This is a genomic window from Vibrio sp. R15-SG3-ISO1A (assembly GCF_059833955.1).
The window spans coordinates 1-54953 of record NZ_JCBDGH010000068.1; the positions used below are offsets into that span (position 1 = coordinate 1).

At 50.0% G+C, this 54953-nt stretch carries 46 protein-coding genes and 1 tRNA gene; 20 read left to right on the forward strand and 27 right to left on the reverse strand.

The genetic code is table 11. The features are described 5' to 3' along the window. Window positions 1–180 precede the first annotated feature (180 nt). The gene (locus tag AC6R0L_RS10740) at window positions 181–1233 is read right to left on the reverse strand and encodes a porin (RefSeq protein ID WP_500629127.1); all 1053 of its coding nucleotides are present in this window, start codon (window positions 1231–1233) and stop codon (window positions 181–183) included. Between the two features lie 330 nt (window positions 1234–1563). Between AC6R0L_RS10740 and AC6R0L_RS10745 the strand changes: the two genes are divergently transcribed. Both AC6R0L_RS10745 and AC6R0L_RS10750 read left to right on the forward strand, forming a co-directional pair. Then, window positions 1564–2388: a MipA/OmpV family protein gene (locus AC6R0L_RS10745; protein ID WP_500629128.1), complete on the forward strand. Its 825-nt coding sequence runs from the start codon at window positions 1564–1566 to the stop codon at window positions 2386–2388. Between the two features lie 50 nt (window positions 2389–2438). Continuing rightward, on the forward strand, window positions 2439–3230 hold the full coding sequence (locus tag AC6R0L_RS10750) for a hypothetical protein (RefSeq protein WP_500629129.1): 792 nt from the start codon (window positions 2439–2441) through the stop codon (window positions 3228–3230). Window positions 3231–3239: 9 nt separating this feature from the next. On the opposite strand, the gene AC6R0L_RS10755 is transcribed toward AC6R0L_RS10750, so the two are convergent. After that, window positions 3240–4139, reverse strand: a complete 900-nt coding sequence (locus AC6R0L_RS10755) for a LysR family transcriptional regulator (RefSeq protein WP_500629163.1) — start codon at window positions 4137–4139, stop codon at window positions 3240–3242. A gap of 122 nt (window positions 4140–4261) precedes the next feature. Between AC6R0L_RS10755 and lldD the strand changes: the two genes are divergently transcribed. The 3 genes from lldD to AC6R0L_RS10770 all read left to right on the forward strand — a co-directional run bounded on the left by lldD (window position 4262) and on the right by AC6R0L_RS10770 (window position 9193). Continuing rightward, window positions 4262–5398, forward strand: a complete 1137-nt coding sequence (gene lldD, locus AC6R0L_RS10760; RefSeq protein WP_500629130.1) for an FMN-dependent L-lactate dehydrogenase LldD — start codon at window positions 4262–4264, stop codon at window positions 5396–5398. 94 nt (window positions 5399–5492) lie between these two features. Then, the gene (locus AC6R0L_RS10765; RefSeq protein ID WP_500629131.1) at window positions 5493–8327 is read left to right on the forward strand and encodes an FAD-binding and (Fe-S)-binding domain-containing protein; all 2835 of its coding nucleotides are present in this window, start codon (window positions 5493–5495) and stop codon (window positions 8325–8327) included. A gap of 119 nt (window positions 8328–8446) precedes the next feature. Continuing rightward, on the forward strand, window positions 8447–9193 hold the full coding sequence (locus AC6R0L_RS10770) for a dienelactone hydrolase family protein (RefSeq protein ID WP_500629132.1): 747 nt from the start codon (window positions 8447–8449) through the stop codon (window positions 9191–9193). A gap of 84 nt (window positions 9194–9277) precedes the next feature. Here AC6R0L_RS10770 and AC6R0L_RS10775 read toward each other — a convergent pair whose 3' ends face one another. The 5 genes from AC6R0L_RS10775 to AC6R0L_RS10795 form a co-directional block, all read right to left on the reverse strand. Further along, window positions 9278–10918 carry a pectate lyase family protein gene (locus tag AC6R0L_RS10775; protein ID WP_500629133.1) on the reverse strand — a complete coding sequence of 547 codons (1641 nt, stop codon included), beginning with the start codon at window positions 10916–10918 and terminating at the stop codon, window positions 9278–9280. A gap of 61 nt (window positions 10919–10979) precedes the next feature. Further along, window positions 10980–13202, reverse strand: coding sequence for a right-handed parallel beta-helix repeat-containing protein (locus AC6R0L_RS10780; protein ID WP_500629134.1), 2223 nt, complete (start codon window positions 13200–13202; stop codon window positions 10980–10982). Between the two features lie 72 nt (window positions 13203–13274). Beyond that, complete coding sequence (locus tag AC6R0L_RS10785) at window positions 13275–13985, reverse strand: oligogalacturonate-specific porin KdgM family protein (RefSeq protein WP_487902231.1); 711 nt, start codon at window positions 13983–13985, stop codon at window positions 13275–13277. A 751-nt stretch (window positions 13986–14736) separates the two neighbouring features. Continuing rightward, window positions 14737–15255 (reverse strand): NUDIX hydrolase, encoded by a 519-nt coding sequence (locus tag AC6R0L_RS10790; protein ID WP_500629135.1) that lies wholly within the window; start codon window positions 15253–15255, stop codon window positions 14737–14739. A 115-nt stretch (window positions 15256–15370) separates the two neighbouring features. Next, the gene (locus AC6R0L_RS10795) at window positions 15371–17008 is read right to left on the reverse strand and encodes a methyl-accepting chemotaxis protein (protein ID WP_500629136.1); all 1638 of its coding nucleotides are present in this window, start codon (window positions 17006–17008) and stop codon (window positions 15371–15373) included. A gap of 379 nt (window positions 17009–17387) precedes the next feature. Between AC6R0L_RS10795 and AC6R0L_RS10800 the strand changes: the two genes are divergently transcribed. Together AC6R0L_RS10800 and arsB are read left to right on the forward strand one after the other, a co-directional pair. Then, window positions 17388–17747 carry an ArsR/SmtB family transcription factor gene (locus AC6R0L_RS10800; RefSeq protein WP_500629137.1) on the forward strand — a complete coding sequence of 120 codons (360 nt, stop codon included), beginning with the start codon at window positions 17388–17390 and terminating at the stop codon, window positions 17745–17747. 60 nt (window positions 17748–17807) lie between these two features. Further along, on the forward strand, window positions 17808–18854 hold the full coding sequence (gene arsB, locus AC6R0L_RS10805) for an ACR3 family arsenite efflux transporter (RefSeq protein WP_500629138.1): 1047 nt from the start codon (window positions 17808–17810) through the stop codon (window positions 18852–18854). Between the two features lie 39 nt (window positions 18855–18893). Here the strand turns inward: arsB and AC6R0L_RS10810 are convergent, their stop codons facing one another. The 3 genes from AC6R0L_RS10810 to AC6R0L_RS10820 all read right to left on the reverse strand — a co-directional run bounded on the left by AC6R0L_RS10810 (window position 18894) and on the right by AC6R0L_RS10820 (window position 20791). Further along, window positions 18894–19292, reverse strand: a complete 399-nt coding sequence (locus AC6R0L_RS10810) for a GFA family protein (protein WP_500629139.1) — start codon at window positions 19290–19292, stop codon at window positions 18894–18896. Window positions 19293–19322: 30 nt separating this feature from the next. Continuing rightward, window positions 19323–20123 carry a mechanosensitive ion channel family protein gene (locus AC6R0L_RS10815; protein ID WP_500629164.1) on the reverse strand — a complete coding sequence of 267 codons (801 nt, stop codon included), beginning with the start codon at window positions 20121–20123 and terminating at the stop codon, window positions 19323–19325. 200 nt (window positions 20124–20323) lie between these two features. Next, complete coding sequence (locus tag AC6R0L_RS10820; RefSeq protein ID WP_500629140.1) at window positions 20324–20791, reverse strand: DM13 domain-containing protein; 468 nt, start codon at window positions 20789–20791, stop codon at window positions 20324–20326. A 463-nt stretch (window positions 20792–21254) separates the two neighbouring features. Between AC6R0L_RS10820 and AC6R0L_RS10825 the strand changes: the two genes are divergently transcribed. Continuing rightward, complete coding sequence (locus AC6R0L_RS10825; protein ID WP_500629141.1) at window positions 21255–21932, forward strand: SDR family oxidoreductase; 678 nt, start codon at window positions 21255–21257, stop codon at window positions 21930–21932. Window positions 21933–21964: 32 nt separating this feature from the next. On the opposite strand, the gene AC6R0L_RS10830 is transcribed toward AC6R0L_RS10825, so the two are convergent. Further along, complete coding sequence (locus AC6R0L_RS10830; RefSeq protein ID WP_334552110.1) at window positions 21965–22768, reverse strand: AraC family transcriptional regulator; 804 nt, start codon at window positions 22766–22768, stop codon at window positions 21965–21967. A 99-nt stretch (window positions 22769–22867) separates the two neighbouring features. On the opposite strand from AC6R0L_RS10830, the gene AC6R0L_RS10835 reads away from it, so the two are divergent. Both AC6R0L_RS10835 and AC6R0L_RS10840 read left to right on the forward strand, forming a co-directional pair. Beyond that, the gene (locus AC6R0L_RS10835; protein ID WP_500629142.1) at window positions 22868–23773 is read left to right on the forward strand and encodes a DMT family transporter; all 906 of its coding nucleotides are present in this window, start codon (window positions 22868–22870) and stop codon (window positions 23771–23773) included. Between the two features lie 182 nt (window positions 23774–23955). Then, window positions 23956–24723: a DeoR/GlpR family transcriptional regulator gene (locus AC6R0L_RS10840; protein WP_334552112.1), complete on the forward strand. Its 768-nt coding sequence runs from the start codon at window positions 23956–23958 to the stop codon at window positions 24721–24723. 118 nt (window positions 24724–24841) lie between these two features. Here AC6R0L_RS10840 and AC6R0L_RS10845 read toward each other — a convergent pair whose 3' ends face one another. Continuing rightward, entirely contained in the window at window positions 24842–25990 is a 1149-nt protein-coding gene (locus tag AC6R0L_RS10845; RefSeq protein WP_500629143.1) for a YcbX family protein, read from the reverse strand. 208 nt (window positions 25991–26198) lie between these two features. Here AC6R0L_RS10845 and pyrC point away from each other — a divergent pair, with 208 nt between their 5' ends. Further along, the gene (gene pyrC, locus AC6R0L_RS10850; RefSeq protein ID WP_500629144.1) at window positions 26199–27227 is read left to right on the forward strand and encodes a dihydroorotase; all 1029 of its coding nucleotides are present in this window, start codon (window positions 26199–26201) and stop codon (window positions 27225–27227) included. Window positions 27228–27359: 132 nt separating this feature from the next. Further along, window positions 27360–28511: a GGDEF domain-containing protein gene (locus AC6R0L_RS10855; protein ID WP_500629145.1), complete on the forward strand. Its 1152-nt coding sequence runs from the start codon at window positions 27360–27362 to the stop codon at window positions 28509–28511. 114 nt (window positions 28512–28625) lie between these two features. Here the strand turns inward: AC6R0L_RS10855 and AC6R0L_RS10860 are convergent, their stop codons facing one another. Further along, window positions 28626–28826 carry a restriction endonuclease subunit S gene (locus AC6R0L_RS10860; RefSeq protein WP_334552116.1) on the reverse strand — a complete coding sequence of 67 codons (201 nt, stop codon included), beginning with the start codon at window positions 28824–28826 and terminating at the stop codon, window positions 28626–28628. A gap of 92 nt (window positions 28827–28918) precedes the next feature. Continuing rightward, on the reverse strand, window positions 28919–30835 hold the full coding sequence (locus AC6R0L_RS10865) for a methyl-accepting chemotaxis protein (protein WP_500629146.1): 1917 nt from the start codon (window positions 30833–30835) through the stop codon (window positions 28919–28921). Between the two features lie 312 nt (window positions 30836–31147). Here AC6R0L_RS10865 and AC6R0L_RS10870 point away from each other — a divergent pair, with 312 nt between their 5' ends. The 6 genes from AC6R0L_RS10870 to AC6R0L_RS10895 are packed head-to-tail and all read left to right on the forward strand — an operon-like array spanning window position 31148 to window position 37952. After that, the gene (locus AC6R0L_RS10870) at window positions 31148–32104 is read left to right on the forward strand and encodes an AAA family ATPase (protein WP_500629147.1); all 957 of its coding nucleotides are present in this window, start codon (window positions 31148–31150) and stop codon (window positions 32102–32104) included. Between the two features lie 2 nt (window positions 32105–32106). Beyond that, window positions 32107–33051, forward strand: a complete 945-nt coding sequence (locus AC6R0L_RS10875) for a DUF58 domain-containing protein (RefSeq protein ID WP_500629148.1) — start codon at window positions 32107–32109, stop codon at window positions 33049–33051. A gap of 1 nt (window position 33052) precedes the next feature. Further along, window positions 33053–33538: a DUF4381 domain-containing protein gene (locus tag AC6R0L_RS10880; RefSeq protein ID WP_500629149.1), complete on the forward strand. Its 486-nt coding sequence runs from the start codon at window positions 33053–33055 to the stop codon at window positions 33536–33538. Then, entirely contained in the window at window positions 33519–34499 is a 981-nt protein-coding gene (locus tag AC6R0L_RS10885) for a vWA domain-containing protein (RefSeq protein WP_500629150.1), read from the forward strand. The genes AC6R0L_RS10880 and AC6R0L_RS10885 overlap by 20 nt, the downstream gene beginning before the upstream one ends. Continuing rightward, a complete protein-coding gene (locus tag AC6R0L_RS10890) occupies window positions 34492–36327 on the forward strand; it encodes a VWA domain-containing protein (protein ID WP_500629151.1) in 1836 nt (611 codons plus the stop codon). Before AC6R0L_RS10885 ends, AC6R0L_RS10890 begins: the two co-directional genes overlap by 8 nt. Next, on the forward strand, window positions 36327–37952 hold the full coding sequence (locus tag AC6R0L_RS10895; RefSeq protein ID WP_500629152.1) for a protein BatD: 1626 nt from the start codon (window positions 36327–36329) through the stop codon (window positions 37950–37952). Before AC6R0L_RS10890 ends, AC6R0L_RS10895 begins: the two co-directional genes overlap by 1 nt. A 13-nt stretch (window positions 37953–37965) precedes the next feature. Here AC6R0L_RS10895 and nfsA read toward each other — a convergent pair whose 3' ends face one another. The 7 genes from nfsA to glpA all read right to left on the reverse strand — a co-directional run bounded on the left by nfsA (window position 37966) and on the right by glpA (window position 45953). Continuing rightward, window positions 37966–38688 carry an oxygen-insensitive NADPH nitroreductase gene (nfsA, locus tag AC6R0L_RS10900; RefSeq protein ID WP_500629153.1) on the reverse strand — a complete coding sequence of 241 codons (723 nt, stop codon included), beginning with the start codon at window positions 38686–38688 and terminating at the stop codon, window positions 37966–37968. A 55-nt stretch (window positions 38689–38743) separates the two neighbouring features. Further along, the gene (locus tag AC6R0L_RS10905) at window positions 38744–39439 is read right to left on the reverse strand and encodes a flavin reductase family protein (RefSeq protein ID WP_500629154.1); all 696 of its coding nucleotides are present in this window, start codon (window positions 39437–39439) and stop codon (window positions 38744–38746) included. An 80-nt stretch (window positions 39440–39519) separates the two neighbouring features. Then, window positions 39520–41001: an FAD-binding domain-containing protein gene (locus AC6R0L_RS10910; protein ID WP_500629155.1), complete on the reverse strand. Its 1482-nt coding sequence runs from the start codon at window positions 40999–41001 to the stop codon at window positions 39520–39522. Between the two features lie 91 nt (window positions 41002–41092). Next, complete coding sequence (locus AC6R0L_RS10915) at window positions 41093–41674, reverse strand: hypothetical protein (RefSeq protein ID WP_500626755.1); 582 nt, start codon at window positions 41672–41674, stop codon at window positions 41093–41095. A 64-nt stretch (window positions 41675–41738) separates the two neighbouring features. Further along, window positions 41739–42974, reverse strand: a complete 1236-nt coding sequence (gene glpC, locus AC6R0L_RS10920; protein ID WP_500629156.1) for an anaerobic glycerol-3-phosphate dehydrogenase subunit GlpC — start codon at window positions 42972–42974, stop codon at window positions 41739–41741. Beyond that, window positions 42971–44311, reverse strand: a complete 1341-nt coding sequence (glpB, locus tag AC6R0L_RS10925; protein ID WP_500629157.1) for a glycerol-3-phosphate dehydrogenase subunit GlpB — start codon at window positions 44309–44311, stop codon at window positions 42971–42973. The genes glpC and glpB overlap by 4 nt, the downstream gene beginning before the upstream one ends. Then, window positions 44298–45953, reverse strand: coding sequence for an anaerobic glycerol-3-phosphate dehydrogenase subunit A (glpA, locus tag AC6R0L_RS10930; RefSeq protein ID WP_500629158.1), 1656 nt, complete (start codon window positions 45951–45953; stop codon window positions 44298–44300). The genes glpB and glpA overlap by 14 nt, the downstream gene beginning before the upstream one ends. A gap of 423 nt (window positions 45954–46376) precedes the next feature. Between glpA and AC6R0L_RS10935 the strand changes: the two genes are divergently transcribed. Together AC6R0L_RS10935 and glpK are read left to right on the forward strand one after the other, a co-directional pair. After that, on the forward strand, window positions 46377–47234 hold the full coding sequence (locus AC6R0L_RS10935; RefSeq protein ID WP_500629159.1) for an MIP/aquaporin family protein: 858 nt from the start codon (window positions 46377–46379) through the stop codon (window positions 47232–47234). A gap of 72 nt (window positions 47235–47306) precedes the next feature. Continuing rightward, window positions 47307–48815 (forward strand): glycerol kinase GlpK, encoded by a 1509-nt coding sequence (gene glpK / locus AC6R0L_RS10940; RefSeq protein WP_334552131.1) that lies wholly within the window; start codon window positions 47307–47309, stop codon window positions 48813–48815. Between the two features lie 48 nt (window positions 48816–48863). Here the strand turns inward: glpK and AC6R0L_RS10945 are convergent, their stop codons facing one another. From AC6R0L_RS10945 to AC6R0L_RS10970, 6 genes are all read right to left on the reverse strand, one after another. After that, entirely contained in the window at window positions 48864–51260 is a 2397-nt protein-coding gene (locus AC6R0L_RS10945; protein ID WP_500629160.1) for a hypothetical protein, read from the reverse strand. A gap of 24 nt (window positions 51261–51284) precedes the next feature. After that, the gene (locus tag AC6R0L_RS10950; protein ID WP_334552133.1) at window positions 51285–51947 is read right to left on the reverse strand and encodes a fimbrial biogenesis chaperone; all 663 of its coding nucleotides are present in this window, start codon (window positions 51945–51947) and stop codon (window positions 51285–51287) included. A gap of 54 nt (window positions 51948–52001) precedes the next feature. Further along, complete coding sequence (locus AC6R0L_RS10955; protein WP_500629161.1) at window positions 52002–52547, reverse strand: hypothetical protein; 546 nt, start codon at window positions 52545–52547, stop codon at window positions 52002–52004. Window positions 52548–52831: 284 nt separating this feature from the next. Next, window positions 52832–53473: a LuxR C-terminal-related transcriptional regulator gene (locus AC6R0L_RS10960; protein ID WP_487902202.1), complete on the reverse strand. Its 642-nt coding sequence runs from the start codon at window positions 53471–53473 to the stop codon at window positions 52832–52834. A 503-nt stretch (window positions 53474–53976) separates the two neighbouring features. Then, complete coding sequence (locus AC6R0L_RS10965; protein WP_500629162.1) at window positions 53977–54453, reverse strand: GNAT family N-acetyltransferase; 477 nt, start codon at window positions 54451–54453, stop codon at window positions 53977–53979. Between the two features lie 113 nt (window positions 54454–54566). Beyond that, window positions 54567–54657 (reverse strand) — tRNA-Ser (locus AC6R0L_RS10970). Window positions 54658–54953: the final 296 nt, after the last annotated feature.

Consider the following 54953-nt stretch of genomic DNA (forward strand, 5'->3'; position numbering starts at 1 on the left):
CAGGGTCACCTCGCCTTCACTGCACGCGGTTAAGCCGAGCGCCATCGCCACCAGTAAACTGTTGTGCGTAAACGTATTCATGGGTTGGGGTCCTATTGGTATGTGAGCCACTGGCTCGTTACAATCGGTTGAGATTGAACGCACCGAAGCGGCCAAACCACTTCGGTGCGGGGGATAACGTTAGAAGTCGTAGCGGATACCAAGCGCTAGCTCGTCTTCTTTTTGCCACTTGTATTGCACATCGCTGTCAGACAAGTTGTTGAAGTTGTATGAGATGTAGCCACGGAAGTTCGGCTGGAAGTAGTAGGTCGCATCAATCGCGATGTTATCGGCTGCGTCGCTCTTCTCACCGGTGTATTTGTTTTTCTCTTCTAGGTAGTTGTAGGTCGCAGTAAAGACCGCTTTATTCAGTGTGTACGACGCCGCGACTTCATAACCTGACAGATCCGACGCTTGTCTTAGGGTGCGGTTTTTATCTTCACCATCGACATACGCGGCGGCAAAGTAGAAGTCTCGGAATGCAACCGAGCCTGCGAGCATAAATTGGTCACGTTCAATCACGTAGCCTTGCTCATCAAACTCGTTGCCATCGGCATAACCTAGGCCAAGGTTGATACCAAACTCATCGATATCAAACGCGTAGGTGGTGGAGAGTGAGTAACCATCCGCGTCATTGTTGTCGAATTTATCGAGTTTGCCAGTCGCATCTTCAGTAATACGGTCTGCAAAGCGGTATGAGCCCTTCACGCCCAAGCCACCAAATTTGCCGGTATAGGTGAGCATGTTGTCGGTACGATCAGCAATGGCGATTTTGTACGCCGCCGAGTTGCCGTGGTAAGCCATGATGTCGGTAAAGTCGGTGATGACGCCCAGCGCACCTTCGTTCTTACCGTAAGTCACTTCACCAAACAGGGAGCCAAAGCCTGCGTATGCGTAACGGTTGGTGAGGTTATCTGCGTCAGTATCGGTCGCTTGACCTTGCTCATTGGTGGTGAATTCACCTTCGTAGAAACCGATGCCGTAGAAGCCGTTGGCCAATTCCGCTTTACCTAAGAAGTTAAGACGGATACGTGAGCGATCTTCGAATTCGCCGTCCATGACTGACGCGCGCGCTTCTGCGCGTCCACCCATTTGGATCGAGTTTTTACCATCATTGTAAATTTCTGAAGCCGACACAGAGGTTGCCGTTAGCGATGCGATGGCCAAAGCCAAAAGTGTTTTGTTGCTGTTCATTTGTAAGCCCTCGAATAATTATTGGTAATTGAACGGTGTGCATAATAATTTTCGATAAGCGTGAAATACATAAAGCCAAATTTATTCAAAACATCTTCAATCGTTATGAATCTGATGAATTCTCGATCAACCCGATCGCTTATCTTGGTATGAAAGCGCCATCATCGCCAATAAGATCACATTTCCTCAGCAGTTCCGCACTGTTACATCTCCACTTGTTATGCAATGTATAACTGAGCATGCCTGTACGGTGATGAATCAAGATCACTAAAATGGCGCCAACCGCGCGCTCCAAGGCGCTTTTCTTCCTCTTGCAACCAAGACATCTTGATGACTATGACTCTCAGCTCTCCCCCAACGCCCATTGTTCGCTTATGTCTCTATTTGCTGCTTATTACCAGCCTATATTCAAGCCACGTCACGGCGACGCCATATCGATTTCCCGATTTTTTCGGCATTGGTATTGGCAAAACACCGGAATATCACGGCGCCAAAGAGAGCATGACAGGCGCAGTACCCGGCGGACGCTACGCGTTTGAATCGGGAAGGTATATGGAGTGGTATGGGCCTTATGCGGGCATTAAAGTCAACACTGACTCACACTTTGAATATGGTCCCGCCGTGCTGTACAAACTGGGTCGAGATGAGGTCAAAAATTCGGCGGTGGATCAGCTCAACGCCATAGAGTCCGGCACCGAGTTGGGGCTGTTTGTCGGCTACAGCGTCGTGAACACCGACTACGCGTTACCGTTTCGCTATCGCGCTGGCGCACTCGCAAGCCATGCCTTTAGCGGTGACACCGAAGGCGCCAACATTAACCTCTACAACAGTGTCTGGGTGCCGGTTAACCAAGAAACGTTTGTCGGCGTTGGTGCGGGTCTGACTTGGGCCAACGGCGAGTTTATGCGCCACAACTTTTCCGTCAGTGACCAAGAGAGCCAATTGACCGGCATTGCGCCTTTTGCAGCCAGTGGTGGGCTACGTCAATACTACGCTTGGACGGGAGTGGTCCACCGCCTCAATCGCCACTGGGCATTGGGTGCAGGCGCCTATCTGCAGCAACTCACTAACGATGCCAAACACAGCACTATCACCGCTCAACAAGGGGACGATGTACAAGTGACGTACGGGATCGGGTTAGGTTACTTCTTTTAATTGAGGAAGATATTTAATTAAGGAACACGTTTGATTAAGGAACAAATAGCATGAAATATACGACATCGACATTGCCTGTCACCCTAGACTCCATCATAGGTATTCGCTCCGTTCGCACCGCCCTACTGCTACTTGGCAGCGTCCTATTAACAGGATGTAGCTCCAACAGCTCCACCAGCTCTATTTTAACTTCGCTGTGGAAAAACGAAGACGCGATCATGGCTGAGCAAGAACGTTATCGCACCTGCATTATCCACGCTGGTGATACCAGCGCTGTCAATCAGCAAGCGCTCGCACTGATGGTCAACACCGCGTTTGAATCCGACTCCAATGAACTGAAGATCGAGGCGCTGCGTGCCTACTCCGCTGGGGTTTCTCATCAATACAAACGCTCGCAAAGCATTCAGCTCTATCGAGATGCCTCCTTTGCACTGTGCCAAGCGTATCAATCCGGCATGCTTAGCGAGCCCAAACAGTTCTCTCAATCGGTCGCGAAACTACTCACCCTGCTCACCCATAACGCGACATTGACGCAACTAGACGATGATCAACATACCTTAACCCCGGAAAGCGAACGCACCTTCATGCAGTTGCAAAACGAACTCGCCCTGACACGCGATGAACTCGATAGCTTGATTGCTGAATCGACCACGCATGATGCATACTTGATGGCGCAGCTCGCGATCACCACTATGGCTTTCCAAAGCCTAGAAAAAGAGTATCCCCATTTTTATGATGCTGAGGTGAAGCAAACGGATAGCCAAATGAGCAGTTACCAAGGGATCATCAGCGATTTGAAGTCGGATATTCATCAGCTGAAACAGGCATCGGTGCTCGAATAGAGAGCCGATTCAAAAATAGTGCGAAATCGCCAGATATCGGGTGCGGATGTGCTCAATCAACAGCTTAACCTTGTTAGGTGGCTGGCGAGTAAAAGGATAGACGGCGTAAATGCCGAGCCGCTTAGCGACTTGTTCTGGGAAGAGATCAACCAGCTGACCGCTGCGCAAATCATGGTAAACCAAGCAGCGCGGTACATAGGCAATGCCGTGACCACCGAGCGCCGCTTTGCGCAGAGCAGTGGCGTTATCGGTGGAAAAACTGCCGGAGACTTTAACGAAGTAGTGGCTCTGCTTGCCCTTGAACTCCCACTCACTGGCGCCCGTGGTTTGATAGGCGTATTGCAGGCAGTTGTGCTGCAACAGATCGCGAGGCTCAATCGGCTTACCTTGTTTGGCAATATAGGAAGGGGACGCGCACACCACCCACTGCGAGTCTAAAATATGACGCGCGATCAGGCTCGAGTCTTCCAGGTAACCGGTGCGGATCACTAAGTCAAAACCCCCTTCCAGCAAATCGACAAACTTGTTATCCAGTGACATATCGACCGTTAAACCGGGGTGAAGATTGCAAAACTCCGCCACCGCATCAGCCAAGATCAAATCGCCCGAGATGGTCGGCACCGACATGCGAATGTGACCCGATATACTCTCGCCATACCCTGACACCGTATCGAGCGCTTCTTGCGCGGCTTGCTTCACACTTTTCGCACCTTGCGTCAGTGCTTTGCCCGCTTCTGTCAGGGTCAATTTTCGCGTTGTACGATATAAAAGCTGCACGCCGAGATCGTGCTCCAATCTCGCAATTCTTTTGCTAACTACCGAATTTGTCAGGTTATTGTGCTCTGCTACCTTGCTGAAACTGCCCAGTTCCACCACTTGGGAGAAGAGAATAAGATCGTCTGCGCGCATCATATTATGTCATTTTTGGAATTAATCATTTTCATTATTTCCCTATACCCAGAAAAAGGAAAGCGATAAGTTCACAATTAAGAAACAATTCAATCACAATGTAACGCCGTAAGGACATCGCCATGATCATTTCCGCCCCTACCGACTATCGCGCGGCCGCTCAACGTGCCTTGCCTCCCTTTCTGTTTCACTATATTGATGGCGGCGCAAATCAGGAGCATACACTGCGCCGCAACTGCGAGGATTTACAGGCCATTGCGCTTAAGCAGCGGGTACTGCGCAACATGGAAGATCTGTCACTCTCTTGCGATCTGTTTGGCGACACCCTCTCTATGCCTATTGCTCTAGCCCCCGTCGGGCTCACCGGTATGTACGCTCGGCGCGGCGAGGTGCAAGCGGCGCGCGCCGCTGACAACAAAGGCATCCCGTTTACGCTCTCGACGGTGTCTGTCTGCCCAATTGAGGAAGTGGCCCCTGTGATGGCGCGCCCGATGTGGTTTCAACTCTATGTGCTCAAAGATCGCGGCTTTATGAAACACGCTCTTGAGCGGGCCAAAGCGGCCGGCGTCACCACCTTGGTCTTTACTGTCGATATGCCCGTACCCGGTGCGCGATACCGTGACCGCCATTCAGGTATGAGTGGTGATTACGCCGCGCTCAAGCGAGTCTGGCAAGCGGCGTGTCACCCAAAGTGGGCGTGGGATGTGGGTCTCAACGGTAAGCCGCATGATCTGGGCAATATTTCAGCTTATCGCGGTGAACCGACTCAGTTAGAGGATTACATTGGCTGGTTGGGGGCCAATTTCGATCCCTCCATCAGTTGGAAAGATCTCGAGTGGATTCGTGAATTTTGGCAAGGCCCAATGGTTATTAAAGGTATTTTAGATCCTGAGGATGCCAAAGACGCGGTGAAATTTGGCGCCGATGGCATTGTGGTGTCAAACCACGGAGGACGCCAACTCGACGGCGTCCTCTCCAGCGCCAAAGCCTTGCCCGCTATCGCCGATGCCGTCAAAGGTGAGGTGAAGATCATGGTCGATTCGGGCATTCGCAGCGGCCTTGATGTCGTCAGAATGATTGCCCTTGGCGCCGATTGTACCCTGCTCGGTCGTTCATTTATTTATGCTCTGGCTGCGCAAGGTCAAGCTGGGGTTGAACACTTACTGAACCTGTATGAAAGTGAGATGCGCGTCGCGATGACGCTGACTGGCGCAAAATCACTTGCGGATCTCAATCTCGATGCGCTGAGCCAAATATAATCAGCAAACCGTGCAGCAAGACAGGCACCAAACGACATAATAAAAACAAGTGGTTAGGCCATGATAGCCCCACTCTACACAGCAGGAAGCGGATATGCCCAATACGTTGAACTCTCATCCTTACTCGGCCTTGATTGAGACGCTGAGCCAGCGCCTTGATAAAGATAGACTGATCACCGATGACGCCAAGCGTCTTGCGTATGGCACCGATGCCAGTTTCTATCGCTTGATTCCAAAACTAGTGGTCAAGTTGTCCAACCTCGATGAAGTGATTTGGGTGATCCGCACCTGCCGCGAGTTTGCGGTGCCCTTTACCTTTCGCGCCGCAGGCACCAGCCTTTCAGGCCAAGCGGTGTCGGATTCGGTGTTGATCACCTTGACCGATCACTGGCGCGGCCATGAGATCATCGATAATGGCAAAAAAATCCGCCTGCAACCCGGCGTGATTGGCGCTGACGCCAACCGTTACCTTGCGCCCTTTCAACGTAAAATTGGCCCTGATCCCGCCTCAATCAATACCTGTAAAATTGGCGGCATAGCAGCGAATAACGCCAGTGGAATGTGTTGCGGTACAGCGCAAAACTCCTATCGCACCATCGATAGCCTGACACTGGTTTTAAGCGATGGCACCGTGCTCAATAGCGCCGACCCAGCCAGTGTCGAGGCATTTAAACGCCAGCGCCCTGACATCATTGACGGCTTAACCCAACTGGTGGCAAAAACGCGCGCTAACCCCACACTCACCGAACGTATTCGCCACAAATATCGCCTAAAAAACACCACAGGCTACGCCCTTAACGCACTGGTCGATTTTGATGATCCGATTGAAGTGCTCGAACATCTGATGATTGGCTCAGAAGGCACCTTAGGCTTTATCGCAGACATCACTTACCACACCGTGGCCGATCACCCGTTCAAAGCCTCGTCGTTACTGGTGTTTGCTGATATCGAGACCGCCAGTCGCGCCGTCACGACTCTCTCCCAATCCCCCGTTGCCGCCGTCGAACTGATGGATGGTCGCGCGCTGAAATCCGTCGCCGATAAATCGGGTATGCCCGACTTTATGTCGACACTGACCACGGACGCAGCCGCGCTGTTGGTTGAAACCCACGCGGAAAGTGCTGATCAGCTCGAGGCGCAATGTGCGCGTGTGATGGCGGCTCTGACCGATTACGCGATTATCGAATCGGTCGATTTTACCTGCGATGCGAACACCGTCGCCACGCTGTGGGGCATTCGAAAAGGCATGTTTCCTGCGGTCGGCGCCGTTCGTGAAGTCGGCACCACCGTTATCATCGAGGATGTCGCTTTTCCCGTTGAGCATTTGGCTCACGGTGTGCGCGATTTGCAGCAACTGTTCGATCGCTACCACTACGATGAGGCGATCATTTTCGGCCATGCGCTGGAGGGCAACCTCCATTTTGTTTTTACCCAAGGGTTTGATAGCCAAGAAGAGATCGCCCGCTATGGCGCGTTTATGGATGACGTTGCCGAGTTGGTCGCGTTGAAATACCAAGGCTCACTTAAAGCGGAGCACGGCACAGGACGCAATATGGCCCCTTATGTCGAGCTCGAATGGGGTCAGGAAGGCTACCAATTAATGCAGCAAATTAAGCGCTTGTTTGATCCCGACGGACTGCTCAACCCGGGTGTCATCATCAACGACAACCCCAACGCGCACCTTGAAGATTTGAAGCCGATGCCCGCGGCGGATCCGATTGTCGATCGTTGCATTGAATGCGGCTTCTGTGAACCGGTCTGCCCATCGCGCACCTTAACGCTTTCCCCTCGCCAGCGGATTGTGTTGTACCGTGAGATCCAGCACCGCAAACGCCATCAACTGCCTAGCGCGCATGAACTAGAGCTGGTGTTTGAACATCAAGGTTTAGATACGTGCGCCGCCACCGGATTGTGCGCCGATCGCTGCCCGGTGGGCGTCAACACGGGTGATCTGGTCAAGCAACTGCGCAGTGCCAAGTATCACTCCTTCACGCCGATTGCACGTTGGACAGCGGATCACTTCGCCACCACGACCACGTTAACCCGCGCCGCGCTGGGCGCAAACCGTATCGCCTCTGCCCTGCTACGCCCTAACAATATGGCGGCGGTCATGAGCCAAATTCGCCGAATCACCAAAGGCAAAACGCCACAATGGTTAGCAGAAATTCCCACCCCAAACCGCCACCGCGTCGATAAGGCGATGGAACTCTTGGTCAAATCCGATAAAAAAGTGGTCTATCTGCCCTCATGCGCTTCAAGAACTATGGGCCAGCAAGCGGACAACCCAGACTCACGCAGCTTGACTCAAGTCACGCTCTCGCTGATCAAAAAAGCAGGCTTTGAAGTGATCATTCCAGACGGTCTCGACAGCCTCTGCTGTGGCATGCCCTATGACAGCAAAGGAATGACGGATCTCGCCAAGCAAAAAACCATACAACTGGAAAAAGCGCTCTACGCCGCTAGTTACCAAGGGGAGTACCCTATTTTGATGGACACCAGCCCGTGCGCGAAGCGCAGCATTGAGCACTTTACCCAGCCGCTGACCATCGTCGAGCCGACGGGTTTCGTTCATCGTTACTTGCTGCCACACTTAACGTTGACGCCCAAACAAGAAACCGTGATGTTGCATGTCACCTGTAGCGCAAGACGCATGGGATTGGAAGCCGACATGCTCGCGCTCGCCAAGGCGTGCGCCACCGACGTCGTGCTACCTGAGCACATCGCCTGTTGTGGCTGGGCGGGCGACAAAGGCTTCACCACACCGGAGCTCAACCAAGCGGCACTCGAATCGCTCAAAGCGCAAGTTCCCGATGGGTGTCACCGCGGATTTAGTAACAGTCGCACCTGCGAAATAGGATTGTCCCATCACAGTGGCATCCCGTATCAATCGATTCTGTACTTGGTGGATGAGGTGTCGACGCCGTCCTAATCCTCCCCTATAAAAACATGGCTTCGATTTGCGCTCTTTGTGCGCCGCTTACGTAAGACAAGCGATAACGTATTTTGACTCGATACGTACTAAGCTTGTTGAAACAACGGAGGTGAACAATGAAAAAGAGAATCGGGTTAGGGTTAACGCTGCTGAGTAGCGCGCTGATGAGCGTCAACGCGTTGGCAGGCGAAAGTAAAATTTACAATGTAAATGGTATTGAATACGAGGGCTACTGGTCCAAAGCGGGTGACGATGCCCCGTTAGTCTTACTGGTGCACGACTGGGATGGGTTGACCGATTATGAAATGAAACGGGCACAGATGTTGACAGAGCAAGGCTACAACGTCTTCGCTGCGGATTTGTTCGGCAAAGGGATTCGGCCTGAGAAAATTGAAGATCGCCGCCAACACACTGGCGAGCTCTATAAAGACAGAGACAAATTGCGTGCTTTGATGCAAGGCAGTTTAGACTTTGCCGCCAGCTTAGGGGGCGATGTCAGCAACGCGGTGGTCATGGGTTACTGTTTTGGCGGAGCCGCAGTTCTTGAATCGGCGCGTGCAGGCATGCAAGCAAAGGGGTTTGCGACGTTTCACGGCGGGCTATCGACGCCTGAAGGACAATCCTATCAACAAACTAAAGCGCCTATCCTAGTGCTGCATGGTACCGCGGACACGGCCATTACCATGGATCAATTTGCCGCGCTCGCTACCGAGCTAGAAGCAACCCAAGTGCCCCATGAAATGATCACCTACAGCGGCGCGCCCCACGCATTCACCGTGTTTGACAGCGACCGCTATCGAAAAGACGCCGACGAAAAATCGTGGCAACGCTTTGGTGAGTTTTTGGCCTCAGTGACACAGTAATAGACGCGCTGTCAAAAACGCAATGAAGAAAAGCAGCCTCCTTCTAGATGGCTGCTTTTTTGTTTGGCGACAACACCGTTTGAGTTATTGACTCAGCTTGCCCGCGCCGACTTTATCTTTCAATGTGTTAAGCAACTCTGCGGGCGCTTTGACATCATAGGCATAGTGTTGGCTCGGGTGCCAAAAACGCGCCTCTTGAGCTGGGTCTAGCGAGATCAGCGGCGCACTGCTTTTACTCTTCTTCGCCTTAGCGTGGGCAACCTCGTTCAACTCAACAGGCTGACCATTCAACCAATTGTTGTGCGCGAAGTAATAAGAGCCGCACTTTGCTTCACTCCAACCTGCATTAAGACACTTCTTCTTGTTGCTTTGGCTAGAGCTGTAACCAATCAACTTGTTGACGATGTCTTTTTCTTTGCCGGGAATCACAAACGCATTCTCTTCCACATAGAGTTTACCCGCCGTGCCCACCATCATGGCATCGCCCATCCGATATTTAGGATAAGGAGAGGTGCGGTAATCAAGTTCATACAGGTTGTTGTACACATGAACGCGACCAAAGCGCACGCGCGGCATACGTTGCCCTGTGGTCTCGAAATGGTTGTCATGAAAAGTGACATCCAACACGTCTGGACCATAGCCGGTTTGTGCATTGGCACTGTCAGAACCACCAATCAACCCGACCTTATCGTGATGCTTGAAGTGGTTGTTCGAGACCGTCACTTTGGTTGACGCGCCAACAATATCGATCAAGGCGTCGTGGTGTTGTACTTTTTGCGTCTTTTCGTTGTATGGCGCGTCCCAAACGGGTGGGAAGCGATCGTCAGTCCGTTCACCATTGCTAAAACTGTTGTGATCAATCCACACCATAGACGCGTTTTCTACTGTGATGTTGTCGTACTCAGAGTTCCAACGCCCCCCGCGCAGCGCGCACCCGGTTGGATTGACCTTGTCATCAACAAACGTCTCACTGCAATTTCCTTGACCAAATTCTTTTTTGTCGACTTTAAACGAATCTCTTGGTCCCCACCCTGGGAAATCATCAAACGCATCGGTAAAGCGAAGGTTTCGGATCACGATATTTTGCGCATGATAGTTGTACGGTTTGGCTTGATTCTTTTCTCTGTCATAGCGCAGTTGACCTAATCGCAACTGACCATGCTTAATTTCCGCGTCGGTGCCAACGCCAATCAGTGAGGTGTTAGAGCCGACACGCAGCACGATATGGTTGTTCTGCTGGCGACTAAAGCATTGACGCAGAGTTTCCAGTTCCCCCGTTAACTCCGGCGGACGACCGTTTACAAGCGATTGTTTGTGCCACTCTTGCGGACGATAGGCATGATAATAAGCGGCATAGAAATCGTCGTAGCTATCGTATGGCGAGTCACAACGTGCCATATACTGCTCAGGTGCGATGGGTTGACCTGTCGCATCACTGTTCAAATCGATGGAACCTTTGACGTAAATGATTTTTGCCTGATGAGATGGCTCAACCCACGCACCATCTGGGGCGATGCTTGGTTGACCCTCGTTGAGTGCATCCATCAGCTCTTGACGGTTGGTGACTGTGGTGATTTGTGTCGCGCCGCATCCTCCCGTGACACCGGTGGCCCAGCCTGTTGCGCCAAGAGAGCTTGGCGTCGAATCGGTGTCAGGTGAACACGCTGCCCATGTGGGTAGCGCCAACATGGTACAGGGAAGAATGAAAAGTGAGGCGATTTTCATCGTGTTGTACTCCATAAAAAGCGATAAAAAAAGGCTTAGCGTTTGCTAAGCCTTTCGGTGGTTAGGGTTGTGATAACAACGCTTTTAAGCGCATCGCTTCCGATTGACCGGGAACCGGTTCGGTAGCGGAAATTTTCGATGCTTTTTTCAGCTCCACCAAACGCTGCGACTCAATCGCCTGACCTTGGTCATTGACGGTAATGCCATCCGCAAGCAGGTAGTTGTTCTGCTTCACATCCGCGTTCACCACATCGCTGTAGTCACTGTCGACAAAGAAGCGGTATGACTGGTTACCCGTAAAGGTACCCTGCTTCACTGTCTCTGTGTATGGACTCTTACGTACGAGGAAATTGAAACGTTTGTTGTCGATAGACACGTTGTTTTCCAATTGCAATGCACCCGGGTTGAAGTTATCGGTAAAGCCGTCCATGTGGTTGTGGAAGGCTAAGTTGTTGCGCACAATATGCGCCACAGGTAAACCTTCACCGCCGAGCTTAAAGCCATTACCACGTGAACCGCCTTTACCTGCTACTTCAAGCGTTTGTCCATTTTGGTACGCGACAGAATCTAGAATAGTCACGACGCCATTGGCACCATCTTCAACCTTGTTGAACAAATCCCAGCCATCATCGATGTTGTGATGGGCAACACAACGGATAAAGGTGTTACCATCACCGATGCGCATTTTGGCAGCAAAACCATCCGCATTGATTTGTGACTCATCCATGTTGTTGTAGCTTTCGCTGTTTTCCACCACGTTATAGCTTGCCCACAGTGCACGGCCAATCTTCGCCTGTGAGGTGATTTGGAAACCTGTATCAGGTGCACTGTGCGTCACAATGCGATCAAAGTGGTTGTGGCTGCCGTGTACAATATAGCGCGCACCTGCCACCTCGATATTCTTCACATTCCAGTAGCTGGCGTCATGCAAAATATCGCCGCTAAAGGTCACGCCATCTTTTGCGATCAGATGCTTGGGTTTATCTTGGGTACCACTCACAGACACTGGCAGCGTCAAACTTGGGTAGACACCCGGCTCTAATGTGATGGTACCACCCGGTGCCACTAGCTCTACAGCTGCCGCAAGATCAAGCTGGCTGTTAGGGCTAACGGTGAGGTTCATTGGATCGCTCACCGTGACTTTTTCAACCGATTGAACGTAGCTTTTCGCGCTCAGATCCGGCCCTTCGACAGGGGTGTAAGTCACAGTAAATTGCGCTTGGTTTTGCTTAAGCGTGGCGTCGTAGTTGAAAAACTCACCGGCACTGACCGCCACATTATCGACCAAGATTTGCCCATTTTGGCTCACGCTGAACGTACCCGAATAGTTGGCACGCGACTGCAAGGTATAGTTATCAATCGCACTGCGATCAGGCGACGCTTGTTGCAGCACCACGTCTTCCAATGTGGCTTTGTAAAGCGGCGCATCCACTGTGTTGGCTGGGGTTAGCGTGAGATCCACATCGCTGACGGTGATTTTCGCATTTCGAGAGGCAAAGAAACCGATGTATTGGTAATTCGGATCTTGCACTTGAACAATATTGGCATTCGCACCTTTGATCTCTTCGCTCTGCTGCACTGTACCATCATCATAGGTGACAAGGTAGCCGCTGTCGGTACGTGTTAATGACATTTTGTAGGGCTTATCTGAGCCAAATGGCACGCCTTTAATGAACTCATCACGGCTCATGCGGTTGCCGCCCGTACCCCAAGGTTGGTAGATACCTTCACGGTAATTGGCGTTGATGTTCACCAAGCCATTGGTCGCTTTTTTGTTTGCACGCAGCGCATGCATCACCATGTTCGATGCCGAAGGAAACTCTTCCAAACCTTCAGGTTGAGGATTCAATCTTGGCTCACCAATAATATCGCGTACCATGATCCCAGCCCCTTCTTGGCGGTTGGGTTTTGAACCGGTTTCAGGGCCAAGCTGATCCAAGGTGATGGTCGCAGACAGGGTGAAATTCACATCGGTTGGGATTTTGGTGTAGTAAAAAGTCACCCCTTCATGAGAGTTAGCGAGCTTGCCGCCACGGCTTTCAATGGTAAAAGTGTCCGCCAAAGCACCCGCGGTGGCCGGTTTGCCATTAACGAGCACTTCATTGGTGCCGACTTTTTCCGGCAGTATGGTTGAACCAAAGTTTAAATCGGTGGATTGACCAAACGTAATGGCCTGCCAAGTGAGCGTATCAGGAGAGAGAGATTGTGATTGTTGCGTATCGGTCGCACATCCAGTGATAGACATCGCCGCCGCGATACACAGAGCAATGGGCGTTTTTTGCATAATGGGTATCCTCATTGAAACCCTATTGGCACCGGAGTACCAACAGGGTTTTAGGTATCGTCAAGATGGTGATTAGAAGCTGTATTTCATGCCGATACGGTAACGAGGTTTCCAAGCATCTTTCTCAGAGCTGTTCTCTTTCTTATCTGGTGTCACACCAAATTCAGCAAACGGATACCATCCGCCACCCATTTTGTACTCTGCTTTGAAGTTGAATTCAGTAAATCCGTCACTGTCACCTTTCCACACATCTTCACCCTCTTGTTTCCAGGTGTAGTCTGACGATGCACTCAGCGACCAGTTGTCGATGCCTTTGTAACCTAGGCCCACTGTCCAACGGTTGTAGTGTGAGTTATCGTCGCCACCATTTTTGATCTCATAGTGGTAACGATGACGGAAAGATGTCGACCAATCGTCGTTAATTTTGTAACCCAACGTTAGGTTAAACTGGTGGGCATGTTTATTACTGCCCGTTTCCCATTTGTACTGAGGGGTTAGAGTAAATTGGTCATCAAGCTTCCAGCGGTAGCTGATGTTGGCTTGGTTACCCGCATCAACAAACTGGTCGAAGTCAAAGAAGCCGTCACCACTTTGCCACTTGGTTTCCACTTCCCAACCGACACCATTCGCATGGCGATGGGAAACCGCGATACGGTCTTTATGGACTTGGTCTTTGCCCTCAAATTTAGGCGTCCACTCGTGACGCATATTGATAGAGACCGCATGCGCCGCTGTACTGGTTAGTGCGAGTAGGATAGCAGAAGTTATAATTTTATTTTTCATTTCGAAACACCGTTTTGTTCTCGTTAAGTTCAATTTAACTTACGCCTTAAAGACCCTTATTTGAAAGTGGTATTTGACCAAAACGTGATCAATGAAACGATGTTTTAATAAATTACGTAATTAAATGTGATTTGATTAATATTTACTAACTCCCTATAAATTAATATAAAAATATTTAGTAAAGACAAATCAAAAAACCTGAATTAGATCACAATGAAACATTGTTTCTATTTATTTTCAATAACATAAACAAAAGGATTTACAGCGTGAATAGATTGGCAATTCTTGGAATCGGAGCGACGTCAGCTCTGCATATTGTCACAGCAAACAGTATGATGGATGAGAACGGGAAGAAGTTTGGCACCTTTGGCAGTCGCACGGTCAGTGTCGATGCCGCTGACTTTCAAGCTCGAAGCCTCACGATAGAAAATGGCTTTGATTTCCCACAAAACCAAAAGAAAGAAAGCAAAAGACGATCCGAGCCGCCAGAATGGGACTCAAGCGGTGGCGTTGCTTATTTCCCATCAAGGGGATCGCGCTCAATTTCGAGATGTTTCCGTAACCAGTTATCAAGACACATTATATTCTCGTGCAGGGCGCGCCTATTTTGACGAATAACAGATCAGTGGCACCGTCGATTTCATCTTTGGTCATGGCACAGTATTAATTGAGCGCAGCGATATCATTGCTCGATACTAAGATAGTGCCATCATGTCAAACGAGCATGGGGCTGTACGAAACCCATGTTCGCTCACAGCATCTCTTTGGCGATCAGTTGCAGCAAGAAGGTTTCGCGCTCGATGCTCATGCCCTTTTTGTCACTTTGCGCCATGGTTTTCTCGTTGTGAGCGATGGCATCGTGGATATTCATCCACACAGGTTTCATCCCGTTTTTTATTTCATAATCTTCGTAGGCCGTCTCACCGAGCTCTCTGTCCACCTTGCAGGTGTAGCAGTAGGAGATCATGTGCATTACATCGGCGTCATCTTTGTACCAAGGACGAAACTCTTCATAAAGGCCGAATGGCTTGATGGCGTGAATATTTTGCGCGCCGGTTTCTTCTTGCAGTTCGCGCACCATACCTGCGATGACGTCTTCATCGGGATCGAGGCCGCCACCAGGGATGGTGTAATCGTGGTAACGCGCGGTGTAGAGTAAGAGGATATCCTCTCCACTGATGACAATGGCGCGTGCAGCATTACGCTTAAACACAATTTTGTCGTCTAGGTGATCAATATCGGGGTGAAGAGTGGTTCTAAGGTGTCTCATAATGAATCGCACAGCTCTGATGGATGTTGCTCTATATAATGGGTCGTGATTCTATCATCAGAGCTGGCGATTTACCTCAGTTGTCGAAAGACGTGCCTTGTGTGTTGAGAGACGTTTATGCCAGCTTGAAGCGCTGAATCATGGCCAGTAGATCATTGGAGACACGGTTCAATTCTTGACCTGATGACGCCATTTGTTTTGACTCTACCGACACTTCTGACGCCATATCACGCAGGCTGACAACATTGCGGTTGATGTCTCCGACCGTGACCGTTTGTTGCTCCGCAGCCGTTGCGATGTGCTGGTTCATCTCCTCAATCGTGTGTACCTCTTTGTTGATGAGATTCAGCGCATCTCCCGCTTGGCTCGATAACGAAGACGCACTGCCCGCTTTTTCAGCGCCTTGGTTCATCACCTCCACCACATTTTTCGTACCGGCTTGCAGTTTTTCAACAATGCTCTGGATCTCTAATGTCGACTCCTGCGTTCGCACCGATAGCGTTCTTACTTCATCGGCGACCACGGCAAAGCCTCGACCTTGTTCACCGGCGCGCGCCGCTTCAATGGCGGCATTGAGCGCCAATAAGTTGGTCTGCTCGGCGACGCCTCGAATGACTTCCAGAACCGTGTCAACGTTATTCGCATCGCTCGCTAGTTGCTGCACCACCTCTGTTGCTGCTTCGATTTGCTGTGCAAGTTCATTAGCGACCGTGACATTTTGACTAATAATCGCGTGGCTGTTCGAAGCTTCTTTCGCCGCTAATCCACTGGCATCATTGGCCTCAACGGTGCGACTGGCCACTTCTTCCACCGTCGCTAGCATTTGAGTCATCGCCGTCGCCAACATATCGACGTCGTTTTGCTGCTGGTTCAAGCTGTCATCAATATGATGCACCGAGTGTGTCAGTTGCGAAGCGGATGCTGAGACTTGAGCCCCGGCATCGCTGATGCTCTGCATGATGGTCTGTAGTGAGGCAATAAACTGGTTGAAATAACGCGCAAGTAATATCAGTTCTGCACTGCCCTCTTCCGGCAAGCGCTGAGTCAGATCGCCTTCACCTTTTGACAACTCACGCATCGCTCTCACTGTGCGTTTAATTGGGCTAGTGATGGTTTTTATGAAGTAACCGACAATCAAGGATAAGACCACCAAAATCCCCAGCGCGTAGCTCAATGAGGCGATTTCCGACATTCTGGTTGCATTTTCAAGCGCCACCATGTTCATCCCAGACCCTATCATCCACCCCCAGGGTTCAAACTGCATCACATAACTGGTTTTCGGATCGATGGTGTTTTTATCTGGATTCTTCCAAGTGTAGTTGACGAAGCCGCCACCACTTTGCGCCATCTTGTACAAGTCTTTAACAAAGAAATGTCCAGAGCTGTCTTTGAACTCCATGATGTTTTTGCCTAGCAAAGAAGCGACGCCCGTTGCCAATTGGACACCGTGTTTGTCTCCCACAAAGATGTAGTTCCCCTCGTCAAAACGCATTGCAGAGATCGATTGAAGGGCGTTCTTTTGGCCCTCTTCCAACGTCAGCTCGCCACTTTGGACTAATTCGTAGTAGCGATTAGCGACACCCATAGCGCTTTGCACTAAGGTTTCAACCCCATGCTCGTAGTTGTAACGCATGTGCTCTCGGGATTTTTCGATGTTAAGTAGAGTGTTAACAATAAGCCCCAGCGCGAATAGCGCTAGGATTGACCATGCTCTGATCGCAATGGACACGTCCTTGATTTTTAGTGGTTTCATACCTGTTTTCCTAGCCATTCTGAATCGATTTTATCGTTATTGCTTTGAACTGCTTCCAACGTCACACACTGGGTATGATGTTGAATTCGTCGCTGTTGTTATTATTTTGTAAATTTAGCACTCTTTTTAGGGCTCGATATCACAAAACATTGAATACAGAGCGCAACATGTCCTATTAATAATTCAATAGATAAAACCCACTGATTTAGAGCATTCGCACCATGAATGATTAGCATTTTATGCTGGCTAATTTCCATACTGGCATAAACATCGGAGCATCCTACTTTTGAGACGGCGTGATGACGATCGCTTTATCTGTTGCATGCCAGCCTCTCGAAGCGTAGCATTAATCGTCTTTTCACGATTAAGGAATCGCAACATGAGCACTCACTGCCAACCGGCCAATCTTCAGGATGTAGTGCGCGATGAGCGCGACACTCGCGACACTCTCGAAGAGGAAAAAATAGCGTTATTGGCCAAGGCACTCGCTCACCCGGCTCGCGTGCGTATCCTGCGCATTCTTCTACAAATGGACAAACGCGGAGAGTGCCTCAATAGTGACCTTGTGGGCGAACTGGGGCTGGCGCAATCTACCGTCTCAGAACACTTGAGAATCTTGAAACAGGCAGAATTTATCCTTAGCGAGCCCAAACCACCCAAAGTCTGCTACCGCGTCAATACTGTGGCACTGGCACAATTTGGCGATTTGTTTCATCACTTGTTCAGCCCAAATGATTGACTTCATTTGTCTTAAGCTATTAATCGAATTTCGACGATAAACGAATATAGAGACCCAACCATGAATGCTAATCACGCTAACGCAGCTCAAAACATGAGCTTTCTCGATCGCTATCTCACTGTGTGGATATTCGCCGCAATGGCACTCGGTGTTGCGATCGGCGCACTGTACCCCCACATGGCTGAATGGAATCAGGCAATGTCAGTGGGCTCAACCAACGTGCCACTCGCCATTGGCTTAATTTTGATGATGTATCCTCCTCTTGCCAAAGTGGATTACCGACTGCTTGGCCAAGTTCGTCGCGATAAGCAAGCCATCAAACTCTCTCTGATCATGAACTGGCTCGTTGGGCCCATTTTGATGTTTGTGCTCGCACTGCTGTTTCTTGCAGACAAACCGGGTTACATGGTGGGCATCATTTTGATTGGCTTAGCGCGCTGCATTGCAATGGTGTTGGTGTGGAACGATATTGGCGGTGGCAACAAAGAGTACGGCGCCGCATTGGTGGCACTCAACAGCGCCTTCCAAATTGTTACCTACAGTTTTATGGCTTGGCTATTTATTACCGTTCTGCCGCCACTGCTCGGCTACCAAGGGTTTGAGGTCGATATCTCTATGCTCGATATTGCCGAAAGCGTCCTGATCTATTTGGGTATTCCTTTCCTTGCTGGCTTTCTCAGTCGCCAATGGCTCACCAAGCTTAAGGGCGAAACTTGGTACAACGAGGTGTTTGTACCACGTATTTCACCCATCACTCTGATTGCACTGCTTGCGACCATTGTTCTCATGTTTAGCCTCAAAGGCGATATGATTTTGCAATTACCTATGGATGTCATACGTGTTGCTATTCCGCTCACGCTCTATTTCGTATTGATGTTTTTTACCAGCTTTTGGATCGGGAAAAAGCTCGGAATTGAGTATGATAAAAACGCCTCGATTGCATTTACCGCGACCGGGAATAACTTTGAACTGGCGATTGCGGTCAGCATTACGGTATTTGGCCTCCACTCAGATCAAGCGTTTGCAGGCGTGATTGGCCCGTTGATTGAAGTGCCAGTGTTGATTGCGCTGGTTAATATTGCGTTGAAAATGAAGATGCGTTACTGAAAACGGATTGAGCAAACCCAAGGGTTTGCTCTGCTTGTTCTAAGACCTATCGGCTGGGTGGTGCACTCCGTCCATCGTCGTTATGTCGCCAAGATCAAACGGGTTCACCTCTTCAAGGCATCCGACATTGTAGCCATACTCTGTCGGGTCCGAACGGCGCTGATGATGAGTGTAGATGCCACATATTTTGCAAAAATAGTGTTTTGCTGTGTGGGTATTGAATTGATAGACGGTCAGGCTCTCTTCGCCTTGCAGTAGGGTGATTCCATCCAATGGGACAGAGGCCACTATCGCTCCTTTACGACGACATAAGGAGCAATCACAACGGCGCGGTTTCTCAATCCCATTAGGTAAAGAGAGCGCCAGTTTAACCGCACCACAGTGACAACTTAGCGTGTGTGTTTCTTTAATTGTTGTCGGACCCACTTGCTTGATCATGCTCTCCTCCTTGAGAACGTCTTGATAACTCTACGGCGCTACTTTAGGAAAACGCTGCTCATACAAAGCCATAAAATCCATACGAATCCCCTGCTCTAGATGAGACGCTTTGTCTGTAGGGCAAAATAGGGTGAACTGAACAATTTGCTCACCCGTCGCCGCACTAGTGACCGCGATATGAGGCTCTGAACCGGGCAAATCGACCCCCGCTCGCTTTTCAATAATGGCATTGTATCGTTTGGCGACTTCACTAAAGTAATGAATGCGTTCGTTAATTTTATCTTCGACATCTTTAAGCATCGGATACAGATTGACAAAATCCGGCACGATGATTGAGAAATGGTGGAACACATACCGCTTCATGAAGTTCAAGTTTTTAACCGGATAGGTAAAAAATAAGCTGTTTGGTAAGGTGATAGTCTTACCTGTGTAGTTGTACTCACCGTGATAGACATCAATCTCCTGAATCACGGTGGCCATCAAATTGTGTTCAATGACTTCACCGGTACTTTTGCCCACTTCGATCCAATCGCCCATGCGAAACGAACGCGAGCTCGCACGCTGAATGGAGCCAGTGAAACAGAGGATAATCTCTTTCGAGGCAACCACAATGGCCACCGCAATCGCCGTCACTGAGAGTGCGAATTCACTGATTTCCGGTTTCCACAATGTGAACAGCAACACCACAGTGACCGCAAAAGCGGCGTTTTTTGTGCGATACATCCAACTGCGTTGCTCTTCACTGACAAAAGCCACGTCACCACGAATCTTAGCCAATACCACGCGACGGACCAAAGCAATCAGCAAAATAATCAGCGCTGTAAAAACCATTTTGTGAGTCAACAGGAAGTCAATCACTAGGTGAATTTTGTCCACACCAAACCTCGTTATGTTGCACAGTGCCCATCGCCGAGCACTGCAAATATTATTTGTCCTTAGTGTACTGAATACCTAACCATACAAACAATGGATGAAGGGAATAAATAAGTGACTTTGACCAAGGGTCTCGTGTTTTGAACGTCAAACACGCTTTATTTGTAACGGGCAGAAGTAATAAATTCTTTGAAGGTTTCACACCAGACGATCACCGTGTTGTACTCTTCCACATGGACGCCAGCAGGAATGGTGAGATAAAAACGCTCGAAGGTGTTCACATCCCCAATCAGCACCATTTCTGCCTGAAGGTCCAAAAATGACGCTTCGCTTTCGACATATTGAGGCGAAAGATAGAGTTTATAATCTGGGCCCGGTGCAAGCTGACCAATAAACCCGATAACATCTGGCGTAATCGACACAGAGCCCTCTCCCCAATGAAGAAAATCACTGTCTTGGCGTGCTCTATCAAATGTGGCGCTGTAGAGCGCGGTATGAGACAAGGCTTTAATCTGACTGATATCTGGAGACGGAGGCTGGGTAATAATCGGCAATGCGTAGATACCCAGTCCAATCCCCGCCGCAAACACCAAGAGATGGCTGAGTAGCCCCAACAATACTCTCATCTAACACCTCATCTCCTTGTCATCATCCAAATAAGCGTAATGGTATTCGCCAAATTTTTCAGTTATTTAGCAAGGTGTTTAATGAGATTGTGATAAAGATTGCATCCCGCCCTTTAAGTGATTGAGTAGAGATAGGAACTCGATAGCGTGGTGACCCCACATAATTTTGAAGTGAGATCACAGTTTAGGAAGAATAATCGATATCATTATCAACAATTATTTGGCAAACCGAGATCGCTCTTCTAGATTTACAAAACAAATCTGGCGCGAAGCGTGTACAGACTAACAACGACATTGGCTAATCACATCCCCCCCCTCACTGCGCTCAAATTAATGCGCAGCGAGGGGGGGGATTTTTGTTTATGTACCCGAGTTAGTCAATTCCTGTGTATGTTGACCAATTCTTTTCACTGCGCCTCTGTTAGACTTCATCCAAACAAAGCAACACCAACATAAGGAAAGGATGATGAAGATACTGGTTACTGGCGCGAGTGGTGGAATTGGTTACGCGCTGACGCAGCAGCTCTGCGCCCAGCAGCACCAAGTGTTTGCCACCGGAAGAAATGCAGCAGCACTGGCCACCTTACAACAAGAGACCGGATGCCATGTCGCAGCGTTTGATCTTGCCGACGCCAACCAGTGCGTAGCGCTATTCAAGCAAGCGACTGACGCCTTAGGTGGGCTAGACGTGCTGATCAATAACGCCGGCATGAACAGCCGAAAGTGTGGTCTTGATGAATTCACCTTAGAAGAGTTTGACCAGCAATACGCGATCAACCTACGTGCTCCTGCTCTTCTTTGCCGAGAAGCGCTACCACTGATGAAAGCGCAGCAATTCGGTTACATCATTAACGTGGCCAGTACCGTGGCCAAACGCTCCAGTGAAACTATGGGAGTATATACAGCGATGAAGCAAGGATTGGCAGGTCTAACGGGCGTATTGATGAAAGAAGCGCAACCACACGGTATTAAAGTCACCAACTTATTCCCAGGTGGCACGGACACTGGATTTCGTGCTGCCAGTCGCCCTAACTATATGCAGCCCGCTAGCGTGGCACAAACTATCCTCACTTTATTGAGCCTACCGGACGATGTCGTCATTCATGAAATGGTCTTTAGACCGCCAGTGGAATTGGAGTAATCCGACCTACTTGGCTCACGCTTGCGGCTATCTTAGCCTTTGTCCGGATGAAGTAGTTTGTTCTTGTATTGCTCTGGCGTTTGGCCAGAGTACTTCTTAAACATGCCAATAAAGGGGCTGGCTTGGTTATATCCGAGCGTCAACGCCACTTCTTTCACCGAGTGACCATTACGCAGCAGTTCCATCGAATGCAAATAACGAACGCGCAATCGCCACTCGGTAAAACTCATCCCCAGCTCGGCTTGGCAGTGACGGGCTAACGTGCGTTCCGTGGTATGGACGCGCTCAGCCCATTGCGACAAGCTCGTGTTATCGATGGGGTTCTCTTCCACCGCGGCTAAAATCGGCGCCAAATATTTATGATCGCTCGAGGGCAAGAAGTGATGCTGAGTATCTCGAGTGGCTAATTGGTCAAGCAGCACCTGAACCAAGCGTTTATCCGCATCAGAATCAGCAACGTTGATGTCTCGCTGACGAAAATCATCAATGATCGCGGAAACAATTGGCGTCACTTTAATCAGGCTGGTTCTATCTGGGAAATTTGTCGTCAGCGATTGCGCCACATTGAGAGAACAGTAGGAAATAGGTTTGCGATTGTAACTGGTGTGACGAACGCCCGCAGGCACCCAAATAGCCAAATGGGGCGGAGCCAAAAAGCGCGTATCTTCGGCTTCCATCTCCAATATTCCACCACTGATCAGTTGAACTTGCCCCCAAGGGTGGCTATGCATACGCGTTTCTGTATTCGAAAGAAACGCCTCGAAATTCATAAATACGTCTGATGGTGCCTTATCAATGGATAAGGAAGGATGAAGGTGTTTTGCCGATTTTCTCAAGATTGTCTTCCTATGACGCGCAATGTCTTTATGGAGATATTTATAATTATATAGACCTGTCACACTCGGTTCCACTGATTACTTTGCGATGGGGCTCACATGAACTACTTACTTCCACTGTTTACCGTATTCATTTGGGGCGGGAATACCATCGTAACCAAACTGGCCGCCAGCCACATTGAACCCGGTGCGATGAGTTTCTATCGCTGGTTTGTTGCCGTGGTACTTCTATCGCCTTTTTGTCTTCCGAGCGTGGTGAAACAGTGGCACCACGTCAAACCACACCTTACGAAACTGGCGTTTCTTGCCATGCTGGGCATGGTGCTCAACCAGTCGCTCGGTTACTACGCAGGCTTAACAACGACCGCTTCGAACATGGCGCTCATCACCTCTTTGGTGCCGCTGCTTAGTGTGTTTCTGAGTGTCCCCTTGCTGGGTAAATCGATCTCTGCGGTGAGTATTCTCGGTGGCGTACTTTCATTAATCGGCTTGAGCTATATGTTGGGACAAGGCGATATGACCTATTTCCTCCATCAAGATATGACGCCAGGAGACGGCTTGATGCTGTTAGCCGCACTTTGCTACGCCGCCTACTGCGTGTTGCTTAAACGTTGGAAAATGCCGCTCTCAAACTGGGTCATCATCTACTTACAAGGCGTGTTTGCACTCATGATGCTATTTCCACTGCTCGTCACCAGCGCGTCGCCAATACCCAGTAGCGATGCTCTGCCGCTTATCGCTTACGCTGGCATCGCCGCCTCAGTGCTCGCGCCTTGGATGTGGGTCAAATCGATAGATGCGATCGGCGCAGACTCAAGCGCAATGTTTATGAACTTGTTGCCGATCTTAGCGGTGACATTGGCCTCTGTGTTACTGGGTGAAACTATGCATTTCTATCACCTTGTCGGTGGTTTGATGGTGATCACTGGGGTCATTTTGTCGCAGCTCAAACTGGGGCGTGACAAACCGCTATTGGCATCACCTGTGGCCAAAGAGACGGCCTAGTTGCACACTCCGGATGCGCGAGTCCGAGTTTTTCCGCTGAAAACTTAAACTCGTCACGCGCGTTTTTGTGAACATTTTCTGAAAACGCGCATACTTTCACTTCGAACGACCAAGTTCATTGGCTTTTCTCTGCGACTGTCCGTACACTTCTGTGTTGTACGCCATTTAATAAGGAAGTGAATTTGAAAGCATTAAAACGTCATCAAGAGATCATCGAGCTCGTTCAAACCCAAGGTTTCGTCAGTACCGAAGAGTTAGTTGAGCGTTTTGATGTCAGCCCACAAACAATCCGTCGTGACTTAAACGAGCTGGCCGAGGCGAACAAGATCCGCCGTAACCACGGTGGCGCGACCATTGTCTCAAGCTCAGAAAATTCTTCCTATCAAATCCGTCAAGTGTCTCACCAATCGGAAAAAAGCAAAGTAGCACAAGAACTTGTGACTCACATCCCTGACGGTGCCACCCTATTTATCGACATCGGTACAACGCCTGAAGCCGTCGCACGTGCACTGATGAGCAAGCATCAAAACTTACGTATCGTCACCAACAACATCAATGTCGCCACGCTATTAATGAGCAAACCGGACTTTAAAGTCATCTTGGCAGGCGGCGAAGTACGCGGTAAGGACGGCGGTGTGACGGGTGAAGCGACACTGGATTTCATCTCCCAGTTCCGCCTCGATTTCGGCATCTTGGGCATCAGCGGAATTGACTTCGATGGCTCATTGCTGGATTTCGATTATCATGAAGTGCGCGTCAAACGCGCAATTATGGAAAATAGCCGTTGTGTCTTTCTTGGCGTCGACTCAAGTAAATTTGGCCGCAATGCGATGGTAAAACTGGGGACCTTGGCCGACATTGATTTAGTCATCACCAACGAAGCGCCGCCGGAAGAGATTGCGCTGTTTGCACAAGAAAACGACACGCCGGTTATTGTTGTCAGCGGATAGTGAGAACCCCTCTCACATTAAGGCCCCAATCGCACGGATTATATGCTGCATATCTTCCGCGCGATTGGGGCTTGTTTCATTTCAGAGGTAAGGTTATCTCTTTATTTAACTGATCTATTTAGCTGATGACTTCGATGTCCGATTTCGGCACACAGCAGCAAGCTAACGCTAACCCCGGTTCGTGAGCAAAGCCATGAAGTGCCGGCACATCTTCTTGGTCCACTTCGCCAGATTCCACCGTAACGCGGCACGCACCACACAGCCCAGCACGACAACTGTTTGCCATCGGGATACCCGCGTCCTCCGCTTGCTCAAGTAAGGTGCGTTGGTTATCACCACTGAAGATGTTGCCGTTGACACTGATGGTCAGCGATTTTACTGAGTCCTGCTCTGGCGCTTCCACAGCAGAGAGGCTCGGCTGACCTTTGTCAGCGTAGAACTCTGGCTCTTTGTACTCCAACACTTCTATCTCATCACCTTGTCGAATCAAGCCTTCGTTCTTTGCGACCAAGTTTTGACCAAAGAACACGCCACCGCGCTCATTGGCGCGAAATTGCGATAAAGTTTGTAAAGGCTCTTTACTTCGACGAAACGCGCCTTTTTCGACTTCCACTGTAGTCAACACACAGCGTTCACAAGGCTTCACCGCTTCAAATTCAACGTCACCGATTCGAATGCGCTTCCAACGATCTTCCTCAAAAGGCGCAGTGTTTCCCGCCACTAAGTTGGTGCGAAACTGCTCCATATCGTGGCGTTCAGGGCTACGGCGGTTGAGTTCATCAAGCGACGCCTGACTGATAATAAGCAACGGATAACCATCAGCGAAGCTGACATTGTGGCCCAGCTTTTCACGCACACGATTGGACTGTTCGCCGGTATAAAGCAGCTCAACCCGTTGACCAATGACTGCGCTAAACCAGTCATCGGCCTCATCCGTGGTGGTGTAGGCAGTAAATCGGTCATTCCACACTTGAGCAGACGCCGCTTGCATTTTAAACGCGTCGTAACGTAAGCGAAGTGGCGCATGCCCCTCGGCGGTCATCACCATCCCATCTGCCGTTAAACTGGAACGAACCGTGACCATCTGCGGGAATTTGCGCGCGGTGACCATTTGACCATCGGCAGTCGCAAGCATAAAGCGACGGTCAAACGTGAGACCTTGTTTTTCCACCCACGAGGCCGAAAGTGCAATACCACCCACCGATTTGACGGGGTAGACATTGATTTGGGAGAGTTGCGGTTGTTGTGAAGAATCTGGCGCTGACATTGCTAATCCTAAGCGTAATGATTGTCTCAGCAGTATACGCTGCGGCGCGCGGATACTTAAGGCGAAATCGGTCAAAATCCGAGAAAGTAGATGAAATTCCAGTGACTTTGCTCTATCATCCTGTCGCCTAAACGTAAGCGTTTGCCTTCACACTTTTCGCCGCGTTTAGGCTCCAATCCGATAATTCAATCTATGGTGGGAGCAATCAATGACAACACTTACGATCACACGTCCTGACGACTGGCATGTTCACTTACGCGACGGTAACGTACTCAAAGACACCGTGCGTGACATCAGTCGCTACAACGGCCGCGCGCTGATCATGCCAAACACTATCCCACCTGTGACCAACACCGAGATGGCGCTGGCTTACCGAGAGCGCATCCTGGCAGAAAAGCCAAGCGAGCAGTTCGAACCATTGATGGCGCTGTATCTGACTGACAACACCACCGCCGAGGATATCCGCCAAGCAAAAGCATCAGGCAAAGTGGTGGCAGCGAAACTCTACCCAGCGGGTGCGACCACTAACTCCGACTCTGGGGTGACCAATGCGAAAAACATCTACCCCGTGCTTGAAGCGATGCAAGAGGTGGGCATGCTGCTGTTAGTCCACGGCGAAGTAACTCATCACGAAGTGGATATTTTTGATCGTGAGAAAGCGTTCCTCGACACTGTACTTGCGCCAATCGTCAATGACTTTCCTAATCTAAAGATTGTTCTTGAGCACATCACCACTGCCGATGCCGCTGAGTTTGTGAATAACGCCAATGACAATGTCGCAGCAACGATTACCGCTCACCACCTTCTCTACAACCGCAACCATATGCTTGTCGGCGGCATTCGCCCACATTTCTACTGCCTGCCGATCCTGAAACGCAACACTCACCAGAAAGCGTTGATTGAAGCGGCCACCAGTGGCAGCAAGAAGTTCTTCTTGGGCACCGATTCGGCGCCACACGCCAAGGGCAAAAAAGAAGCGGCTTGCGGCTGTGCGGGTTCTTACACTGCACACGCAGCGTTAGAGCTCTACGCTGAAGTGTTTGAGAACGAAGGAAAACTGGACAAACTGGAAGCCTTCGCCAGCCACAACGGCCCCGATTTTTACGGCATCCCTCGCAACAGCGACACCGTCACTTTGGTGAAAGAGAGCTGGTCGGTCGAACCAACCATGCCGTTTGGTGACGACATCGTGGTTCCTATTCGTGGCGGCGAAACCATCGCTTGGCGTGTGAAATAAGCCACACCTAGCGCGCGATCGAGCCATCGGTCACTTTTATTGACTAAGGCCACCGAATTCGGTGGTCTTTTTCTATTAAACACAATTATATCAACTACACTTAAACACAAATAAATCAAAGGGATCATAAACTTGCCGCGTTTAGATATTCCGACCTTGTCGGTGATTTGTGTTTTTTTGTCATTTACGTACGCGTGTGGGCTTTTGCTGATTCAGCGCCTACAGCCAAACATTCGGGGAATCAACACAATAGCGCTGGCGCTGCTTTTGCTCGGCGTTGGTTTTCTGCTGCTGAGTTTTGGTAATCACACCTCTTATTGGATCTCAAAAATCACCGCCAATTCAGCGATTGTGCTCAGCTTTGTTTTGCTGCTCCACGGCGTGTGCTTGTTGCGCAGCTTTCCTCATCGTTTGGCGAACATCGGCTACTATGGCTTGCCGTTGATCATTTTGGGGCTGACCTACTTTACCTATTTCTCCCCCTCGACTAATGTACGGATTTTTTTGGTCGCAAGCTTTATTGCATTAATGTGTTTTCTCACCTTATACGCCAACCTCAAAGGGACGCACAAAGACATCCCTGGCTCAAAACGTTTACTTTCTATTGCCATGATTATTCAAGGTGGATACAGCCTGTTTCGCGTCACTACTCTGCCGTTCCAACAACAAATTCAGGATTTCATGCAGTCAGGCTTAGTGCACCAACTGGCGTTCATCTCTCTCATTTCTATGGTGATTTTTATTGGTTTTTCGATCACTTGGCTCCTAACCGGTCGCTTGGTCGCCACCATCTACGACACATCCCTGAAAGACGACCTCACCCAACTCTATAATCGACGCGCACTGTCTGAATTAGCACCCAAAGAGTCCGCCCGAGCACGCCGGTTTCAAACCGATCTCTCTTTCGTATTGCTGGATATTGATCGGTTCAAAGAGATCAACGATTTCTATGGCCACCAAACAGGCGATCGCGTGTTAAACAGTATCGGTCGTATTCTGCACGTAGAAACCCGCGCCAACGACTTTTGCTTTCGTTACGGCGGTGAAGAGTTCTTGCTCATTTTGCCCGAGACGTCACTTGAAGACGCTGAATTTGTCGCAGAGAAGCTGCGTCAGGTGATTGAGCGCACTCACTTACTTCCTAAACACGATGAATTCTGCTCAGCAAGCTTTGGCGTCAGCAGCCTCACCATGCATGATACTTGGAGTGAAGCGGTATCACGCGCTGACCAAGCGCTGTATGAGGCGAAAAAGGCGGGGAGAAACCAAGTCGTCGCCAGATAATCGTTGGCGCCGCGCCCACGTCGATCAGCACAACGGCCATAGGGGATAAAAAGCAAAAAAGGCTGGCAATGCCAACCTTCTCTTCTGCTTTCTTGACCAAGAAAACCAGCGCAATCAGTGAATCGGCGCGTCCGTCTTGGCGTAGAATTTTCCAAAGTACTCTTCCAATACCTCTGGAGTCAATTTACCTTCGGCTTCAAGCTCTTTCAGCTTTTGTGCGATGGCTTTTTGCTCTTCGATTGATGGCAATGCCACCTCTGGCTCATCCCCCATCTCTTGAGACATCAGCTCCAGTTCTTTTTCAACATCACTCATGATTGACATACCCTTACCAAAATAAAACTGGGGCAAGTTTACCTACTTAACCCCAGAGTTTCTAGTTTGACACGCGAAAGCGTTGAACGTCGTTATAGCTTAAAGCTGCCGACCATTTTGTCCAACCGAACGGACAACTCTTTCAATTCAGTACTCGCTGCTGCCAACTCTTCCGCCGTGCTAGTGGTCACTTCATTGATGGCGTTGATCTCTTCAATATTCTGGTTGATGGTGTGCACCACGGTAGATTGCTCTTCCGTCGCTGTCGCCACTTGGGTGTTGCGATCCGAGATGTCATGGATACGCTCTGAGATACTCAGCAGCACTTTCACTGCTTCGTCCGACGCAGATACCCCTTCACCCGTGACGGATTTACCCGCCTCCATCGCCGTCACCGCGTCTTTGGCATCGCTTTGTAACTGGTTGATCATCTTCTGGATCTCTTCGGTCGAATCGGCGGTTCGACTGGCGAGATTACGGACTTCATCCGCCACAACCGCAAAACCTCGACCTTGCTCGCCCGCCCGCGCCGCTTCAATCGCCGCATTGAGCGCCAACAAATTGGTTTGCTCGGAAATGTCGCGAATCACGTCCAAAATGGAGCCAATTTCTTGTGTCGTCGACGCCAACTGCTCCACCACTTGACCGGTATTTTCGATATCAAGTGCGAGACGACTTATGGCATCTTTCGCTTTGCCAACCACTTGTTGCCCTACTTCACTGTTGTCGGACGCTTGGGTGGCAGTTTCCGCAGCCGTGGCAGCGTTGGTTGCGATCTCACTGATGGTGGCGCCCATCTGGTTGATCGCGGTCACGACTTGTATGGTTTGATCACGCTGCACTTGGCTATTGTCGTGCGTGGTGTTGGCTTTGTGTGAGACCCCATCCGCCGCTGATTGAAGCGCACTACTGGTCGAGGCTACTTCTTTCATTGATTGATGAATCTTCTCAATAAAGCCGTTAAACCCTTCTGACAATTGACCGATTTCATCGCGGCCTTTTATCTCGATACGTTGAGAAAGATCGCCATCACCTTTGCCCAGATCGCTAAAACGCAGCGCAATCGCACGAATAGGCTTAGCAATGCTGTTGGCCAAAAACAGCCCCATCAAAATAAATAGCGCCGCGACAACAATGGTCGTGACCAGCATTTGATGCGCCACTTTGGTCAAATCCGCGAACACTTCATCTACGGGTACCACGCCCACTACAAACCAATCCATGACCGGAATATAAGTGGACGAAACAAAGACGTTTTGGCCGTTGTAAGTCGCTTGGACAAGGTTAAAGTCTGACTTATCCAATAACTCAGACGCGTTGCTGCCATAGAGTTGCGCCAATGTCGCTTTTGATTGGCTTTGGTCGCGGTGGATTTGTACTTCACCTTTAGCGTTGGTTAAAAAGACAAAGCCGGTTTGCTCAATCTTGAATCCATTCAGTAGCTTCACCATGTCATCCATTGATTTTGACACCCCTGACATGGAGAACCCGTCGACTTGCTGGAAGTTAGCGAACATCTTCACTTCACCGCTGGCCTCTTGGAACATGCTGACCATAGTCGCATTGCCGGACTGCGTGAAGCCAAAGAACCAACCATCCTGCTGCTTGTTAAGCTCACGTAGGAAGCCATTTTGGTTCCAGTAGTAGGCGGTCTCTCGGTTGGCCACTGACGCATCGTTGAGTTTGTACTGCGTACGGACGTTATTCAATGACTTCACCAAAAGACGCTCGCTATCGGCATCGATATTACGAGTGTTGATCGCTTGCTGGGTGAACTCATTGTTGGCGATCTGTTGTGCTGCCATCAACAACTGGGTCACTTCGTTGTCGATTTCTCCTTTGATTTTTTCCAGCATGGTTGGCAACTCAATATCAATCAAGCGATGCTCTAATACTGCTCTCGCTTGACGTTGAGCCATCACGCCAACAATGATGGTAGATGCCAGTACCGCAAAGGTAATCCCTGCGACCACTTTCTGTTTAATACTAATGGAGTTCAAATTTATCATGCTGATCCTAGCCCTGTTGAACAAACAAGCACATCCCGTGACAGACTGCTTTCACAGAGCCTAAGCCATCGAGTGTGCTATTCACTTTACTTATATCGTAAGGTTTAAGCATTACTTTACCTCTTTCATTTAGACTAGCTCACACTTTGGTTGTATTTCCACAATGCCTTAGCCCATTGGCAAAATTTTGGTCAATTGACCGGGGAAAGAGTTGTATCTCACGGGAAAATACCCATATTCTAATTGTTCTCAATATCAGAGACTTAACCTGCGCTATCGCCTATGGCGAGAACTCATGGAGAGATACGGCTCATGCACACTCACGCTCTATCACAGCTGCAACACTATTTGAACGCTCAAGTGATTGGTCAAAGTGAATTGGTCAAACAATTGCTTGTTGCACTCTTGGCTGACGGCCACATCCTTGTCGAAGGACCACCGGGGCTTGCTAAAACACGCGCGGTAAAAGCCTTAGCCGATTGCATTGAAGGTAGCTTCCATCGCGTGCAGTTTACACCGGATTTATTGCCGGCGGATTTGACCGGAACCGACATATTTAGACCAGAAACTGGGGAATTTCGCTTCCAACCGGGTCCGATTTTCCATTCATTGCTGCTCGCTGATGAGATCAACCGTGCACCCGCCAAAGTACAAGCCGCAATGCTAGAAGCCATGGCAGAGAAACAGATTACCGCCGGCAAGCAAACCTACCCGCTGCCTGAGCTGTTTTTGGTGATGGCGACACAAAACCCGATTGAGCAAGAAGGCACCTACCCCTTACCTGAAGCTCAGCTTGATCGCTTCTTGCTCCATCTCAACGTGAGCTACCCTGACGCCGACAGTGAGCTCGCGATCCTGCGCTTAAACCGCGGCGAAGCCAAAGGCGAAGTCGGCGCGCAGAAACCGCAACTCTCGCAACACGATATTTTCACCGCCAGACAAGAAGTGCTCAACGTACATATGGCTGCGAGCGTCGAGCAATACATCATTCGATTGGTGATGGCGACCCGCGAGCCAGAGCAGTACGACGACAACCTTGCAACGATGCTGGACATAGGCGTCAGCCCGCGCGCCACCATCGCACTGGATCGATGCGCACGCGCTCACGCTTGGTTGGCCGGGCGAGATTTTGTTACGCCAGAAGACGTCCAAGCCATGGCCTACCCTGTGCTAAGACATCGACTACTGCTGACCTACCAAGCCCAAGCAGAAGGCATCAGCCGAGATCATGTAGTCTCAACCTTACTCTCTCTGGTCGGTAGCGCATAAACATGGTCACAAAAAATACCGTCCTCCCTACGCCGACACTGCCGCCTCATAGTGATGGTGTGAACCTCACCATGAAGGAGTTGCTTCATCTTAAGCAGCACGCGGTGAAATGGCTGCCACCAGCCAAAAGTTTGTGGTCACAAATGGCAGGGCAACACCAAAGTCGCCAACTTGGCCGCGGGATGGATTTCAGTGAAGTACGCCAATATCAACATGGCGATGACATTCGCAGCATCGACTGGCGCGTCACGGCGCGCACAGGCAAGCCACACACCAAACTATTTAGTGAAGAACGCGAAAAGCCGGTTATCGTCTATGTCGACTTTAGTCCGAGCATGAGGTTCGGCTCAACGTTGTTACTAAAGTCGGTGCAAGCGGCGCATTTTGCCGCGCTCACCGGATGGATAGCCACCGAAGGGCAAGATAGAATCGGCGCCGTCATCGATACCGGCTCAACACTGACTGACCTCAAGCCCCTTCCAAGGCAGCGAGGGGCGTTGGCACTCAATCACGCCTTGGTCAATGAACACCAAAAAGCGCTGATGGACCATCACGTCACGCAAAACAGCTCGATGGCGCCCGCGCTGGAAGCACTCAACCGTCTCTGCCCCAAGGGCAGCGATATTATCTTACTGAGCGATTTCACCCGACTGACGCAACAAGATGAGATCACCCTATCTGGGCTCAACACCCACAATCGCGTACGCATCGTGCAGTTGTGGGATCCTCTAGAGCAAGGCGTTACTGATTTTCGCGGCTGCGAACAGGTGACGGATCGTCAGCATACTCAATGGATTGATTTTGGAAAAAAAACAACGCGAAAAAACATTGAAGCCGCCTTTAAAGCCAAGCAAAATCAGCTTTCTAAGCTCGCGCTTAAACTAGGAATGAGCGTCAGCGCACTCTCTAGTGCACAACCACTACAACAACAATTACACGGATTTTAGAATGAGCTCGAACAGTCAATCTTCATTGCTGCCGCTAGACCCTATGATGTTACCCTCGCCACCAAGTTGGCTACCGCTTACCTGGGCATGGTGGGCGAGTATCGCCGCCGGTATCATGACCCTGCTCGCTATTTGGGGCTTCACCCGTTGGAAGAAAAAACGCCTAGCACCGAAAAAAGCCGCTCTGCGCATTTTGAAACAAGGCAGCACGCCCTCATCAGCGATTGAGTTGGTTCGCCAATCAGCGTTGTGCTATTTCCCACGCGAAGAGATCGCTCAGCTAACAGGAAAAGAGTGGTATCTATTTTTGGATGAGCAATTGAGCACCCCGCTCTTTGCCGACAATTACGATAAATGGCAACATGCGCTCTACAGCAAGCAACACAATGATGAGTCTCAGGCGCTGATCGAACACTGCGCCCATTGGATAGAGCACGCGCTGCCACCGAAGAAACGGAGGAAATCTCGTGGCCCTGTTCAAGGCTGATTGGCAACTGCTGTGGTGGTGGGTGCTGTTTGCACTGCCGCTGCCCTTGTTGGTTTACCGCTTCGCTCCTGCCAGCGCGCAGCGAACGCCGCTCTATCTGCCCATTTTACCTCAGGGCGCAGCCCAGGCTACGCCGAATTTGCGCGTCACACGTCTGCTGCTCTCCCTCACTTGGCTACTCCTGTTACTCGCGGCGGCGAGACCGGTGTGGTTTGGCGACCCCGTCACAACACAGCCGAAACACCGTGACTTAATGTTAGTGCTCGATCTCTCTTATTCGATGAGCCAGCAAGACATGCTTCAAGGGGACGACTATATTGATCGGCTGAGCGCAGTCAAACAGGTGGTCAATGATTTTGTCGCCAAACGGGAAGGCGATAGGATCGGCGTGGTGCTGTTTGCTGATCACGCCTATCTGCAAACGCCACTGACCCTAGACAGACGTACCGTCGCCAAACAAGTGGATCAATTGGTTTTGCGCTTAATCGGTGAAAAAACCGCCATCGGTGAAGGAATTGGCCTTGCGACCAAAACCTTTATCGACAGTGATGCGCCGCAGCGCGTGATGATCCTCCTCAGTGATGGTTCGAACACCTCGGGCGTTCTTGAGCCTCTTGAAGCCGCAGACATTGCCAATCAATATGGCGCGACCATCTATACGGTCGGTGTGGGCGCCGGTGAAATGGTCGTCAAAGAGTTCTTTATGAGCCGTAAAGTCAATACCGCCCATGATCTCGATGAACGGACCTTGATGGCGATCGCTGAGACAACCGGTGGGCAGTACTTTCGGGCCAGAAACGCCGATGAACTCGCCACCATCTACGACACCATTAATGCGCTTGAGCCTGTCTCGTTGGCAACGCAAGTCTGGCGCCCTCAAACTGAATGGTTTTATGTCCCGCTCACGCTCGCTCTTCTCACCCTACTCGGCCTGATTATCGTGCGGAGGCATCATGTCTGACTTTACGCTGCTCTACCCGATGTGGTTGTGGGCACTGCTGCCCACCTATGCATTGCTGTACTGGCTCAGCAAACGTCAAAAGAGCCATACGCTCATTGCGCCGCACATTGCTGCCGCGCTTGGTATGAGCTCATCACAGCCCACTCATCGACTATTGCCACTGCTAGGCGCAATGCTGACGCTTACCATCGTTGCGCTATCAGGGCCAAGTTTTAGCCAAGCAGAGCGACCGGCGTTTTCCAGCACCGAAGCGCGAGTGATAGTGATGGACATGTCGATGTCCATGTACGCCAATGACATCAAACCCAATCGTTTGAGCCAAGCCAGATACAAGGTGTCGGATTTATTGGCCGAATGGCAAGAGGGTGACACCGCGCTGATTGCTTACGCCGGGGACGCGTATGTGGTAAGCCCGCTCACCTCAGACAGCCAAACCATACTCAACCTGCTGCCCAATCTTTCACCTGACATCATGCCCTACCCGGGCGCTCGGGCAGACAAAGGTATCGAACTGGCGATTGAGTTGATGAAAAATGCGGGCTTAGATCGCGGCCATATCTTGCTTGTTAGTGATGATCTGGATGATGACGAGCAAACACGCAGCGCCGAGCTGATCGATTCTGGTGCTTGGTCGCTGTCGGTCCTGGCTATTGGCACTGAAAGCGGCGCGCCAATCCCTTTGCAAGATGGGCAATTGCTGACGCATAACGGCCAAACGGTGGTCGCGAAAAGCAATTTTGATAATATGCGCCGCTTGGCGTCCACCAGCCGAGGTATTTTTGTGCCCGTTCAGGTGACAAACGACGACATCAACCTCATTCACCGCGTGATGAATCAAACCGACCAAGCCACTCGCGCCGTCAGTCATCAATCGGTCAGCGATCAGGTCAACCAAGGCTATTGGCTGCTGCCACTCATCGTGCTGCTCTCGCTTCTACTGTTTCGCCGTGGCGTCTTGCTGTCGGCGCTGCTCTGGCTCTCGCCCAGTCAGGAGGTTGCCGCTAACCCATTTAAACCCCAAGATCTCCAAGCGTATGAAGATTATCTCTCGGGTGACTACTCGGCTGCCGCCGAGAAGTTTAACGATGCGCAATGGCAAGGCTTGGCACACTATCAAGCGGGCGATTTTGACGCCGCCATTGAAAACCTAAGCGGCGCAAAAACGGCCAACCAACACTACAACCTCGCCAATGCGCTCGCGCAAAGCGGTCAGTATTCCACCGCTATTGAGCACTATGAGCAAGCGTTGGCGCTTAACCCAGAGCTCTCATCGGCAAGCCACAACAAAGCGATTGTGGAACAAGCGCTACAACAGCAACAGCAACAGCAACAGCAACAGCAACAGCAACAGGGTGAATCAGGTGAGCAATCTGAGCAAGCCGCGTCTCAGCCAAATTCCCAGTCCAATACGGGCTCTGAAGGCAACGCTGGCGCGCAGCCCGAGCCACAAGACGAAGCACCGCGCCCAAACAATGAACCTCAGCAAAGCCAAGAGAGCAATCCTTCGCAGCCGTCTACGTCCGAGGCACCTTCTACTTCTGAGAATCCTCCTACTTCAGAGCAATCTGCTACTACAGAGCAATCCACGAATTCTGAACAAGACTCGATGTCAGAGCAAGAGAGAGGTTCGCAGGAGGCAAACGACCAAACTGAGCAGCCTAACACATCGGCAACACTCGGCGACGCCAAGACCAACGAGATCGATCCTGCGCTGCGTAAACTTGAGCAAGTTGAAGCCGAACGCGATCCTAGCCGCCTATTGCGCGCGCAACTGCTGTTGCAAGCGCAGCAAAAGTCTCCCCCAGCATCTACAGGAAAAACATGGTAATGACAGCGTTTCGATCCCTTTTTATCTTTTTTTTCCTTTGGTCTAGTGTCACCAGCGCCGCCACACTTCAAGTCACCGTGAGTAAAAATCGCGTCGTGAAAAATGAGGTATTCCAACTGCGTGTGGTACTGGATCAAAAAGCCGAATCGGATGACATTGATTTTAGTCTGCTTAGCGATGACTTTTATCTAGGGCGACCAAGCTTTGGCTCCTCGCTCAACATCATCAATGGCAACCGTTCAACACGCAGCGAATGGAATCTCTCACTGGCTGCCAGTCGCATTGGCACCGCAGTGATCCCCGCTTTTGAGGTCGGCGGTGCGCGCTCTGAGCCGATTGAGATTACCGTCTTGGCCGATCAAAATCCGCCACAAGTCTCGGATTTAATTGAAATCCAATCCACATTAAGCAAAGAGACACTCTATCCAGGTGAAAGTGCCACCTTGCGCACTAGGCTCATCGTCAAGGCCAATCCGCGTAGACTACAAAATCCGCAGGTTATCGCCCCTCAAGCTCAAGGGCTGACGCTCTCGCCGCTTGGAGAACCCAACCAATACCAAAGTGTGATAGATGGATTAGAGGTCACCCTTGTCGATCAAGACTATCGAGTCACAGCGACCACACCGGGTGCACAAACACTGCACAGTATTGGCTTTCGCGGCAGTATCGTCTACGGCAGTGAGCGTGACGGGAGTACCCGCTTGATTGATGCCAGCACTGCTGCGAAGGGGTACACCATCGACGTATTGGATAAACCGAGCGACTATCAAGGCACTTGGCTACCTGCCTCAGAGCTGACTCTGCGTCAGCAGTGGCAAACATCACAAGGCGCGCTCAGTGATGCGACGAACCGCTTAGAGTTAGGCGATTCCATCACGCGAACCCTCACCCTTGAGGTCTCTGGGATCAGCGCTGAACAGTTACCCAGCCTGTCCATAACCTACCCATCGTCTGTGCGCCAATACAACGAAAAGCCGCAGGTGAGCGAACCACAACCAGGTGTCGTTCGCATGGAGTTAAAACAAGTATTGATCCCTCAACTGACCGGAGAGATCACTCTACCTGAGGTCATCGTGGATTGGTGGGACACCACCACACAGACCCAGCGCCAAGCAATCGTTGATGGTTTGACGCTGAGCATCAAGCCTGCCGTCACAAGCCATGCCTCTACTGCGCCCTCAATTACCGCTGCGGCGCCCGTCGAGACCGCCCCACCCACTACCACCATTGAGCGTGGTTTTTGGCCTTTGCTGAGTGCGCTACTCGCGCTGGGCTGGCTGATTACCCTTGGGCTGTGGTGGCGCACCAAACGCGCGCTTCACACGCTGACCACTGAGCAACAAAACCGTGAGCCCACGCTAAACAGCGCTGGTTCGTTGATTGAGGCGCTGCGCCAACAAGACTATGTTCAAGCCAACCGTCTGGCAGCGATTTGGTTGGATGAAGTGTCGATGTCAGAAGAGTTGCGAGCATCTATCCACGCCGAGTTGGAGGCGATGAACCGCAGTCAGTTTTCACCAAAAACCAGTGCTTGGTCTAGCTCGACCTTGATCGCACTGGTTAAAAAAGCCAACAGAAGAAACAACAGCGGCAAACCTAAAGGTTCGCCGCTCGCTAAGCTCTGAGGTGGATAAAGGGTTAGCGCTTTGCTAATCCTTTACTGTTCAGGTAACCCAAGATGTGCGGGCGAGATTCGCCCGACAGTTTGGCCGTCACTTGCTCTGACCAGCCACTCTGCTTGTTGTTGCTAGCGCGCTGTTGATAATAGGTGTGCATGGTCTCATCGTAGTGTGCAACGGCCTGTTTATCGAGCGGGTGGTAGTGATTATGATGAACAATCACCTCCAGCGGCAATCTCGGTTTTAGATCTGGGTCTTGAGCGGGATGCCCAAGGCACATGCCAAATAACACCGCGCAGTGCTGTGGTAAACCCAACAACTCGTCTACCTCAGCCGCGCGATTACGTAAACCACCAATGTAAACACCACCGAGCCCCATCGACTCTGCCGCTACCAAACAATTTTGCGCCATAATGCCCGCATCAACAGCACCGATTAATGTCAGCTCGGTAAAATCTGCCTGAACATTTGGATTGAGTTCCACATGGCGCTGGTAGTCGATACAGAACACGAGAAACTCAGCCGCACTCGCCACATAAGACTGATGGCCGGCAAATTCGGCCAGACGTGCCCGCTTGCCAGGGTCTGTCACACGAATCACTGAGACCACCTGTAACAAGCTCGATGATGATGCCGCTAATCCCGCTTTGAGCACAGTGTCAAGCTGCTCAGGGCCAATCGCCTCAGACGTAAACTGACGAATGGAGCGGTGATTCAATAACGTGTCTATGGTGCTGTTCATGGCAAATCCTTGAGTATCACAACATGAAGAATCAACACCTTATAGTGCTTTGGCGTTAGGGTAAACCCTCTTCGCTGTATAGCGCTTGCCATGAGGAGGGTTCGCCCTCTAGGGTAAGGGGGTGAAGCGGTTGGTCTGGTTTTGCATAACTCAATCGATGGACTCTCTGCGTGACGTGGTAACTATCTAGACCCGAGATGGTCACGGTTTCTAACTGATCGTGGTCAAGATACCCATCGGGCATCACTGCCTGCTCTGGCAGCAATAATCTGACCACTTCACCAATCAACATTTCTGTTTGATTGCTTTGAATCACCATATGCTCAACCAATTTTAATCCGATTTTTATTGGACTTTCGAGTACGAAGGGCGCTGCGAAATCGTCATGGTAATAGCGAGTCAGCCCCGTTTCATCGAACTCGCTTACGTCACTAGGATAACGCGCTGAGGTTTGATGGGCCTGCAGTGCGCACTCGCGTGACACTGAGTTGATGGTAAACACACCCGTGGTGAGGATGTTATTTAAGCTGTCGCGTTGCACAGGTCTTGGCCTCGACACAAAGCCAAGTAGCGGCGGGTTAGAACCAAAATGAATCACCGAGCTGACAATAGCAAGATTGTCGTGCCCCTGCCCATCCGTGGAGCCAATCAGATTAGCGCTCTTAAAACCTGGCAAGGAATTGATTAACCGAGCACGGCTACGCGGCGCCATTTGGTCAATATCGTCTGCGCTCCACTCTTTCTCTATCATGCTTGTTCTACCTGCGTGTCATCGACATTACTGATGGCGATTCGTACGCGGTCAACTCGCTATCGATCACCGTGTATTGATCACCGCGCGTTGACTTTTGACGAAGCACGAACATGAGTGGCAAGCACCTTACGTCCCTCACGTTTAACATCTAGACGCTTTTTCCAACCCCATAAACGCTCTCGCGCTTCACTGGCCGCTGCATCGAGATCAATCACTGGCCTGAGATAAGGGCTCTCTTGGGGCAACTGATACAACGCGGCTTCCATTGCACTCATGGTCCACGGTTTGAACAGCAGCGGTGTGGGCACCTCAGAAAGCTCCGGTATCCACTGGTAGATAAATTTTCCGTCGCTATCGTGCTCCTGCGCCTGTTTGACCGGGTTATAAATGCGAATGGTATTGGTGCCGGTGACACTGGCTTGCATTTGAAACTGGGGATAATGAATACCCGGTTCAAAGTCGAGAAACAGCTGCGCCAAATGGGCAGCGCCCAATCGCCAATCGATGTTCATGTGATGCGTCAACACACTGACCAACATCGCACGCATACGAAAGTTCAAGTACCCCGTACGATGCAAACAACGCATGCTGGCATCCACCAAGGGTATTCCGGTTCGCCCTTCTTTCCATGCATTGAGTTTCGTTGTGCTTTCCACGCACTCATTGGCCAACAAGGCGTCATACGCCCTATTGACACAAACAAACTCCATCTCACACTGAGACTCAAACTTTTGCATGAAATGGCAATGCCAATGTAGCCGCGAAGAGAAGGCGACCATGCTTCGCCTCAACCCCGGACTATGCCAATGAGCCAGCAGTGCTTGATAGACTTCGCGCAACGACAGATTGCCCCAAGCCAGATAAGGTGACAATCGACTGCACGCATGTCGAGCAGCCGTAGGGCTTGAGATACTTCGATAGTACGAAGTCGCTCGGCGATCAAAAAAATCTTCTAATGTACGCCACGCCATCGTCACGCCACCAGTTTGAAAGCCACTCACTTTCTGTTGCCAAGCCTCAGGGGGATCCACACGCCATTGCTGGCAGCGTTTATCGAGTTGAGCGATATTGCCGTCGGAAAGCGGAACAGATTCAATCGGTGTGCGCATTACGGATGACCAATGTTGATCCCAACCGTCTCGATTCTTCGCTCCCCTAATCACTGCGCCCATCGGCGATTCAAACCAAGCAATCTCTTTTTGTTTGAACCATTGGCTCATGCGCCGATCTCGTTGGAAAGTCACATCTAAACCAATTTCTTGATGGGAATAGACGGCGGCAATGGTGTAGCACTCCGCCAACGCCTCGAAACACGCTTCTGCTGAACCTTGCAGGCAGTGAACCTCACCCTCAAAGGGGGCCAGTCGCTGATTGAGATCTTGTAGTGACTGCCACACAAAGCGCCAATGCCGCTCACTGTAGTGGGGATTGCCGAGCAACTCAGGCTCAAATAGATACAAAAGTAATGTCGGTCTTCCTGTTTTTAAAGCGCGATTTAGTGGCTCATGATCGCTCAGCCGCAAATCGCGCTTAAACCAGACGACGTTGATAGATTGCATGTGTACTCCTCATTGTTCGAGGGTTTTACGTGCAATCCAAATGAAGCGGTCACTCTTACTTTACCGTCACGTCACTCTGTTCACGATGAGATCAACGCGATGAAGACTGCGCCGATTCTATCCGTTTGGCGATCTCCTCTTGCTGCTGAGAGATCGAGTCTAGCGCCTGTGCTGTGGTCTTTATTGCTCCGGCCATTGAGGAGAGATGTGAAGTCGCGCCGAGCAGTGTCGCTTGCATCGGACGCAACACGAACCAAAAAATGGCCGATATTATCCCGATGATGACCACTCCAATCAGTGCGATCGCCACCAGCACTTGCTGGCGCAGCTCATCAAAGAACTGCTGACTTTTCGTGGCGATGGTCTGTTTAGAGTGCTGAAATGCGCTTGGCAGTGCCTCCATAGACTGTCTAGAGAGCAATACCAATTCGTTGAGATTGCCAATGGTTTGGTCGAGTTTTTCTTGCTGTTGCCCTGTCAAGTGCTCACTTTGCGCGATGTCTGCAAGCGCGCTACCAATGGTATCTAACGACTGTCGGGTGTCATCCAATGCCCGCTCAACCCCCTCCAACTCTAATGTCATCGACACCTGTACAAAGGGCTGATGCGCCTCCTCCTCTGCACTCACCATCGCTGCCAATAGCACCATACTCACGCCTAGCCACCACTTCATCGCCCTATCCTTTTGATTGCCTGTTCTTTGACATCATAGCGCTAAGCCATCGAAGGTGTCGTCTTTAATTGTTTGGATAAGGAGATTGAGACTCAAGCGCCATCGCCAACAACGTCATTGGATGGTGACACGCGAGGGAAGTATTTTCTTCAATCTGCCATTTACACGCCTCACAGTCGGTTATCGCGTAGTCCGCACCGGATTCTTCCATCGCCGCAAATAAAGGCGCCCCTATCGCCATTGAGGTGGCGTAATTTTCCGATTTGAATCCATAAGTACCCGCTAATCCGCAGCACTGACTGTCTAACACTATCACAGTTAGACCGGGGATCCGTTTAAGCAGTTCGATGGTAAAAAGATGCTCACCACTCCGCTCAAGGTGGCACGGCGTGTGGTACACCACCACTTTGTTTAATGGTTTGAGTGTCGGCCCCTCGCCTTGCTCAAACGCGCGCAGCAAAAAACGACTGAAAAAATGCACGTCGTTGACAATGGCATCATTCTCAACCCCTAGCACGTGAGGGTACTCTTCTTTCAATGCTAAACAGCAACTGGATGACGTTGAGATCACGCCGTGGCTGGAGCCATGTAACGCAGCGGTCATCTGCTCAACGTTGGTTCGCGCGTTTTTGCGCGCTTTATCTAAAAAACCATTGGCAATCAAAGGTACGCCACAGCACTTTTCTTTATCGAGTAAGGTCACGCCATAATTCATCGCATTCAGGACCTCGACCACATCTTTGCCCAGTTGCGGATGGTTGTAATTGACATAGCAGCCGTGAAAATAGCTCACATGTCGGGAAAACTTTGCTTGGGACGACTTGTGCTTTTTAAACCATGCGCGAAACGTGCCTTGGGCATATTTAGGTAAGGACTTGTGGTGATCCACCCCTAAGGTTTTGTCCAAAATGGTTTTGACTGGAATCAGTTGCGTCATCTTGTTGACAACGTGTCCCATCGGCGTGGCCAGTGAACCGAACAAGTCGGTGTGGCTGAGCACATAATCACGTACGGTTTTGGGGCTAAGCGTTTTTTTCCCTAAGGAGCCTTTGGCGTTCGCGATCAAATCACCAATGCGCACCCCAGAAGGACAAGCGGTTTCGCAACGCTTGCAGTTGGTGCACATCGACAGGGCCTCATCATAGTAATCTGGGCTTTTGATGCGCAAGCGTTCGCCATCCGGGCCACACTGTTTCGGGCCGGGGTAAAAAGGGTTGGTCTTGGCGACCGGGCAATACACGGTGCACACCGTGCATTTGATGCAGTTTTCAAAAGACAATTGACCAACTTGAGCGTTCATACCTCAACCTCCTCTTTAAAAGCTGCGTGTTGATGGCTCTTTGCGATTGCAGTGGCTGCGTGATAAGCGGTGCTGATGGCGACGCCGCCCCCGCAACCTTGCTTAATCGGATCAAAGCCCTGCAACAGAGCGCCAACGCAACGCACGTTGCGCACCGTCTCGCCATTCAGTAGAGGGGAAAAATCGGCATTGCTCTTGACGCCAAACGCCAAGAAAGGTTGGGAGTCGGCAGCAAAAAACGCGTCATTGGCCCAGTGGTCACGCTCGTCATCGGCACTGACGTCAAAGTGAAAACGCGGCTCCTGCACGGCGTCTCTCTCAGCCACCAGTCCACCACTAAAGAAACTGCCGGTCGCCATAATATAGTGAGCCGCACGCAATGGCGTCTTGCACATCTTCTCGGTATAAATCTGCTCCAGCTGATATCCCGATTCCGACTCGATGAGCTCGCCGCCAACCACGCTGTCACCTTTGAGCACCACGCCCCCCAACTCACGAACCGCGCGAGTCAAACACTCTTCAATGCGTATGCCCATCAACGATGGTGGCATGGTCGCCACTTCAAATAACTGTCGCTGTGTCTGCGCTCTCAGCTGTTCAAGGAGGATGAGCCCATCGCCATTTCCGAGCACGGCAGGTATCACCACGGCATCATCCGCTTGAGACACACGTAAAAGTTGGTGAGCGAATTCGTTCAGGACGTGGGGCTGTCGCAATAAGCGCGATAAATCAATAGAGCGCAGATCGCCACATTGACGGCCAAACCCACGCAGCGAAGGCAGGTCTACAGTGATACTGCGGATGGTTTTGCCTGTGAACATCGGTTGCTGCGCAAGGTAATCACAAGTCATGTTAGGGTGAAAATCTCGAAAGCCCGCTATCGAGACCACAGTAATTCGGTGAAAAGCGCTGAGCGCTGACCCATCAAAATCCGTACACAACGCATAAGGCTGAGAAAACCACGTCGGTTTAAGCGTACCCACCGTTGTGAGTCTCAAGTGGTTTTCTTCTTGACCTAAGGTGCGCATCGGCAAGCCTTGCTCAGCCATCATAGCGCCGAACCATTGCATCGCTTGTCGCACTTTGTCTGCGCCTAATTTAGCGTAGGGATGCATTGGGCAAGCTTGCGTCAGTTCGTCTATCGCGGGGTACGGTAAGCGCACCGCCTGCCCCGTCACTGGCGAGTGGGCGAGCAGATCAATCGAGCCTGATGAAAAATGCATCGCACTTTGCCCACTAGAGACCACCGCTGTCTTAAGGCCCAATTGCAAACAGCGCAGTGCAGCACTTAGACCGGATAGTCCTGCGCCCATCACAACCACATCATAATTGAGCATCTGTCGCCTCCTCATTGCGGGTTAACTGTGCGTTAAAGTCGGTGGGTTCGATACCCAATAGGCCCTGGTAGACCCAATAACTGAACTCGGCCTCACGCAGCGCATCTCCCCATAAAATCGGTTTCACCCCTTTCCAGCGCTCTTCAAGAAACTCGACCAACAGCTCACCTGATTCTATTCCGCTACATTGGGTAAACTCATCGAAAAGACCCGCCGCGCGGTAGGTGCAAAGCTCCCCTTGGCAGGGTCCCATTCCAAGACGCGTCCGGCGGCGAAGATCCGTTAGGTTGTGAACATCAAGCTCTTTAATCGCGTATTCGATTTCGCCACTGGTGACCATTTCACACTCACATATCACACTTTGGCTTTGCGGGGTTTTCTTGAGATAGCTGATAACGCGTTGACCGTGGCGATCCACCGCGGCTAATTCTGCCGGTTTGGCCTGCAATGCATGGCGACGCTTAGCGGTTTGAGGAGGTTCAGAGCCGGGCAGCGGACGGCGGTGAGTGTCACACTCCGCCACATGACCTAATTTAGTGGCAATCAAATCCGTGGTCATTTGTGCCATTAAACGGTAGGTCATCAACTTACCACCGGTAATGGTCGTGAAGCCTTTTAGGCCGTCGCGACTTTCATGGTCCACCAACACAATACCACGGCTGATATTTCGGCCACTGCCATTGTCATCCAAGGAAACCAAAGGACGCACCCCCGCATAAGCGCGCAGTACACGACTGTGCGCCATGATCGGCGCAAGTTTCGCCCCTTCTTCTAACAGCAAATCCACTTCTTTGGCGCTCACTTCTAGGCGATCGATCTGATCGTAATCAATGTGCTCTGACGTAGTGCCGATGAGCGAAATCGTATCAGCGGGGATCAGGATGTCGGCGTCAGCAGGCTGACGACACCGATTCAACACCACATTATTGATACGATAATCGAGCACCAACAGCGAGCCTTTCGCTGGGAACATGGTGATGTTGAGATCGGCGTATTCGCAAATAGTCTGCCCCCAAATGCCCGCAGCATTGACCACCTGATCAGCCCAGATCTCAAAGGACTCGCCCGTGCGTCTATTTTGGCAGCGTACACCCAGCACTTGATCTGCAACTCGAATAAGCGACGTGACCTGAGTATGGGTAAATAAACGCGCGCCGTGATCTTTGGCATCGAGCACATTGGCGGCACACAAACGAAACGGATCCAAAGTGCCATCGGGCACTTGCACCGCGCCGAGCAGGCTTGGATTTGCATTAGGTTCCAGTTTTAGCGCCTCTTTAGCACTGAGAAGTCTTGTCTCTATGTCAGCGGCTTGGCATGCGTCGACAAAGGTTTTTTGGTACTCAAGACCATCTTCTGGCAATGAGATAAATAACCCGCTGCTGTCTTCAACACAATGGCGCGCAATGCGTTTAAGGATCCGATTTTCTTGAATGCACTCTCTCGCCGAATGCGCATCCGTCACCGCATAACGCGCACCGGAATGGAGTAATCCGTGATTGCGCCCCGAGGTGCCCGCAGCCAAATCATCACGCTCGACCAAAATACAATCGATGCCGCGCAACGCGCAGTCACGCATGATCCCTGCTCCCGTTGCGCCGCCGCCAATAATGACCACCTGAGTTTCAAATCGCGTTGCCATCGCCGACTCCCGTTTGTCTATTCTGCTTTTAGTCTCGCACGGTTTATGGCTATCATTTCGAGATCACACTCACAAATGCTCGAACGAACATTAATTGAGTATTTTCACAACTTAGATGGAGTAAGAGAAGAATTGACAGTTTTAATGAACAACTGGTGAATAATCAGGTAAAGCACTAATAATAAAGTACTATAAGCGCGTATTTCTACGTAACCCATGATTAACTATTAGTTAACACCACCAATTAACCATGATATTTATGTGGGATAGATAACAAAAACGAACAAAATAAAAACATTTCCGCTCAAATTAACTTCATATGAGAGCGAAGTACCGTTTCATATCCAACCTTTTCTATACACTCACTCGCGCTCAATCGGTTTTTGTTGTACCGAACCAACATCCAACCTTAAGGACATCATTATGGCTATACGTAAAGATCACACTCTATTAGGGCAGTGTATTGCCGAGTTTATAGGAACCGGATTACTCATTTTCTGGGGGGTGGGCTGCGTGGCAGCGTTAGTACTGACAGGCGCTCAATTTGGTCAGTGGGAAGTGAGCATTGTATGGGGCATGGCGGTCGCTCTGGCGGTGTACTGCACCGCAGGTGTATCGGGCGCGCATATTAACCCAGCGGTGACGATCGCGCTTGCGGCTTTCCATGGGTTTGAAAAACACAAAGTCATCCCCTACATCGGCTCACAAATCGCTGGCGCGTTTTGCGCGGCGGCGCTCATCTATGGCTTATATGGCAATCTGTTCGTCGAATGGGAACTGACTAACGGCATCGCAAGAGACACGCCTGAAGCGCTGGCGACCGCCGGTATTTTCTCCACCTTCCCTAACCCATCGCTCTCCTTTGGCGGCGCGATGGCCGTGGAGTTTTCCATCACCGCCGTGCTGATGTTTGGCATTTTGGCCTTTGGTGATTCCAACAACGGTGGTGAATCTCGCGGAGCGATGGTACCACTATTGATTGGCTTGCTGGTCGCAACGATTGGCGGCTCATTAGGTCCCTTGACCGGCTTTGCGATGAATCCCGCGCGCGATTTTGGTCCTAAGCTGTTCTCTTTCTTAGCGGGCTGGGACTACGCTCTCACTGGCGCGAAAGAGATTCCTTATTTCATCGTCCCCATCATCGCTCCCATCGCTGGCGCCTGCTTTGGCGGTTGGCTGTACCCGAAAGTCATCGGCGCGTACCTCCCCGACGATGGCGGCTGCACCAGCCCAGCGCAATGTGATGATTGCGTCGTTGAAGATAATGAAGTGCACCCATAATGCACGCGGTGCCTCGTCAACTCGACAAGGTCTACCTACAAAAAAGCATAACGTGATAACAAGGATTACCCTATGACTACTCAATATATTGTTGCTCTTGACCAAGGAACTACCAGTTCTCGCGCCGTTGTACTGGATCACGACGCCAACATCGTCAGCGTCGCACAGCGCGAATTCACGCAAATTTATCCCGAAGCCGGCTGGGTAGAACATGACCCACTGGAAATCTATGCCACACAGAGCTCGACACTCATCGAAGCGCTAGGGCAAAAAGGCATCACCTCAGATCAGGTCGCCGCGATTGGTATCACCAATCAGCGTGAAACCACCGTGGTATGGAACAAAGAGACCGGTGCGCCCATCTACAATGCGATTGTCTGGCAATGTCGTCGCACGGCCAACTTGTGCAAAGAGTTGAAGCAACGTTCCGGCCTTGAAAGCTACATCAAAGAGAACACTGGCCTGGTGTTAGACCCCTATTTTTCCGGAACCAAAGTCAAATGGATTCTCGACAATGTTGAAGGCGCCCGCGATCTGGCGAACGAAGGGAAGTTGCTGTTTGGCACCGTTGATACCTGGCTGGTTTGGAAGATGACTCAAGGGCGTGTGCACGTCACCGATTACACCAACGCCTCTCGTACCATGTTGTTTAATATCAACACCCTTGAGTGGGATGAACGCATCTTGCAAGAGTTCAACATTCCCCTATCCATGATGCCTGAGGTGAGACCGTCTTCAGAAGTGTATGGCAAAACTAACATCGGCGGTAAAGGCGGCACTCGCATCCCTATTGCCGGTATCGCTGGCGATCAACAAGCGGCGCTGTTTGGTCAAATGTGTGTCGAGCCCGGCCAAACCAAGAACACCTATGGAACCGGCTGCTTCCTACTGATGAATACCGGTCATGAGAAAGTCACCTCGAAAAATGGCCTCCTCACGACCCTTGCTTGCGGGCCAAAAGGTGAAGTCGCCTACGCACTCGAAGGCTCTGTCTTTATGGGCGGCGCATCGATTCAGTGGCTCAGAGATGAAATGAAATTGCTCGAAGATGCCCACGATTCAGAGTACTTCGCGACCAAAGTAGACTCTTCCAATGGTGTGTATGTGGTGCCGGCGTTTACTGGGTTGGGCGCACCGTATTGGGATGCATATGCTCGCGGCACCATTGTCGGAATGACACGAGGCACAGGTTCGAATCACATCATTCGTGCCACGCTGGAGAGTATCGCCTATCAAAGCCGCGATGTGATTGATGCGATGCAAGCCGATTCTGGCATCAAACTCTCCACACTCCGAGTCGATGGCGGCGCTGTGGCGAACAACTTCTTGATGCAATTCCAAGCTGACATCTTAAACACCCAAGTTCAGCGACCAAAAGTAACCGAAGTGACCGCACTAGGCGCCGCATACTTAGCCGGTATTGCGGTCGGATTCTGGGATGGTTTGGAGGAAGTCTCCAACAAAGCGGAAATCGATCATACCTTTATCCCTCACGATGATCCGGAGAAACGTGAAGCCCGCTACAGTGGTTGGAAACGCGCCGTGCGTGGCGTGCTCGCTTGGTCTGAGGTGGTGAATTAAGCACTAACATTAGCAGCGCACTCATACCGTGTGCGCTGCTCTTGTCTGTTAGTTGGTGTTCACCTGCAATGGTCCCAAATCAATGAAAGTCCCATCCACGACCTGATCTTCTCTGACTTGAACAATCATCTCTTGCGCAGCGCCATCATAAAAGTAGACTCGGTAATGGCCCGGAGGGAGAATATCCAGCTCAAAGCTGCCATCTTCACCGGTAAAAAACGGGTAGGTCTGTGAGGAGTTCTCTTTTTGAAACTCACCGACCAAGTCTACGATGGGCTGTTCATTGCGGTCATAAAATTGGCCGCTCACAAAATAACCACGACTTATCGATAGCTCGTAAGCCGTACCCGATCGCCGATGGCTAATCGATGCAAACTTACTGACCATCAGCTCTTCGTTGAAGTCGAGCTCACTACCGTCAACGTTGATGGTTTTATAACTGCGATTGGCCCCCTCAACTAGCTTATACGACCCTTCTCCCTCTTCTTTAGGAACAATCTTCATCCGACCGTATCGGTCCGTTTTTAACGCGTAGGTGTCTTGAAACTCTTCAGGCAATGAGACTATGGTAAAGCTTCCTGACACGGGTGATGTCCAAACTACCTCGCTGCCCGCCCAAGCCACCGCGGTCTCTGCACCCACTGTCAGGGTTCGGTTTTTGCTGTCTGTGTTTTCATTGCTGGTCGAGTAGCGCGCGTTCCAATCAACCCTATCTCCGTAGATTTTCCCGTACCCATCGAAGCCCTCGTAATCCGTATCATTGAACCTCGCACTGGTGCGCCAGTAATAGTCGGTTTGAAACTGCGATGCGGTCAGTTCATTTTTGTTCACATCGGTACGCGTATCATAAGAGGAGCGCGAATAGACACTGACATTGTTCCAATTCAATGGCAGAGACATCGAAAAATAGACACTGTGGTTGTCTTCACCATAGGCCCGCTCCCAGCGAAAATTCAAGCTGGTACTCAACCGATTAAACCAACGATAACTGGTATTGATCGACGCAGTTTGCTTGACGCTCTCACTATTTTCGAATGCGTTACTCAAAACGAATGATAAATACCCGTTCTGAAGTGGTGTACGGACACCGGAGCTCAACGACACTGTGTGTGTCAAATGTTCGGCAGCCGACGAATCATTCAGTTCGTAGTTCACATTGACACTTTCTAAACTGTCAGCAAGCAACGTATCGGCATAGAAGCTGATATTGCCTTGGTGACTATACACATCCGACTCTTCGAGATAATACCCATCAATGGAAATAAAATAGTCTTTGAGCGCAAAATTGTTGCTCAGCATAAATTTTTTGCGCTCCTCTCTCCACTCAACCTGAGGAGCGCTCGTCCACCAATCAGTCACACCGTAAGACATAATGGCTTGGGCACCCGGTTTATCTCTATCGAGATACTTGAAACCGTCGTCGTCATAGTCTTGTACGACACCCACCACCCATTGCGTTTCCAAATCGCCTTGTAGTATCAGATCAGGACTGTCGACAACATTAAAGAATCGGCGCTGTTCCACACCACTCTGGTCAACATAAACAACTTCGACTTCATTTACCCCCTGTTCCAACGGTAAATCGCGGATGTTGTATTGACCGGCTGCCAACCTCAGCACTCGATAGTCTTCACCATTGATACGAACCGTCACAAGAGATGCCGACTCTAAGGTTAGAGGCACGCTGTTTGGACGATTGAAACTGTTCAAGTATCGGGGCTGATAAGAGTAGGACAAACCAAATAAGTCTCCACCCGGTAAAGTGCTAATCGAGGTCTGTGTTTGGTAGTCCCCCAGCTGAAACAAGCCAAAATCATCAGGTAAGTCGTAAGTCAGGCGAGTTTGATTTCGATACCACTGACCTTGCCCATCCCAATGCCGATAACTGTAGCTATGCTGATCTTCCAGTGTGAAATGACCTAACGCGATAGCGCCTTTTAAAGTCATCAACGTCGATTGATACTCAGTGTCAACCAAGTTTCTAGAATGTGACAGACTGGTGTTGATCACACCGCTAAATAAATTTGGCGTCACGTGCTCAATACCTTGCGGAGGGACATGCGAGCCTCGCATCGTCATAGGTAAATCAATGATCTGTTTTTCTTCGACGGGGATAGCGATAATGATCCTGAGCTCATCGGGTAAATATTGAACCTGCCATCCAAGCGCGGTCAATTGCTTGTTGGTTATCTCGCTGTCAGCGAACTGGCTTCTCAATGACTCTAGTCTCGTGCTGTCTAATGACTGCGCCAGTACCTCGATAAGCTCATCACCGCTGAGCGCCCAATACGTTTCGTTCTCATCATCAAGGTATGCCGTTATTTCATATGGCTTATCGAACACGATCACATCGAGCGGAAATTCCAGCACAGAGCCAGAACTCAACGGCGCTACCAGACTCAGCAGTAGGGCAGCACAAGACCCACACTTCACGCCACGCACCATAGCACTCCTTGCCTCCAATGCGCGTTATTGAAGCAACACTTGCGCTTGGTCGTAGCGCCCTTGCACACGATTGAGTGGGATATGCACTTCACTGTCGGCTAAAACATTAATATCGGGCAGTGTTCCCTCATATTGCGTACTGCCTTGCTGGCTACTGAGCTCTAACTTCCAATCCGTCAGGACGATATGTTTGTTGCCTGCGTTCTTGAGTTGCAGAATGTAGCCCTGCCCTTGCTCAACTAGTGTCGATATCAACTTCGCCTTAGCTTCATCAGGGGTAACGTATAAAGCTGTTGCAAAGTTGTATTTTGTTTTGACTGACTGCTCTTGCTGCTTCGAGACATCAATATCTAGCGATTGAAACAACACACGAAAGGCTTGCTCACTGGTGAGATTTCGCTTACCAAGATACACCACTTTAATCCGCTTCTTCTGCCCCGACTCCAAGATAATCTTGGATGGGAAAGCGCGTAGTAACTTAGTCGCTTCACGTTGCTCTTCGCCATCGAGCGCAATACGGCGTGTCGTCGCGACTATCTCGTAGGCAGCACGCTCAGAGCTAAGATTTTCTAAGGTAAAACTCGCCGATTTTTCTTTTACGCCAAGAGATACAGTTAGTGGCGAGATGTTGAAGTTGGCCAGCACAGGACAAGCCATTAAGATCAATAGAGCGATAAGGTAGCGCATACTATTCCCTCACTGTCTACAAAGATAGGGAGGGTTTCCCCTCCCAACTTCTCGTTATAGCGCAACGAGGTCGAACGTTAGTGTCTCGGTATAAACACCGGAGTAATCAAAAGAGCCCTCTGGGACCAGTTTGATTTTGAAAGTCGTCAATGCGGTACTTGAACCTTCACCTACCTCATATGCATTGCCAGCTATGGGAGCAAAAGCACTACTAAAGCTGTAGTTAAATGGCTGACCGGCTTGAGGTAATTTATCGAGCTTATAAGCCACGGTGCGCTCATGTGCTGAGTCATTGTTTGACAGGTGCCCATTGGTCGCCACAACATTCACTTTGAAGCCACCTGACGCATTACATTTTACTTTACCTGTGATGGATTGGCTGCCATCCCCTAAATCATTCAGCTCGCTCGTTACATATTGTTCACCCACTTCACTGACTGAACCGCCAACGCTTCCATCTTCGTTGGTTGCCCACATACCGATGTTACATTCCTCTGCGACGGTCTTAGAAATCGTGGTTGCTGCAGATTTCATTTCGGCTTGTGCAAGTGAACTGCCAGTCGCAGCAAGAATGGCGACGGTGATTGCTAACTTTTTCATAGTATTTCCCTTTTGTACCTATTCATTTCATTGACGTTTAATTGCGTCTCAAAAGTTACTTCCTTCCTGAGACGTCAATTATCTTAAACAAGAACATCCGTCATCCTAGAACCAAGATAAGAATGATTTGGAGTGTGAGAAATAGGCGTAACAAGGGAGAAAAAGTATGAATAGTTACTCATACTTTTCTCTATTTACGTTGTGGATCGATTCATACTACGCGTATAAAAAAAGCAGCGTCGTTACGCTGCTTTTCGTCCACCTCTAATTTTTATTGCCCTTTTTTAAAGATTTTCTTTCGCCCACATAATTGCCTGTGATCGGTTTTGTGCATCAATTTTTCGAAATATACGATACAAATGGGACTTAATGGTGTGCTCACTGACAAACAGCGTCTCAGCAATGTCGGTATTTGAACCCCCTGACGTCAAGGACTTTAACACTTGCCTTTCGCGTCTCGTCAGAACCATATCATCGCAGTGCAGGCTCTTTTCAATCGGACTTCTCTTCTGCAGATAATCGAGCAAATCATGACACAATTTACGTGATAACCAGCTTTCTCCTCTTGAAATTGCACGTAAGCCTTCACATACGTGTTCAAGTGAATCTGTTGTATAAAACACGGCGCGAAGTTTCTGCCAACGTGCCAATTCACTGGCTCGCGTTTGTGGATCAACATTCAGCAAGACAATGCCAGACACGTTATCCTGGGAATTAAAATGCTTACAGACTTCTATCGGCCACTTCAATTGATAATCAAACATCATGATAGAAGGCTGTATCGATTGATGAAATTGCAGACAGGCACTCGAATCAATAAGCCGAACAGGTTGGTCCGTTTTTTCTGCAATCGTTGCTCTAAAACTTTTATTTTGTAAGCTAGGTTGAGTAACCAAGTTAAGATGTAGCTGACGTTGTTTCATCATTATTTTCATCCATAAATATTTATGAGAAAAACATTGACTCCATTATTGCTAAACCAAAAAGCATGGATTCTGCTTAATCAGCCACATTGTAGACATCAGACTGAACCATTTATTATGAAAGACTGAGTATATAGTGCTCAAACTCTAGTGCGAGTGCCTATTTCTATTTTCATCCCAAAATAAGAGTTGCTCTCATAAACATGACTGGAGTGAACATCAACTTTGAAAAAAGTGATAAATCTAAACTAATTGTAGATTGCACTGAATGGTGACAATAAGGTATACCCTAATGATCACACGGCAACACAATGAAAAATAGAGAGAAGTAAAATCACTTCATACTATTTTCTTAGTCATGAAAATAATAACTTTGTAGAAAAAGCACACTCTGGCGTCACGCTTAGGTCAACTCGAAACTTTTCCCCAGAGCCAAAGGTCACCTTCTATTCTTTCATTTTCGTTATTGAGAAAGCTGGTCACTTCCAACACAATGAACCGAGACATCAAAGAATCAATTCCATTTTGATCAAATCCCAAGACACACCTCCATGCTTTCGTGCACCTTGTTCAAACGCCAGCGTTTCGAAACCAAGGGATTGATAACAGCGGATAGCGGGGTGATTGTGTGCAAACACAACCAGAGAGAGTTTTCGGACCATCAGTGTTGTCGCCGCGTGAATGATCAGCGCCTTAAGCATCTGCTTGGCCACGCCTTGGCCTCTGTGTGAATCACTGACAAACACTCGGCATATACGATAGTGCCCCTCTTCAACAAAAAATAGTTCGGCAACACCAACTCTCTGTTCATCACGTTCATAGAGAAATGGCGTCACTTCTTGACGTTTAATGTGTCTAACGATCTGTCTTTTCGTGAGGGGGAATTGATAGGTAGGCCCGCCCCATTGGTAATTGAGCGAAGAAGAATCGATCCAAGCAATGAGTTGGTCAATGTCACCTTTGTTGAATGGTCTAAGCGGCATGCGTTCCCTTTCCTATCGTACTTACTCTATTCAACATAGAGTGTCTCGAAAAGAAAAACCAGATCCCAGAAACGAAAAAACCGCTGTAAAAACAGCGGTTTTTTCTAGAATAGTGGCGGAGAGATAGGGATTTGAACCCTAGATACGCTATTAACGTATGCCGGTTTTCAAGACCGGTGCTTTCAACCACTCAGCCATCTCTCCGTCGGTGAGGCGTATATTAGGTACTTGGAGAAAGGTTGTAAAGTGCTAATTTGCTTTGAATTGTTCGAGTGATGACAATGTGAGCAAAAACTTTCTCTCTACTGTGATTTTTTAGCCAATTAACGGGTGTCATTGGTTTGAAACACTAGTGTTGTCGCTCTAATTTTAACGAGCTAATAAAATAGTGTTTTATTGTTAATTGTTTGAATTTATTAATTAAAACACTGTTCAGTTAACACATGTGCGCCCGAAAGTATTTGAACAATAATGTGAACTAATTCAAAATTAGAGAATTC

Bases quoted from the DNA above. Each gene is read 5' to 3' on its own strand.
- arsB (WP_500629138.1), top strand. From the start codon at position 17,808: ATGAATGCTAATCACGCTAACGCAGCTCAAAACATGAGCTTTCTCGAT.
- AC6R0L_RS10880 (WP_500629149.1), top strand. From the start codon at position 33,053: ATGAGCTCGAACAGTCAATCTTCATTGCTGCCGCTAGACCCTATGATG.
- AC6R0L_RS10770 (WP_500629132.1), top strand. From the start codon at position 8,447: ATGAAAAAGAGAATCGGGTTAGGGTTAACGCTGCTGAGTAGCGCGCTG.
- AC6R0L_RS10745 (WP_500629128.1), top strand. From the start codon at position 1,564: ATGACTATGACTCTCAGCTCTCCCCCAACGCCCATTGTTCGCTTATGT.
- glpK (WP_334552131.1), top strand. From the start codon at position 47,307: ATGACTACTCAATATATTGTTGCTCTTGACCAAGGAACTACCAGTTCT.
- AC6R0L_RS10780 (WP_500629134.1), bottom strand. From the start codon at position 13,202: ATGCAAAAAACGCCCATTGCTCTGTGTATCGCGGCGGCGATGTCTATC.
- AC6R0L_RS10935 (WP_500629159.1), top strand. From the start codon at position 46,377: ATGGCTATACGTAAAGATCACACTCTATTAGGGCAGTGTATTGCCGAG.
- AC6R0L_RS10815 (WP_500629164.1), bottom strand. From the start codon at position 20,123: ATGGTTTTTACAGCGCTGATTATTTTGCTGATTGCTTTGGTCCGTCGC.
- AC6R0L_RS10740 (WP_500629127.1), bottom strand. From the start codon at position 1,233: ATGAACAGCAACAAAACACTTTTGGCTTTGGCCATCGCATCGCTAACG.
- AC6R0L_RS10915 (WP_500626755.1), bottom strand. From the start codon at position 41,674: ATGAAGTGGTGGCTAGGCGTGAGTATGGTGCTATTGGCAGCGATGGTG.
- glpB (WP_500629157.1), bottom strand. From the start codon at position 44,311: ATGCTCAATTATGATGTGGTTGTGATGGGCGCAGGACTATCCGGTCTA.
- AC6R0L_RS10750 (WP_500629129.1), top strand. From the start codon at position 2,439: ATGAAATATACGACATCGACATTGCCTGTCACCCTAGACTCCATCATA.
- AC6R0L_RS10870 (WP_500629147.1), top strand. From the start codon at position 31,148: ATGCACACTCACGCTCTATCACAGCTGCAACACTATTTGAACGCTCAA.
- AC6R0L_RS10875 (WP_500629148.1), top strand. From the start codon at position 32,107: ATGGTCACAAAAAATACCGTCCTCCCTACGCCGACACTGCCGCCTCAT.
- AC6R0L_RS10895 (WP_500629152.1), top strand. From the start codon at position 36,327: ATGACAGCGTTTCGATCCCTTTTTATCTTTTTTTTCCTTTGGTCTAGT.
- AC6R0L_RS10810 (WP_500629139.1), bottom strand. From the start codon at position 19,292: ATGATCAAGCAAGTGGGTCCGACAACAATTAAAGAAACACACACGCTA.
- AC6R0L_RS10910 (WP_500629155.1), bottom strand. From the start codon at position 41,001: ATGCAATCTATCAACGTCGTCTGGTTTAAGCGCGATTTGCGGCTGAGC.
- AC6R0L_RS10955 (WP_500629161.1), bottom strand. From the start codon at position 52,547: ATGAAAAAGTTAGCAATCACCGTCGCCATTCTTGCTGCGACTGGCAGT.
- AC6R0L_RS10765 (WP_500629131.1), top strand. From the start codon at position 5,493: ATGCCCAATACGTTGAACTCTCATCCTTACTCGGCCTTGATTGAGACG.
- AC6R0L_RS10945 (WP_500629160.1), bottom strand. From the start codon at position 51,260: ATGGTGCGTGGCGTGAAGTGTGGGTCTTGTGCTGCCCTACTGCTGAGT.
- AC6R0L_RS10775 (WP_500629133.1), bottom strand. From the start codon at position 10,918: ATGAAAATCGCCTCACTTTTCATTCTTCCCTGTACCATGTTGGCGCTA.
- nfsA (WP_500629153.1), bottom strand. From the start codon at position 38,688: ATGAACAGCACCATAGACACGTTATTGAATCACCGCTCCATTCGTCAG.
- AC6R0L_RS10905 (WP_500629154.1), bottom strand. From the start codon at position 39,439: ATGATAGAGAAAGAGTGGAGCGCAGACGATATTGACCAAATGGCGCCG.
- AC6R0L_RS10820 (WP_500629140.1), bottom strand. From the start codon at position 20,791: ATGAGAGTATTGTTGGGGCTACTCAGCCATCTCTTGGTGTTTGCGGCG.
- AC6R0L_RS10965 (WP_500629162.1), bottom strand. From the start codon at position 54,453: ATGCCGCTTAGACCATTCAACAAAGGTGACATTGACCAACTCATTGCT.
- AC6R0L_RS10865 (WP_500629146.1), bottom strand. From the start codon at position 30,835: ATGATAAATTTGAACTCCATTAGTATTAAACAGAAAGTGGTCGCAGGG.
- AC6R0L_RS10890 (WP_500629151.1), top strand. From the start codon at position 34,492: ATGTCTGACTTTACGCTGCTCTACCCGATGTGGTTGTGGGCACTGCTG.
- AC6R0L_RS10825 (WP_500629141.1), top strand. From the start codon at position 21,255: ATGATGAAGATACTGGTTACTGGCGCGAGTGGTGGAATTGGTTACGCG.
- AC6R0L_RS10785 (WP_487902231.1), bottom strand. From the start codon at position 13,985: ATGAAAAATAAAATTATAACTTCTGCTATCCTACTCGCACTAACCAGT.
- lldD (WP_500629130.1), top strand. From the start codon at position 4,262: ATGATCATTTCCGCCCCTACCGACTATCGCGCGGCCGCTCAACGTGCC.
- AC6R0L_RS10845 (WP_500629143.1), bottom strand. From the start codon at position 25,990: ATGTCAGCGCCAGATTCTTCACAACAACCGCAACTCTCCCAAATCAAT.
- AC6R0L_RS10950 (WP_334552133.1), bottom strand. From the start codon at position 51,947: ATGCGCTACCTTATCGCTCTATTGATCTTAATGGCTTGTCCTGTGCTG.
- AC6R0L_RS10755 (WP_500629163.1), bottom strand. From the start codon at position 4,139: ATGCGCGCAGACGATCTTATTCTCTTCTCCCAAGTGGTGGAACTGGGC.
- pyrC (WP_500629144.1), top strand. From the start codon at position 26,199: ATGACAACACTTACGATCACACGTCCTGACGACTGGCATGTTCACTTA.
- AC6R0L_RS10835 (WP_500629142.1), top strand. From the start codon at position 22,868: ATGAACTACTTACTTCCACTGTTTACCGTATTCATTTGGGGCGGGAAT.
- glpC (WP_500629156.1), bottom strand. From the start codon at position 42,974: ATGAACGCTCAAGTTGGTCAATTGTCTTTTGAAAACTGCATCAAATGC.
- glpA (WP_500629158.1), bottom strand. From the start codon at position 45,953: ATGGCAACGCGATTTGAAACTCAGGTGGTCATTATTGGCGGCGGCGCA.
- AC6R0L_RS10860 (WP_334552116.1), bottom strand. From the start codon at position 28,826: ATGAGTGATGTTGAAAAAGAACTGGAGCTGATGTCTCAAGAGATGGGG.
- AC6R0L_RS10800 (WP_500629137.1), top strand. From the start codon at position 17,388: ATGAGCACTCACTGCCAACCGGCCAATCTTCAGGATGTAGTGCGCGAT.
- AC6R0L_RS10790 (WP_500629135.1), bottom strand. From the start codon at position 15,255: ATGAGACACCTTAGAACCACTCTTCACCCCGATATTGATCACCTAGAC.
- AC6R0L_RS10960 (WP_487902202.1), bottom strand. From the start codon at position 53,473: ATGATGAAACAACGTCAGCTACATCTTAACTTGGTTACTCAACCTAGC.
- AC6R0L_RS10795 (WP_500629136.1), bottom strand. From the start codon at position 17,008: ATGAAACCACTAAAAATCAAGGACGTGTCCATTGCGATCAGAGCATGG.